Here is a 41,549-nt window from a genome sequence, read left to right on the forward strand (position 1 = left end):
GGCTGGTAGAGCAAGGAGCAAGATACATCACGGTGACTTCGGAATACGAACCGTTTATGGGCTGGGATACGCATGACAATGGACATACCCGTCTGAAAGAAATGAAGAAAATGATCGACTCCCCTATCGCCCAACTCATCTCTGATTTGGATGAAAGTGGAAAACTGGACAGAACACTGGTGATCGTAGCGAGTGAGTTTAGCCGGGATATGCTGACCGAAGGAAGACCAGGTCTGAAAGTGCTTGACCAAGTCGAGGTGCCTGACGTGATCGAAGACATGAAAAACTACGGAATGCACCGACACTTCACGGACGGTTGCTCCATGTTGCTATTTGGTGGTGGTATAAAGCAAGGGCACGTCTATGGTAAAACTGCTGATGAAAGACCTTGCAAAAGCATAGAAAATCCCATCAAAATCGACAGCATCCACCAGACTATCTATCATGCCTTGGGAATTGCTTCTGATACTAACTACGAAATAGAAAAGCGACCATTTTTCACTACTCCCGATGGACATGGGAAAGCTGCTTTGGACTTATTGACAAAGGGGTAAAAACCAGGATCCAGCTTTAAGATCTGTATTCAGGATTCGGGTGATCCTTATCAGTTCGAGCGTCCCATTCGGTTCGCTGATTTCCATAAGCCGGCACGCCGCCATTATCTTTCAGCTGCTTTGCCAAATGCATCAGATTCCAGGTCATGAACGTGGTATTTCTATTGGTGAATTCATTCTCAGGGCCACCGGAATTTTTATCCATATAAGAAGGCCCAGGCCCCGCCTCTCCTATCCAACCTGCATCTGCCTGTGGCGGAATAGAATAGCCCAAATGCTGCAAAGAGTAGAGAATATTCATTGCACAATGCTTAATGCCATCTTCATTTCCTGTGATCAAACATCCGCCAACCCGTCCATAGTAAGCGTATTGACCTTGCTTATTTAACTTTCCGGAAAGGCCATACAAGCGCTCTATAGTCCTCGTTGCGATGGATGATTTATCACCCAGCCAGATCGGTGTGCATAGAACAAGAATATCCGCATCCATGATTTTCGCCTGAATCGAAGGCCACTCATCTACTTCCCAGCCATGTTCTTTCATATCAGGATATACTCCAAAAGCTATCGCATGATCTACTGGCCTAATCACTTCTACCGACACACCATTAGCTTCCATGATGGCTTGACTCATACTGATCAAACCCGAAGTATGCGATTGATCAGGCGATTTCTTTAACGTACAATTCAGATAAACAGCTTTTAAACCTGAGAAATCATAAGGATTCTCGTCATTAAGTTTCTGCTGAAAAGAAGTGAGTATCATGCCTTTTTTGTGTTTAGTGTTTGAATAAGTATACTATGAATATCAGCAATGTTGCCAGAAGCATTATTTTCTTTGATTTGGCAGACGGAAGACTGAAAATACGCCACGGCGCGCAGGCCGAAGCGACCTAAACGCTTAATTTCATCAAATCAGATTATGCTTTTACCTCCTAACTGTAAGAAAATCAGATATACTTAGAATTCATTATGTGCTCATCACTTTTGAGGAGTTACCTTGAAGTTACTTACAATAGGGGATAGAAAGTGTCTCGATGAAGACATCTCAAAAAAAGATGACTCTGAAGATGTAATTAACTAATTTGAAGCACACCTGTTTGAGTAAACATCTAATCAAATCACGCTAATACTGAAAACGCCAACATCTGGTATCTTAAGAATTTCAGTTTGATGAAAGTGCTGAAGCCTCAGGATCTCATGGATTTGGAGAAAATGACAGTTATAATTGATGTGGCGAAAAATCAGGCTGTTTAATTTTCACAAGCAAGGACTATTTATTTTTTAAAGAAAGGACAAGTTAAAATATTCAAAGTCTCTGATACTGGCAAAGAAATGATCCTCACATACTAGGGCCTGGTGAAATATTCGGAGAACTAGTTTTGGCAGGTGAGAACTCAAGAGAAGATCTGGCGGTGGTAAAAAATGTTTTTGGGTGATAATTAGGTATGGAGGGTTTTCTACGAAGGCCCCCCACGGAGCATAGACTAGGCGTTGAGGGCACTAGGTGTACCGTACAGCAGTCGGACGTAATTACACCTTTCTATCCTAATCATCCCGTACAGCTGTCGGGATGAAATTGATACAAATACGAGAGTGAAGTTGCATCCAGATAATTATCGGGATTCACCCAGTATAAACCTTAAACTCTCTACCAGACCCAGAGGGAGCAATAGACTACACCGGAGCTGGTAAAAAGTTCGACTAAAACCAGAATACTAAGATTTGCTTTTTCATAATCCATTGACTACCTTTTAACTACAGATTTTTTCTGTCTTACTAATTCTTTCACTTAAACTTACTTTTAAAATGGAAAATAGAATATCCATTGAGATACCGGCAGCGGATCTCGCGGCTGCCAAGGCCGCACTTGAGCAGGTGCAGACCATCCTCGCACCTTATGTGATAGCCCTCACTCCAGATCAGCGGAGGACTCTTCCCAAGATGAGTGACGGCACGGAACCTTTCGTAGCAAAGGTAGTCGAGTACGCCAATGACGATCCTCAGTTTTTGCCTCCTTTCGTGGACAAAGGAGAATTTGACAAGGACTGGCAAGCCATCAGCGGACTGCTTCCCCTGTTGCGACTCGGAAATCAGATTTGCGACAACCTCAGCGACACCACCATGCTTGCCGGCTCGGAGGCCTATATCAGTGCCTTGAGCTATTACAATTCGGTCAAGCAAGCCGCCAAGGTGAATGTTCCCGATGCCAAAGCCATCTATGAAGACCTGCGAAAGCGGTTTGAGGGTCAGGGCAGAAGGACGCAACCGGCACCTCAAGTTTAATGAAGATTGCTTGATTAATTACTTAACACAGACCGGATTCGAAAGAGTCCGGTTTTTTTATGGGTAAATGGATCTTGAATGACCTTATAGGTTTTAAAAACCTGACAGGACTTGGCAATTAATAAAACTAGGCCCTCTCAATTGGAAGTAAGTTAACCAAAAAGGCAAACTAGGTCGGCAAAAAGGTCAGTCACTTCAGCTCCGAAGTAAACTAGTTCATCAAAAAGGTCAGTGAGTTTACCAAAAAGGTGAACTCGATCAGCAAAATGCTCAGTCAGTTCATCTCTAAGGCAAACTAGTTCGGCAAAAAGGTTAGGGAGTTCGCCAAAAAGGTGAACCAGTTCCGCAAATAGGTCAGTGAGGTCACCTCCTAGCCGAACTCGAGGGGTAAAGAGGTGGAGGGGGGTACTTCGGAAGTCCCCCTTTATCTCATAATGCCGTAGGCATGAACGATTATCTAGCCAGCCAATTCATTGGCTGGATTTAAGGTTTGAATTGATTTTATGAATGCCGTAGGCATGGACGATATGAATTCGAAATCCCGAAATATGTTCGACACCCTTGGGATTAATTAGAAATGCACCGTCCCTACGGGACTCCCAAACAAGGTTTAATCCTTTTTTTTCCAGCCGTTAAAACGGCTGGCTAGAATATGGGTCGTCCCTACGGGAATGTAAAGGAATTCCAGAATAATTATTTCATGCGAAAAATGCCGTAGGCATGACCGATCAGCTAGCCAGCCAATTCATTGGCTGGATTGAAGGATCGAATTGATTTTATGAATGCCGGTAGGCATGGACTATATGAAATCGAAATCCCGGAATATGTTCGACACCCTTGGGATTAATTAGAAATGCACCGTCCCTACAGGACTCCCAAACAAGATTTAATCCTTTTTTTCCAGCCGTTAAAACGGCTGGCTAGAATATGGGTCGTCCCTACGGGAATGTAAAGGAATTCCAGAATAATTATTTCATGCGAAAAATGCCGTAGGCATGAACGATCAGCTAGCCAGCCAATTCATTGGCTGGATTGAAGGATCGAATTGATTTTATGAATGCCGGTAGGCATGGACTATATGAAATCGAAATCCCGGAATATGTTCGACACCCTTGGGATTAATTAGAAATGCACCGTCCCTACAGGACTCCCAAACAAGATTTAATCCTTTTTTTCCAGCCGTTAAAACGGCTGGCTAGAATATGGGTCGTCCCTACGGGAATGTAAAGGAATTCCAGAATAATTATTTCATGCGAAAAATGCCGTAGGCATGACCGATCAGCTAGCCAGCCAATTCATTGGCTGGATTGAAGGATCGAATTGATTTTATGAATGCCGGTAGGCATGGACTATATGAAATCGAAATCCCGGAATATGTTCGACACCCTTGGGATTAATTAGAAATGCACCGTCCCTACAGGACTCCCAAACAAGATTTAATCCTTTTTTTCCAGCCGTTAAAACGGCTGGCTAGAATATGGGTCGTCCCTACGGGAATGTAAAGGAATTCCAGAATAATTATTTCATGCGAAAAATGCCGTAGGCATGAACGATTATCTAGCCAGCCAATTCATTGGCTGGATTTAAGGTTTGAATTGATTTTGAAAATGCCGTAGGCATGGACGATATGAATTAGGTAATCCGAAAATAGTTCGACACCCTTGGGATTAATTAGAAATGCACCGTCCCTACGGGACTCCCAAACAAGGTTTAATCCTTTTTTTCCAGCCGTTAAAACGGCTGGCTAAAATATGGGTCGTCCCTACGGGACTGTAAAGATTATGCTTTGCATACAGTTCTGGAAAACAATAATGCCATAGGCATGACCGATCATCTAGCCAGCCAATTCATTGGCTGGATTTAAGGTTTGAATAGGTTTTAAAAATGCCGTAGGCATGGACGATATGAATTAGGTAATCCGAAAATAGTTCGACACCCTTCGGGGTCGCCGGGATCGTGTTGTTATTTCGTAATCCACGGGTTGCACCCGCGGTTATTGAGAAGTTTGACCCCTCTCGGGGTCGTTTTTTTTGGTCGTCCATTTAATGGAAGCAGAATGACCACAAAGTGGTCGAACCTTTCAATAACTTGTCCGCCGTGGCGGAGCCCTAGGTGAAACCTAGGGAAAAATGTAAACGGAGACGTGAACAACAACCATGAATGGGTTGAACTTTTATTAAACAGGAAATGTGTTCGACACCCTTCGGGGTCGTGGGGATGGTCGGGACATATATTACCACGGGTTTCACCCGTGGCTATTGAGAAGTTTGACCACTTCGTGGTCAGAATTTTGGCAAATTAGAAGGAATGGAATAGCGTGATTTGGTAAAACAATGTTCGGAAAAATTAATGATCCTGAAGGGATCGAACTTCTCAATAGCCCTAGGTGAAACCTAGGGAAAATGGAAATCAAGAACGGGGACGGCAACCCCGAATGGGGTTGAACTTACAAAAGATATTTCTCATCAAATTCAATTTCATGTTCCACCAACAATGCCTTGTATTCGTCTATAAACGATATTTTTTTATGATGTTCCTCTTGGTTTTTGACATAATTAATCAATCGTTCCTTTGACTTAATGGATTCAGAAAAAGCACCATAACCATCTTGCCAACCATTGAATTTTGGAAAAATTCCTTCTCGTTTTATGAAATCATCACTCGCCAATTTGATGTCTTTTACCAATGATGAAATAGCAATCGTAGGATGTACATGCGTCAAAATGTGAATATGATCTTCCAGGCCATTGATTCTGTATAGATGGCAATTTTTATTGGTCAGCAGGTGGTGGATAAATGCGAACATCCTCTTTTTCTCCTCTTGGATGATTGTTGGTTCGCGGTGTTTTGTGGAGTAGACAATGTGGTAAATCAATTGAGTGTGAGTTCCCATAAAAATCAGGTTTTGGTGGAAAAATGAATTGAATGAATTTCGGGAATTTGGATGATTTTGACAATTAGTCTTAGGAATAGTTCGACACCCTTCGGGGTCATGGTGATCATCACGTCATTTGGTTTTCCACGGGTTTCACCCGCGGCTATTCAGAAGTTTGACCCCTGCCGGGGTCGGGAATTAGTAACATTGGTGTGAAGAATTTATGATCCTGAAAGGATCGAACCTTTCAATAGCCCCCGGTGCAACCGGGGGTATGAATTTCAAGAATGCGGACGACAACCCCGAATGGGGTTGAACTTTAGGGAGAAATCCAAACAAAATTGATAGTATTCACTTCGGGACAAATATCCTGAGTCATTGTCCAACCTCTTGTTTGAAAAAATATAAAAGAGCTTGACGAAACGGTAGATTAATCTTCAGCATGGTATATTGTTTAATCAACCCTATAACATACCTACTGAATGAAACGGATTTCTTTTTTATTGATGCGCCCAGTCTGCAAAGACTTGATTTACGGATTGATTTTTCTACTCATTCCATTTAGCTCTCTAGCCCAAACCTCTTCCTGGCCTGATAGTATTCCATGGTGGAAAGCAAATAACCTGCGGGTGATCCAGACCAATCTGCCTGCATATGAGGCGGAAACTCTTGATGCGGATTCTCTGATCGCTGATCTTAAAAGCCTCTCTGCCAACACGCTTATTATCAATGCGGGGGGAATTATGGCTTTCTACCCTACCCAACTGGAATATCAGTACACCAATCCCTACATGAAGGATAATATGCTGGGTGATGTCATCGCCAAATGTCATGAAAATGGAATTAAGGTAATCGTAAGATTCGATTTCAGCAGAGCGCATAAAAGTATTTTTGATAAGCAACCCGATTGGTTTTACCTTTCTCCTGAAGGGAAACGGATCGTGAATGACGATATGTATGTGATCTCTATCAATGCACCTTATGAACAAGAGCAGCTATTCAACATCGTCGAAGAAGTAATTGACCTAAATCCTATCGATGGTATTTTTATCAATATGCCGGGATACGCCACCAAAAACGCATATACCGGGGAATATCATGGGATTGATCAGAATCCCTACGACATGAAACGCTTTTCGGAATACAGCGACGGGTTGAAGCTTCCTACAAAGGAAGACTCCGGCGATCCGGTTTTCACGAAATATCAAGAGTTCAAACAATACACCTCTGACGACTTGATGCGCCGTGTCCATGCGCTAGTCAAATCCAAAAACGGGCAAATCGCCATCTGTACCTACTCTGAAAAATATGTGGATATCATCCGACATGAGTCTCAGACCAATTCCCTGCCTTACTGGCCATACAATGCTTCGGACAATGTGAATAATACCCTCAATTCTTATCCAGATCACATTGTCAGCAATGCCAGTATTCAACAGATTTCCTTTCAATCCAGATACAATGCCATAGAGCCGGAAGAGGTAGCTATTCGACTGTACGAAAATATCGCCAATGGCTCAGGATTGGATATGAGCATTATGGGAGATTTCCGTGATTATGAGGATGATCGCAATTTTGATATTTACAGTAAGGTTTATGCACTGCATAAAAAGTATGAGCCCTATTTTGGAAACTACACCTCGCCAGCTCAGGTAGGAGTAATCGCTCCTGGGTCATGGCCGTCGGGTGATGCCGCCCAGGAGTATCGTGGCATTCAGTTGATGCTCAAAGAATCCCATATCCAGTTTGATATAGTGGAGAAAAGTCAGATTGCGCATCTGGAGGACAAGCTCAAATCTTATAAGCTGCTGATCCTGCCCGAAATCACAAATTTGGATGCAGAGTCCTTGGGCGCACTTATTCGGATCAATAAATCCGGCACCAATCTGATTGCTACCAATCGGTCTTTGTCAGCACATCCTGAAGCGCTTGAGCGTCTATTTGGAGCCAAAATCAAACACCTTGATCATGAAGGCAGTGGCTATTACCTCAATCCCGCGGACAAAAAACTCTTCACCAGATTTGAGCAGCAGGAACTGCTATTCTGGAAATTCAATCTGGGATTATATGACTTTGAATCCGCGGATGAAGAAAAACTGCCCATCTATACTCCTGGAAGACCTGGTCCACCAGAGAAAATCGGAGGACACGAGCCCTCAGGATATCATGCAGTTGGCATAAAAAAACACGCCAAAAGCAACGCCATTCTTTTGCCGATCAATCTGGGTAAACTGTATTATCTACATGGCTATGAGCAGCATAAAAATATTCTATTGGATCTGATTGACTATACCTATCCTGAGGTGAATGACTTGATCGTCACTGACGCACATCCGCGTGTGGAAGCTGTATTACAAGAGTATGCCCGGAATATTCCAGAAAATTATACTAGCCAAACCATGGAAGGGATGCTGCTCCATGTGGTTAATCTCACAGGATTCAGTGGCAACACGTATTTCAGCCCATTACCCATCCACCAGACCAACTTTAAGATTAAAACCAGCTTTGAACCCAGCCGGATATGGAGTATGATTGATGGTAATGACATCACCTTCAGTTATGAGGATGGATACACTTCATTCGAGGTAGAGAAGCTGGGAGACTATGAAGGTATTGTGATTGAACGTTAATGATAGAGACTATTATCTCAATTTCCCGTATTTTGAGTTCAAGATTCTTTTCCCAACCCAAAACCCAAACCCTATGAATAACCGTCGCACCTTTATCAAATCCACCGGAATCATCGCTGGCGGACTTTGGCTAGCCCCATCTCTACTTCAGGCCAAGCAAGACGTCGCTGCTAGTGACCGGATCCGGGTAGCACTTATAGGTTGCAATAATATGGGATTTGGAATTCTTCGCCATCACATCGCACTGCCGGAAGTGGACTGTGTAGCCCTTTGTGATATAGACCAAAATGTACTCGACAGAAGAATCGCGGAAGTGGAGACAGCCACAGGAAAAAAACCGGAGCGCTACACTGACTTTAGACTCTTACTGGAACGTAGCGATGTGGATGCGGTAATTATCGGCACTCCCGATCACTGGCATTGCCTGATCGCTGTAGCCGCCTGCCAGGCAGGAAAAGATGTCTATGTAGAAAAACCCATGGCAAACACCATTGGGGAGTGTGATCTGATGGTCGATGCAAAAAATCAGTACAATCGAATCATGCAAGTGGGTCAGCAGCAACGCTCAGGACAAGGGTTTATCGAAGCCCGGGATTTGGTAAAAAGCGGCTACCTCGGCAAAATCAGAAAGGTGAATATTTGGTCTAACTTCAATTACGGATTGGGCAACTTGATCCAGCCTACGACTCCGGTTCCCGAGGGTGTGGATTATGATTTCTGGCTGGGACCTGCACCTTCAAGAAGCTTTAACCCAAATCGCTTTCACGGAAGCTGGCGACATTTTTGGGATTATGGCGGGGGTTTGATGTCCGACTGGGGTGTCCACCTGTTGGATATGGCAATCTGGGTGGAAGAAAATCCGGCAGTTCCTTCCAGAGTACTTACCTACGCAGCCAATGTCAACAAAGAGAATCGGGATCGGGATACCTTCGATACAATGAATGTCCTGTATCCTAAAAAGGACTTTCTTATTAATTACGACATGAATGGGGGGCTCCAAACCGGGCCATATGGCAAACCTTACGGAATTGGGTATGTTGGTGAGAAAGGTACGCTGGTAGTCAATCGTGGTGGCTATGATATCTATCCAGAATGGGATCCAGAGGCCAAAACTCCAAAAATAGAAGCTAAAAAATTGGAAGGAATGACTGAAAGTCACAACCTACATGTAGCCAATTTTGTGGAATGCATTAAGACCAGAAATCAACCTATTTGTCCGCCAGAGTCAGGACGAATCGCTGCCATGCACGCTCATATTCCAAATATCGCCGCAAGAATTGGAGCTGAGGAACTGCTTTGGGATGAAGTGAAACGAGAATTTACCGGAAATGCAGCTGCCAATGAATTGATTTGGCCAAACTATAGAGCGCCTTGGACTTTGCCGAAAATAACTTCTTAGCTAGCTAGCCTTACCTGATTCTAATAGACGATTATACTCATTGGGCTATCACTAAATTGCTCTTATGAACTTGGTACTTACAAAAAGAATATGGTGAAGAATAAGAAAATACAGGTTGAAGGCAAAGAGATAACCATACTTTTGACCACGAAAAGGAGTTTATTTCCCTGACCGATATGCTTAAAGCCAAAGACGGCGACTTTTTCATTTCTGATTGGTTACGTAATAGGAATACCGTGGAATATCTAGGAATATGGGAGTCGGTTTACAATTCCGATTTTAATTATGGCGAATTCGCCACAATTAAAAGTCAGGCTGGTCTGAACAGTTACAAACTAAGTGTCAAAGAATGGGTTGAGAAAACCAATGCAATTGGGCTGAAAGCCACAGCAGGTAGATATGGCGGGACTTATGCCCATCCCGACATCGCATTTGAGTTTGGAATGTGGATAAGTCCGCAATTCAAGATTTATCTAATTAAAGAATTTCAACGCTTAAAAATTGAAGAAAATGACAGCCTGAAATTAGAGTGGAATTTGCAGCGCACGTTAGCCAAGATTAATTATGTGATTCATACCGATGCCATTAAAGCCAACCTCATTCCCAAAGAATTGACTAAAACGCAAACAGGCTTTGTGTATGCCAATGAAGCCGATATGCTAAACGTGGCACTGTTTGGAAAAACAGCCAAACAATGGCGAGAAGAAAATCGAGAAGCAAAAAGCTATATAAGAGACTTAGCCACCATTGAGCAATTGGTGGTTCTGAGTAATATGGAAAGTGTCAATGCCATATTTATAGGTCAGGGATTATCCCAAACTGAACGATTGAGGCAATTGAACAAAATGGCGATTAGCCAAATGAAATCTTTACTAAATAGCAATTCACTCAAAAATCTTAAGTAAGACCTTCTGAGATTAAGGATTATCCCCGACACTTTTCAACTTTTGCTAAGAGCTAAAATTTTTTCATAAAAAATTCTTTCCTCCCATTCCTGCATTTTTCTGGAAAAAGCCCAGAACCATCCTAAAAATAATTTCTTTGGTTAAAAACAGTTATTGAATTTTTTTACTTAAGATCTAGTATTTTAATCCATTCTTAAGCAAATTTTAAGATTTAATGAAACCATTGGCCTAATTTTTTACGTAAACTACCCTTAACTATCACCCATTTTACGGAAGTATTGAAAACTGGCGTGATTTTGGTTTTAGTATGCATGCATCCTTTTAATAAGAAATTGCATCTACTTAAATAGGAAGCCGTTCAAAAGACAACAACCAAGAGAAGACCATAACCAATTATTTAATCCTAAACCTACTAAACATGAAAACTCCCCAAGTACCACGATGGATGAGAAACTTGATGATAGGAATCGTCGCTATAATCTGGATAAGTCCAACCGAAGCTCAAGCAGAAAATGTCGCAGGAGTCTCCTTTCAGGTATTCTATGATGAATTGATGCCTTATGGGGACTGGGTAAAAGATGGACGCCACGGATATGTATGGCTACCTGCTGTATATGATGATTTCCACCCTTATGGAACCAATGGACACTGGGTAATGACCAATTATGGTAATACCTGGGTATCTGATTACGATTGGGGTTGGGCTACCTTCCACTATGGTAGATGGTACTTCGACGACAATTACCAAAGCTGGGCATGGATTCCTGATTATGATTGGGGGCCTGCTTGGGTAGACTGGAGAACCGGTGGTGGATATTATGGTTGGGCACCTATGGGTCCTGGCTTCTCTATCAATTTCAGGGTAAATATCCCTTCTAACTATTGGATTTTTGTTCCTCAAAGAAGATTTGCCTACGTAAATGTGTATAACTACCATGTGCCGCATGCAAGAAGAGTAAAAATCTATAACAATACGACCATCATTAATAATACGGTGGTGTATAATAACAATAGATACTATAGTGGGCCAGCGAGAAGAGAGGTAGAAAGAGTGACCCAAAGATCCTATCCTGAGCGTAGAATAGAGAATAGTATTTCAGCAGGAAGAACGGTGGCCTCAAGAAATGCAGTAAGTGCATACAGACCTGATTTGCAAAGTGCAAGAGGAACTACTACTGGCGCTAGACCTTCCAGAGTTCTTTCCTCTGGACAAAGCAGAACACAACCAGCGACTACTCCTTCCAGAGTAGACGGTAGATCTGAAGCCCTATCTGGCCGATCTGCGACTACTCCTGCCGGATCTTTAAGATCTTCCGAAAGAGCTACTACCCCAAGTCGATCTGATAATTCTGGCGTGAGATCATCCACTCCTTCTACTAGGAAAAGTGAATTTGATACTAGACCATATTCAGGAACTCAAACCAGAACTGCTACACCAAATCGTCAAAGTGAGGGAACTCCTACGAGAACTCAGAGCTCCGCTCCTGCCCACAGATCTAATGAATCTAGAACGCAGCCTGCACCTACACAGAGGCCAACTCAGTCTCGTACCCAACCTGCTCCAGCGCAGAGATCAAGTCAACCTAAAGCGCAGCCTGCACCTTCAAGATCGCAGTCTTCAAGCCCAGTGACAAGGTCTGCACCTGCTCGTACTACTCAGACTAGACAAGCACAATCAGCACCTAGTCGATCTGCTCCGCAGGTGAAAAGCACTCCTTCTAGGTCAAGTGCTCCAGCACAAAGTTCTAGGACATCTTCAAGTAGTTCTTCATCAAGAAGTACCTCAAGAACCAGAGGGAACAATTAACCTTAAATAAACCTATTCTAAAGCATAGTCATTTGGCTATGCTTTTTTTATTCAATCGCAGCAAAAACCATCTGTCTGAATTTCCAACGCGATTCATCGCCAGTTCCTCCTTGGGTTTGTTTCATGAGAATCCCTATCGTATTGGTCACTGGGTCAGCAAAGTATTGCGTATTGAAATACCCACCCCAATCGAATGTCCCCAAGCTCCCGATTCCACCTTGGGCGACTCCTTTCTCATCTACTAGTCCAAAGGCTAATCCATAATCCTTTCCTCCATCACCCAACAAATCCCCAACTTGATTACTCATAATAGCTTTTATGGTCGTAGGGCTTAGGAATCTTGTTCCACTATATGCTCCTCCGTTCAGATACATTTGAAGGAATTTGGCATAATCCTCAGCAGTCGACGAGAGGCCTGCTCCGCCAGAAAAGAAGGTTTTTGCCCCGGTTTTAGGATAATCCGGATCATAAAAAGTCACTGGAAATGACTCCCACTGATTATCAACTTTACGGTGGATTGTTACAAGTTTGGCTTCCTGAGCCTCATTCAAATAAAATCCAGTATTACTCATTCCCATAGGATCAAAAATCCTAGTTTGAAGAAACTGATCAAACGGCATCCCTGAAATGACTTCGATAAAGTATCCGAGGACATCGAGCCCTTCGCTATAAGTATATTTCGAACCCGGTTCATGATGGAGCGGGAGCTTCGCTAGCTTCTTGATATTATCACCTATTTTGACTGGCTCTGTCGTGAATAAATCCACTATTCCAGCTTTTTGATAGATCATTTTCATCTGCTCATTACCATCAATTATTCCATAGCCTATTCCAGACGTATGGGTAATTAAATGTCTTATCGTGATCTCATGTGGCGAGGGCTTCGTAGAATACGAAGAATCTCCGTAGCGAAACCCTGTCAAAATCTGCGGATTGGCAAACTCGGGAATGTACTTCGAAATAGGATCGTCCAATCTAAATCTCCCTTCTTCCCAAAGCATCATCACAGCAGTGGAAGTAATTGCTTTGGACTGGGATGCAATTCTGAATATCTGATCTTTGGCCATTTTTTTACCCGAAGGCACATCCGCAAGCCCTTTGGCTTCATGATACACGATCTTACCGTCTCTCACGATCAAGGCTACCAATCCCGGTACTTGATTAGAACTTACAGTTTGATCCAGCATCTGGTCAATACGGGACAACCGATCAGAAGAAACTCCCGTGAGGGGTTGCTTACCTTGTGGAGTAAGAATAGTTGATGGGCTTTGAGCAAAGATATTCGCACTCAGAGCAATCATGTAAAAAAAGCAGCTGAATAAGCCGATGTACTTTTTCATAGGTGGGTGGGTTTGATTGAAAAGTAAATTAGGGAATCTCGCTCAAAAATCTATCACTATTTCCCCTAAACAAAAAACAGGCTGATGAATCACCAGCCTGCTCGTTGATTAATTTAGAATCACTTAGTCTATCTCAAAGTAATATTCTGTTCCGTCCTGGAACATTCCAAGAACTACGATATTTTCTCCTTCGGTATGCTTTAGTACTTCAAGGAGATTTTCAACTCCTGCTATTTTTCTTCTACCACTTTCTGTCATGATCGAAGTAATAATGAAACCTGGTCTAGCTCCTGACCTTTTCCACTTTTCTCCACTAACAGATGCGATCAAAGCTCCACCTGATAATTCAAGTGATCTTTTAACCTGATCTGGAACTTCTTCAAAGCTCACACCCTGGAAATCATAAGTTTCTGGAATCACTTTTTCTACAATATCTGTGGTCCCGGAGAAATTCTTTAGGGTAGCTTTAGTCTTGTAGGTTTCTCCATTACGGATATATTCCACATCCACTTTGTCTCCCGGGCGTTTTCTGGCCACCATTTCCTGCAGAACAGCAACGTTATTGGTCACTCTTCCATCTACACCTACGATGATGTCTCCAGGCTCAAGCCCTGCATCTTCTCCAGCACTGTTTTCATTAACACCTCCTACATATACACCTTGCTCTACAGGAAAATCCTTCTGCAAATAATCTGCAAGCTCAGGACTTACATTTTGGATATTTACCCCGAGTAAAGCCCGCTGTGCGGTACCGTACTGCATTAAGTCATCCATTACTTTTTTCACAAGCGTACTAGGCACTGCGAAGGAATATCCACTAAAGGTTCCTGTACTACTGGCAATGGCCGTATTGATACCGATCAGCTCTCCTGCAAGATTGACCAATGCACCGCCTGAATTACCTGGATTCACCACGGCATCGGTTTGCAGAAATGCTTCCACGGAGAGGTTATTTTCTACGTTTTGCAGTATCCTGATATTTCTGGCTTTGGCAGAAATAATCCCAGCGGTGACCGTAGAGTTCAGATCAAACGGATTACCGACTGCAAGAACCCACTCACCCACTTTAGTTTTGTCAGAATCACCGAATCTCACGAATGGCAATCCTTCTGCATCGATCTTCAGCAGCGCCAAATCGGTGGTGGGATCAGTTCCGATTACTTTAGCTATATAACGCTTATTATTATCAAGAGAAATCTCTAGTCTATCCGCATTTTCAACTACGTGGTTATTAGTCACGATATATCCGTCAGGCGAAATAATCACTCCTGACCCTGAACTCATTGCTACTGGCCCTTCGGGCATCCTTCCTCTTCCTTGCTCTTCTCTAGGAGGAGTCCCAAAAAACTGCTGTAATGGGTCTTGCTGACTTCCACCTCTGCTAGGATAGGAGATTTGGCTTTTGACGTGAACGACTGCCGGTACTACAGCTTCAGCAGAAGCGACAAAATTGATCCCATCAGGAACTGTAAAATCTTCACCAGAAAGTAGGTTTACAAAACTAGCGGTCTGCTTCTCATCAAAAGTAGTTGCATTGTGTGGTTGTATGAGAAAGCTAAGGCCAGCCAAGGCCACTATCCCTCCGATCAAAGAGGCAAGAAGCATTCCCAGAAAGAACTGTTTTTTGCTCATATTTTCTAAGGTTTATTTTTAAGTATTAGTTAAACAGAATGATGAGTAAATAGATCCAAATATTACACCTGAATAAGCAGCCAGAATTCCAAATTAACATGAATTAACCGCTGTTTAGAAGCTTTAATTTTATAAGTCGAGGAAATAGCCATTTACCAGCCATTACTACCCTAACCGAATTATTTGCTTTTATGTTTCTTTATATTCTACAGACGAGCCACAAAGCACAGTTTTTTTATTTTGATGATAATGAAAATAAATAGATACGCTCTTCTTTTCACTATTTCATAGTGCCAATTAGTTATATGTATTGTCCGCTTTGATTCCACTATTTAGGTGAAAATAGAATAGAATTTGTCCAAAACGGCTGGTATTACCACAGGATACGCGATGGAAATCCCCAATCTGCTGCCAAATATCACTCTTTGAGTAAAGAAAATAAAGTAAGTACCTGAGTGAAATTTACAGTTCCTCTTTCCCTTCTATTTACATAGGCATGGAGAATTTGGCCTTCTATGTAAGAAAGCCAAAATTAATCCTACCTCAGTCAAGTAAAGAAAATCGCTAACCTTCCAGCTATAATTAACACACCAAAAAAAAATCCTCTGAAAATTTAATCTTCAGAGGATTGGTCCTTTCTCACAAAAAAGATCTTAATTAAGCTCTTTTTACATTGACAGCATTTGGCCCTTTATTGCCTTCTTTGATGTCATAAGTCACTTTGTCATTCTGTGCGATTTGATCCACCAAACCGGTAGCGTGTACGAATACTTCGCTTTGAGACTCATCGTCAACGATAAATCCAAACCCTTTGGCTTCATTGTAAAATTTTACTGTTCCGGTAGACATAATAATTTGTGATAAATTGGAATTGAAATAGCGTTAAAAGTAAATATTCAATTAAAAAAAACAAAATAATCATTCTTATTTTCAGGAAATGAAGAAAATAATTTTGGTGAGACACGGAAAATCAGCTTGGGACAACCCCAATCTGACCGATCACGATAGACCCTTGGCTAATCGTGGCGTAAATGATGTGCCAGAAATGGGTTTTAGATTGAAGGAAAAAGGGATTGTTCCCGACCTTATTTTGAGCTCCACTGCAGCCCGGGCTTCCCAAACTGCCGAAATTCTTGCTGAAGTACTTGGGCTACCCCAGTCGAAATTGCTGTATGAGAAAAATCTTTACCATGCGTCTTCCGCAATGATTTTGAAATGTATTCAGAGACAAAAGGACACACATGAGTTGATTTTTGTGGTAGGTCACAATCCCGGAATGAATGACTTTATCGACTTATTTGGAGGAAACATAGATAATCTTCCTACCTCAGGTCAATATGGATTGCTAGTAGATTCAGATCATTGGATCCAACTACGTCCTGAAAACACCAGAACATGGTTTTTTGACTACCCAAAAAAATAGCTCTACGGCAAATCAAAGTCCCGCACATCCTGAATTACCTCTTGGAATTCATTTTCATTTTCCAACAAATAACAGATCTTAGCGGCCACTGCTTCCGGTGTAGAAAGATCCCCACTATCCTTGTAGCTTTTGAAGCGCTCAATTTGCGGAAAATCCAATCCATCAGCCTGTCTGATTTCCTCCTGCATCTGCGTATCTATGATCCCTGGAGCTACACTAAAAAACCGAAACAGGGAATCAGTATTTTCCTTTGCTGCCACCATGGTAAACATAGCTATCGCCGCCTTGGTGCTGCAATATTCCGCCCAGCCTTCTACTGGCTTGGACGCAGCTCCCGAACTTATATTACAAATGATCTTTCTCGCTTTGGAATTCTTATATGCTGACACAAAGGCATTCGTCATGAACATAGGAGATAATAAATTAATATTGACATGTGTCCTCATCTCTTTCACCTGAAGACTACCCACGGGCTTGATCTCACCAATCCACCCTGCATTATTGATCAGGATTATCTCTGTAAATACCCCTTGTGGAAACAACTCAGAAAGTTGATTTTCCAGCACCTCTAGCTCCCCGAAGTCAATGCTGATTTCGGTCAATTTCGGATGGTTCAACTCTAGTTTTGTCCTGGAAATTGCAATAATATCATACTCATCCTTTTCTAAGAAAATATCCAAAATAGCCCTTCCTAGACCTTTGCTGTGACCTGTAAGTATGAGAAGTGATTTCTGCATGGCTAGTTTGTTTTTTTCAATTCAGTATTAAAGGATGTACTGAGACAAGTCTCTATTTTGAACAAGGGAGCTTAACCTATCTTGGACCATTTCTTTGGTCACCATTATCTTGGAATTTGCTGTGATCGTATCAGGTACATCAAATAAGAAATCGTTGAGCAAATGACTCATCACGGTGTGAAGTCTTCTCGCTCCTATATTTTCCACTTCCTGATTGATCAGAAATGCCAATCTGGCGATCTCCTCGATGGATTCATCATTAAACTCCAGATAAACTTCTTCAGATTCAAATAGTGCTTGATATTGCTTGGTCAGTGCGTTTTTTGGCTCACGCAGAATTCTTGAAAAATCCTCCTGCGTCAAACTTTGAAGTTCAACCCGGATTGGGAATCTTCCTTGTAATTCGGGGATCAAATCAGAAGGTTTGGCCACATGGAAAGCACCCGCTGCAATAAATAGCACGTGATCGGTATTGATGACGCCGTATTTGGTATTTACAGCTGATCCTTCCACTATCGGAAGTAAATCACGCTGTACACCTTCACGGCTTACATCTGGTCCACCACCATTTTTACTTGATTTCGATGCGATCTTATCAATCTCATCTATGAATATGATCCCGTTGTTTTCAGCTAGCTTGATCGCTTCTTCCTTCACTTCTTCAAAGTCAACCAGCTTGGACATTTCCTCTTCTAGCAAAATCTTCCTCGCTTCAGAAATACTCACTTTACGTTTTTTGACTTTCTTGGGCATCATGTTGGAAATCATATCCTGAAGACCTGCCATACTGGCATCATCCATCATTCCGTTGCCGATCATCCCTACACCCATTGGAGAGCCTGCTTTCACACTGATCTCGATTTTACGATCATCCAATTCTCCGTCACGAAGTTTTTCTCTGAATCGCTCACGGGTTCTTTCGTTCAGCTCGGCATCATTACTTGGCTCAGAATTCTCATCGGAGTCCACAGGAATAGCACGTGTAAACCCAGCACTTTTCACCGGAGGAATCAATACATCCAAGATAATCTCTTCCACCGCATCGGCAGCTTTTGCTTTTACAGTCTCATTTTTCTGTTCCCTTACCAGTGCAACTGACTGCTCCATAAGATCTCTCACCATGCTCTCCACGTCGCGACCCACATAGCCCACTTCAGTGAACTTAGATGCTTCCACCTTGGTGAATGGCGCATGAGCTACTTTTGCTAATCTTCTGGCGATCTCCGTCTTACCCACACCGGTGGGACCGATCATCAAAATGTTATTTGGCACTATATCCTTTTGAATGTCCGTCTTCACCATCAGGCGACGAATTCTGTTTCTGAGTGCAATGGCAACGTTACGTTTGGCGTCGTTCTGCCCAATGATATATTTATCCAACTCAGCGACAATCTGCCTCGGAGTAAGTGAAAGTATTTTTTCCATGATGCTAGGTTAAAATGTGCTCAGACCGTAGTGGTTAATATTCCGATCTGAGCCTTTGTAGGTGTGTAATATAGGAGAAAAGCGTCTCATAGAAAGAGTGATCAATGGCTCTTTTCCTGGTCTTTTCCATTTTCGGACTGCAAGTTGAAATGAACGGGATTATCTACTATGGATTTTAGTAAAGCAATCTCCAACACCTGCTCCACTCTGTCCACAAAGTGGAATTCTACTCCTTTGATGTAATGCTCATCGATCTCTTCAATATCACGCTTATTTTTTCGGCAAAGGATAATCTCTTTGATTCCAGCTCTTTTGGCAGCTAGGATCTTCTCCTTGATACCACCCACAGGCATCACTTTGCCTATCAAGCTGATCTCACCTGTCATGGCAACTCTTGCTTTCACTTTTCTCTGAGTAAATACGGAGGCCATTGCCGTGAGCATGGTGATTCCAGCCGAAGGCCCGTCTTTTGGGACAGCACCGGCAGGCACGTGGATATGAAGATCGTATTGATCAAATACTCTATGATCGATCCCCAATGTTTCTGCTTTTGATTTCAGGTATGACAAGGCTGTCATGGCTGACTCTTTCATCACTTCTCCAAGCTGACCCGAAAGCGTAAGCTTTCCTTTACCCCTACTAAGGCTAGTTTCTATGAATAAAATCTCACCGCCCACGCTTGTCCATGCCAAACCAGTGACTACGCCAGCCGTGCTATTATCGGTGTATGATTCCTTGTCGAAAATCTCCGAACCCAAGATTTTTCTCACTGCCGTTGCCGTGATCTTCGGATTATATTCCTCTTCCATTGCAATAGATTTGGCGATGTTTCGCACCACTTTGCCTATTACTCTTTCCAAGCTTCTCACACCGGATTCTCTGGTATAATCTTCAATTAATTTCACCAAAGCAGCCTTGTCAAAAGAAATCTGTCGGGCTTTCAATCCATGCTCCTTTCTCTGCTTGGGCACCAAGTGACGCTTGGCAATTTCTACCTTCTCTTCTTGGGTATAGCCTGTCACTTCGATGATTTCCATTCTATCACGCAATGCCGGCTGAATCGTATCCAGGGAATTGGCTGTCGCGATGAAAAGCACTTTGCTCAAATCATACTCTACCTCCAGGTAGTTATCCAAGAAGGCATTGTTTTGCTCTGGATCCAGCACTTCCAAAAACGCTGAAGAAGGATCCCCACGGAAATCAGAAGAAAGCTTGTCAATCTCATCCAATACATATACTGGATTTGAGATTTTCACCTTTTTCATGTTATGGATAATCTTACCCGGCATAGCACCTACGTAGGTTTTTCGATGGCCACGGATCTCGGCTTCGTCATGCATTCCCCCTAGGGACATTCTCACGTATTTTCTCCCCAAAGCTGCCGCTACAGATTTACCAAGAGAAGTTTTACCCACACCTGGAGGGCCATAAAGGCAAAGAATGGGGCCTTTCAGATCATTCTTCAACTTCAAAACAGCTAGGTATTCAATGATTCTTTCCTTTACTTTTTCTAGTCCGAAGTGATCTCCGTCCAACACCTTTTTGGCATGATTCAGATCAAAATTATCCTGAGTAAACTCGTTCCAGGGAAGTTCCACCATGGTTTCCGCATAGTTCAACGCAATCGGATATTCAGCCGCAGAAGGATTTATTCTAAGGATTTTATCCAATTCTTTCTGAAAATGCTTGTTGACCTCTGGAGGCCATTTTTTCAATGCACCACGAGCGGCAAGATCCTCAACCTCTTTTTCTGGACCTTCATCACCAAGTTCCGTCTGAAGCACTTTCATCTGCTGGCGTAAGAAATAGTCCCGTTGCTGTTGGTCGATATCAGTATGCACTTTTTTCTGAATTTCAGATTTCAGTTCCAGCATCTGGATATCCTTCATCATGAACTCAAGCAAAAGCGTTGCTCGCTCCACACCGTCGTTGATCTCTAGCAATCGTTGCTTGGCTTCCACCGGAGCATTGATATTGGAAGAAAGAAAATGGGTAAGAAAAGGTGTATTGTCGATGTTATCCAAAGCCACCTGAGCTTCCCGGGGTATCTCAGGATTCAAGTGCAGAATTCGCGTAGCTGATTCCTTCAGGGATTCTTCAAGCGCCTGAATCTTCTTGGAGCTTTTAGGGAAATTCTCCTCCAGATACTCAGCCTTTGCAAGGAAATATGGATCATCGGTGATTTGCTCACTGATTTTGAAACGCTTCTTGCCCTGAATAATGATGGTGGTATTCCCGTCAGGAAGCACAATCATTTTGATGATCTTGGCGAGCGTACCTACTTGGTAGATATCCTCCCACCCAGGGTCATCTATGTTAGGATTGATCTGAGCGCAAACTCCAATCAATTTATTTCCCTTTTGCGCTTTCTTCACCAGACGTATAGAGCGTTGCCTTCCCACTGTTATTGGGATGACCACACCTGGGAAAAGGACTGTATTTCTCACTGAAAGGATCGGAATCTCATCTTCAAGAATTTCCTTTCCTTGTGCATCATCCTCTTCGTCAGTAATCAGCTGGATCAGATCTCCCTCACCGGCAAATTCACCGACCATTAAGTTTTGAAACACAGAATTTTCGAATTGGCTCATATAGACATATTGACAGCCAGGCTGTCGGTTTTTTGCTAAAATAAAAGAAGAACCCCCAAAACACGAAGGTTCTTCCTAAAGGGTCAAGGTGCATGCCAAAGGATGAAGTAGTCAGTTTGGCAGACTATGCAAAATCAAATTTCCTATTTATCGATTTTGTGCGAGCGTACTATTTATTGGGGATTTCGAAAGATTCATTTGACTTGGTCATCTGGAATAGTTTCAATAGAAATATCACTACCTAACTAATTACAAACTTTTAATCCCCCATAAATAACTTCAGCACATCGTTCCCGATAGCGAATACCATTAATCCTAAAAGAATGACCATCCCGACCTTCTGGGCATTTTCCAAGAATCTATCCGATGGTGCCCGTCCGGAAATCATCTCATAAAGCAAGAAAATCACGTGTCCTCCGTCTAATGCGGGAATAGGAAGTAGATTCATAAATGCCAATATCATAGAAATCAACCCTGTGATAGTCCAGAATTTAGTCCAGTTCCAGGTGTCTCCGTATATTTTTGCCATTCCGATTGGGCCACTCACGTTTTTGGTAGACACCTCACCGGTAAACATTTTACCCATCGCCTTCGCATTTACGATGACTACTGTAAAAGCTTTTGTAGTACCCTTTTTAAGTGATTCTGCAAAGCCATATTTGCGCTGTACCATGTCTATCATCGGAGTCACAGCAATATCAATCGTTCCACGATCACTGACTGCCACCATGGTATGAATGGTATCATTTGCGCTAGTCAATAGTTCAATATCTGCTTCCTGACTTTTGGCGTTTGCGAGCACAGCTTGCAGCTCATCAAAGTAAGTAACAGGCTGACCATTCACTGAAAGAATTTTATCTTCTGGAGTGATCCCCGCTTTATCTGCTGCACCACCTTTGTCTATCACCTTTAATTCAAATGGATACCGAATATCAACAAAGCTATTCATAGCTTCCTGACTATTAAAGGAATTGATGAAGCCTCTAGGGATTTCTACTTGGATGATTTCTCCTCCACGATCTACCGTATAGTAGCCATTTTCGCTAAGCAAGGCTGAACCAGACGTCAAATCATTGATAGATTGATAAAGCTCCCCATTGATGTCCAAAATCTTGTCCCCGGTTTTCAAACCGATAGATTCACCGATCTCATATGCTACAATGCCGTTTTCTACGACTTGATCTCGTGAAAAATACGTCTCACCGTTATTATAAACCAGGATCACAAAGATGACAATACCAGTAACGACATTGACGATAATGCCTCCCAGCATGACGATAAGACGCTGCCAAGCCGGTTTAGAGCGAAACTCCCAAGGCTGAGGTTCTCCAGCCATTTGATCAGAATCCATGGATTCGTCCACCATGCCGGAGATTTTCACAAATCCTCCCAATGGTATCGCTCCTATGGAGTACTCGGTTTCTCCATACTGGAACCCTGCGATTTTCGGAGGAAACCCGATTGAAAACTTCTCTACTCTCATGCCAAACATCTTGGCGGTAAGCAAGTGGCCCAACTCGTGCAAACCCACCAGGATTGATAATCCCAGGAGTAATTGACCCACCATAATTAAGGTATCCATTATACTTTATTCGTTATTAGTTCTTTAGTAATTTCTCTTGCCCGCAAATCTGTCTGTACATAGTCTTCCAAATTCGGATGTGCAATAAACTCAGCTTTTTCGAGAGTTTCCCCAATCAAATCAGACATTTCCAGAAAACCTACCTCTTCATTCAAGAAAGCAGCTACCGCAATTTCATTGGCAGCATTTAGCACGCAAGGCGAATTGCCACCTTTTGCAAGCGCATCATAAGCAAATTGAAGATTTTTGAAAGTCTTTAAATCGGGTTGCTCGAAGGTCAATTGAGGATAATTCATAAAGTCAAATCTCTCGAAATCACTTTTCAATCGATCAGGAAAGCTTAGGGCAAACTGAATTGGGATACGCATATCGGGCAATCCGAGTTGTGCTTTGATCGATCCGTCTTCAAACTGCACCATCGAGTGAATGATACTCTGCGGATGTACGACTACTACTATCTGTTCGGTTTTCAGGCCAAACAACCATTTCGCTTCGATCACCTCCAAGCCCTTGTTCATCAATGAAGCCGAGTCAATTGTGATCTTTGCTCCCATTTCCCAATTGGGATGCTTAAGCGCCTGCTCGCGCGTGACTGTCTCCAAATAGTCCCGATCCTTGCCTCTGAATGGCCCTCCGGAAGCAGTAAGAATAATTTTCTCTATTGGATTGTGAAATTCTCCGATCAAGCATTGGAAAATAGCCGAATGCTCCGAATCAACCGGAAAAATATTCACCCGATTTTCTTTAGCCAGGGCAGTGATGATTTCACCCGCCACGACCATCGTCTCTTTATTAGCAAGTGCTATCTGCTTACCTGCTTTTATCGCATTCACCGTAGGAATCAATCCAGAATATCCGACCAATGCTGTCAATACCACATCGATAGTTTCCATCTCGACGATTTGAGCTATCGCCTTGATGCCGGCATAGACCTTAATATCCTTGGGTAGCAAGACATCCCGGACTTGCGCGTAGAGATTTTCATTACCAATGACTACGGCATTTGGAGTGAATTCCAGTGCCTGTGCTATCAGTAACTCTGCATTATTTTGTGCGGTAAGCACCTCCACGATGAAATTTTCAGGATGCTGACGAATTACCTCTAAGGTTTGAGTACCAATGCTTCCGGTACTTCCCAGGATGGCTACGCGTTTTGGTTCTGTCATTCAGTTTTTTAGGATTGTTGAGTAATTAAAACCTTACATTATATGGAGGTTTTCTCAATTGCTGACAAAATTACAAGATGCTCCCACTTTTCCTCGTACAATTCGTCAGTTTTTGCCGAATGGCACAATATTAAAGAGCCAAAGTCTGAGAAACCCTTAATACAGAACTTAAAAAATGTGAATTAACTCAACGGAATGTTTTTGCACCCGTCAACTTGATAAAATGATTCGCCTATGAACAGTCTATTCAAAACAACCGGAATTTCCTTTCTGGCAGGCTTGGCCGGAGCTGCAGTTTGGACCACAATCGATGTTAATGAACCAGAGCAATTCTCTGATTTCTCAAAAAACAATCAAACGGAAGTACGTTTTACTTCGCAATACCAGCCAGCAACTACCTACTCCTCTACTGAAGCACCTATTTCATTCGTAGAAGCTTCTATAAACAGCACTGAATCAGTCGTATTCATAAAGAACTTCTCAGGAACGGATCCAAGGAGATACAGCATGTTTGATTACTTCTTTGGAGGAGGAGGTGCCCCTTCTCAGCAAGTGAGCACAGGATCTGGCGTGATCATCTCAGATGACGGATACATAGTAACCAACAACCACGTAATTGACAGAGCCGAGACCATAGAAGTCGTACATAAGAAAAGAACCTATAAAGCGACATTAGTCGGTACAGATAAAAACACCGATATCGCTGTATTGAAAATAGAAGAGACAAACCTTCCCGCGATCAAGCGTGGCAGTAGCCGAGATCTGAGGATTGGAGAATGGGTACTTGCTGTTGGAAACCCATTTAACCTTACTTCCACCGTCACCGCAGGGATAGTTTCTGCCAAAGAGCGACAAATCAATATTCTAGGCGGGGATTTCCCTTTGGAAAGCTTTATCCAAACAGACGCACCTATTAATCCTGGCAATTCAGGTGGAGCGCTGGTTAATATCAATGGAGAATTGGTTGGGATAAATACCGCCATCCTTTCCAGAACAGGTTCCTACACTGGATATGGCTTTGCAGTACCTGTAGATATAGCGATGAAAGTATCCAATGACTTGATTCAATATGGAGAAGTCCAAAAAGCTATTCCTGGAATAGATGCTGTGGAAATCACTCCTGAGCTGGCTGAACAAATGAACATCAAGACGCTGGATGGAGTAATTGTGACGCACGTGATCAAAGATGGCGCAGCAGAGCGAGCTGGACTGCAACGCAACGATGTGATCACGAGTCTGGGTTCTCAGGCGATTACTGGCAAAGGAAGTTTTGAAGAAGCAATTTCCTACTATTACCCAGGAGATCAACTTTTTGTAAGCTATCTCAGAAATGGGGCTCCACAAACCGCAAATTTAAAACTCCAGAACCTTGAAGGTGGCAATGGTGTCATCAAACGGGAATTTTACAGTTCGGGCATCTTAGGAGCCAGACTAGAAGCGGTCAATACCATCGAGAAAGACAAGTTTGGAGTAGATTATGGCATCAAAATCACTGGTTTGACCCGAGGCTATTTGAGAGAGCTTGGACTACGAGAAGGATTCGTAATCACTCAGATCAACAGTGAACCTGCTAAGGATCCAACCAAAGTAGGCGCTTATCTGGAGAAATTTAGTGGCAGACTACTTCTTGAGGGGGTAGCTTCTAATGGACAGCCATTTATGCAAAGTTACTCAGTGAGATAAACTTATGGGAAGACGAGCCTAGAATGCACAATGAGATATCCAAGTTTTCGACTTAAACACCTTAGTTATATCGAATCATTTTAGTACTTTATATGGACTTTCAGACCAGCGAAAATGCAATCAAACCCAAAACTCGTCTTCCCATGAAAACTGTCCTCAAATCCTGCGAGAAATGTCTAGAAGAATTCAGTGATGCACTGGCCGATCTTACAGATTATGCAAAGCGTACAAAAAATGGCAAATTGACTGAATCACAAGCCAGGGATCTGTTGCAGCATTTTGAGGGAACTCATGAGTTAGCACTGAATGTAATTACACATTATTTCAAACAGATAGGCAAAGGCCCATTTTCAGGTTCAAGGGATTTGACTGTCGAAGCATTTCACGCAGAATTAATAGATGATGGAAAAGCTTGGCTAGACATCGTGATAGATCGTATCCAATACAATCCTATCTATGAGATTGATACTCAGGAGAAATTTCTGGAAAATATCCAGAAACGTTACATCCGACTTCTGCTGCTATTGGAAGATACCATGGGCAAAAAGCTAAATGAATAATTTTCACTGTCAATTTCTGTGAAGAGCAACTTTTGTATGAAATAAGAAGTAAAACTTCGCCTAATTGGCTGGTTGAAATCTCTTAGTAAGACCTCATCTTGAATTTTTTCTTCAATTCCAATACCGCATTACGGAATGAACTATCAGTTTCCATGATATCATTCACCGTCTGCACAGCGTGAATCACTGTAGAGTGATCTCTTCCTCCAAAGTGATACCCAATTGACTTCAGAGAATGATTGGTAAATTCTTTGCAGAAATACATCGCTACTTGACGCGCTGTCACTATCTCCTTTTTACGGGTTTTGGCCTTCAAGTCATCAAGCGCTATCCCATAGTATTCTGAAACAGTCTTTTGGATAAAATCTACTCCAACCTCCGTTTCAATATCCTTGATGATGTTTTTCATCACCGTCTTACCAAGTTCAAGACTGATTTCCACACGATTCAGAGAAGCATGTGCAATTAAAGAGATAAGGATGCCCTCCAGCTCACGCACGTTGGTATCCACCGTGTAAGCAAGGTATTCTACTACATCATCTGGAATAATAATCCCCTCTGACTGCATTTTCCTTCGTATAATAGCTACCCTCGTCTCAAAATCAGGCATTTGCAAATCTGCAGTCAAGCCCCATTTGAATCGGGAAAGCAATCGCTCCTCCAAGCCTTTCAGATCCCTAGGCGGGCAATCCGAAGTCATAATGATTTGCTTCTTACTTTGATGAAGGTGATTGAAAATATGGAAGAACATCTCCTGCGTTCTGTCTTTTCCTGCCAAAAACTGAATATCGTCGATAATCAACACATCCACTTGCATGTAGAAGTTGGTAAAGCTTTTCACATTTCCATCCTTGATGGAGTCCATGAATTGATTTACAAATTTCTCTGAGGAAACATAGAGCACAAACTTGTCTTCTGGACCATTTTTGATCTCGTTTCCGATAGCTTGCACCAAGTGGGTTTTCCCAAGTCCTACTCCACCATAGACCATCAATGGATTAAAGGAAGTAATTCCTGGCTTGGTCGCCACAGCAAAACCTGCCGATCGTGCCAGCCTGTTACAATCGCCCTCTATGTAAGTAGTAAAAGTATAGGTCGGATTAAGATTACTATTCGTCAATGCCTCAGCATTGAGGGATTTCATCTCAAAAGGAGTCCTATCCGGTTCCACAGCTATTTGAGGCTTTTTATTCCCTGCGTTTCCTTGAGGAAAAGAAACTACATAAGGCTGATTCGAAGAGTTTCCTCTATCTACCACGACAGCATACTCCAATCTTCCGCTTTGCCCCAAAGTAGTTTTGATGGCAATTTTTAACTCCTGAACATAATTATCCTCCAGCCATTCGTAGAAAAACTGACTCGGAACCTGGATGGTCAGTGAAGTACCTTCCAGTTTGACGGGATTGATGGGCTTAAACCAAGTAGAAAAGCTCTGCTCATTGACGTGTTGTTCGATAACACGTAAACATTCATTCCAAACGGCGCTAGCTTCTGAACTCATTAGAGAAGATTTCTGAAAAACAAAGATCTTGCGGTAGGTGCAAGGGTGTCAAATTTGACGAAAATTAACTTAAATAAAAAATTGAATTCTTCTTGAAATATTGAGTTTTTGGCCAACTCATTTTCTCCAACCAAAGGAAATTTGGTATCCAAATCCTTTTCAGATTTAGGGATTCCGAATAGCGTGAATCAGTGCCTATTTTGTTCAATTTTAAGAACTAAACTCATTTTCAGTATATTGAAAAGTCATGAAAAACAAATCAAAATATTACAGCAAATCGGTAAGACTCTTGAATTCCCCTTCATTTTCCTAATTTTGATAGAGACCATAGTGATCTGCAACTACTAATCAAGAAATGGTTTTTTATTTGTGGAAATTCGGATTCAGTATTATTTAAACCCAATTATGACAGATCAGGACTTTTATACATTCCCCCCGTCCAGTAAAGAAGACTGGATTAATCAAGTAAAAAGTGACCTCAACGGGAAGGATTTTGAAGACACACTTACTTCCATGCTTTGGGAGAAAATCAAAATTCAGCCATTCTATACAGCAGAAGATCTTAATGGCTCTACTCCGGTCGAATACAAATTTCACCCTACCTCAATACTCCCCGGAATGTCTCCAAGAATCTGGAATAATCTAGTTTCTATTTTTCCGGAAGATGAAAAGACATCTAACGATGAAATTTTACATTCACTTCAAAACGGCGCAGATGGGATAATCCTTCATTTAGAAGGGACGGAAAATTTAAATCAGCTTCTGAAAGGTGTTCACACGGAGTTTTTATCATCCTATTTTTTACCTACTGGAGATACAATTCAGTTTTTTCGATTGATTCAGGAATGGATTGAATCTTTAAGCCTGAAACCATGCATGCTGAGCGGAGCAATCTTTTGGAATCCCTGCGATGAGTTGTTTCACAGTGGAGAGAATTTCGATTTGGGAATTGACCAAGCTGCTCAAGCAATACATGATTTCAAAGAGTTCAGAGATTTTTACCCCATGACAATTGATTTATCACGCTACGCAAATACCGGTGCTACTGGAATCCAAGAGCTGACTTACGGATTAGGTGAAGTAATTGAGCTGATCGACAAGCTTTCGAAAAAAGCGATTTCACCTACACAGGTATTTGAAAATGTGGCTTTTCATACGGCTATAGGAGATTCTCATTTTCCGGAAATCGCAAAAATAAAAGCTTTGCGTAAGCTGATCGTAGAGCTAGCCTCCAATTACGGTGTGCAAATCGAAATGGAAAACATCCAAATAATCACCTCCACCAGCACCTGGAGCAAATCGCTTTTAGATCAAAACACCAATCTTATCCGCCAAACTTATGAGGCCATGGCAGGAATCCTTGGAGGGGGAAATTCACTATGGGTAAAGCCTGTACAGGGGAAAAATGCTTCAATTTTGGAAAAGAGAATAGGGAGAAATATTTCATCCATTCTCAAGGAAGAAAGCTACCTCGATAAGGTGATGGATCCCGCAGCAGGGTCATTTTACTTGGAAAAACTGCAACAGCAAATTGAAGAAACCGTGATTTCCAGCCTTCAGGGATTAGAAGAAAAAGAGGGCTGGCTAAAAAGTTTCGAAGATCGAACCTTGCACAAAGCAATACGAAATTCCCGCGAAACAGCCCAGAAAAAAGTACTATCAGACTCCAATATAAAAGTTGGTGCAAATAAATACCTCACAAATGGCGAGCTGGAAAACTATCAGGCGTTTGAGCCATTAATCGAAAAAGACTTTGAATTGCTCCCAAGCCGAGCGACCTACTTAGTAGAACAAAATCACCAGAGCAACGCATGAGACCAGACTTGAAAAATTGGAAATCATCGGAAATTCAGCCTACGCAAACCGTGGGCCAAACCAACTGGGAGGCTCCAGAACAGATTTCTATACCATCAACTTTCGATGCGTCACAAATCGAAAACCTCCCTCATGTGAATTATGCGGCAGGAATTCCTCCTTATTTACGAGGTCCCTATAGCACCATGTATCGCACGCGACCTTGGACTATCCGCCAATATGCGGGATTTTCAACAGCCGAAGAATCCAATGCTTTCTACAGAAAAAACTTAGCCGGAGGGCAAAAAGGTCTTTCGGTGGCTTTTGACCTAGCTACTCATCGAGGGTATGATTCTGATCACCCTCGCGTAGTCGGTGATGTGGGCAAAGCCGGAGTGGCAATAGACTCTGTAGAAGACATGAAGCTGCTTTTTGACCAGATTCCTTTGGATCAAATGTCTGTATCCATGACTATGAACGGTGCGGTAATTCCAATTCTGGCCTTTTATATCGTCGCTGCTGAAGAGCAAGGTGTGAATCCCGAACAACTCAGCGGAACAATACAGAATGATATCCTGAAGGAATTCATGGTGCGAAATACCTATATCTATCCGCCACAGCCCTCGATGCGGATTATAGCGGATATTTTCAAATTCACTTCTGAGCTCATGCCGAAGTTCAATTCTATTTCTATCTCTGGCTATCACATGCAGGAAGCTGGAGGCACGGCAGATATAGAATTGGCTTATACTCTTGCTGATGGATTGGAATACTTGAAAACAGGAGTAAAAGCTGGTTTGGATATAGATAATTTCGCTCCCAGGCTTTCCTTTTTCTGGGGTATCGGGATGAATTACTTTATGGAAATCGCCAAAATGCGGGCAGGTCGTTTGCTTTGGGCGAAAATAGTCAAGCAATTCAATCCTAAATCTGACAAATCACTTGCACTAAGAACCCATTGCCAAACATCAGGCTGGTCACTTACTGAGCAAGATCCTTATAATAATGTAACCAGAACTGCAGTCGAAGCCCTTGCCGCAGTAATGGGACACACCCAATCCCTTCACACCAATTCTTTAGATGAAGCTATTGCTTTGCCAACGGACTTCTCTGCAAGAATTGCCAGAAATACCCAATTGGTTCTGCAGGAAGAAACCGGTATTCCAGAGGTGGTCGATCCATGGGGAGGTTCACATTATCTAGAGTTTTTGACAGATCAGTTAGTACAACGCGCTTGGGCATTGATCGAGGAAGTGGAAGAGCTAGGTGGAATGGCTAAAGCGATAGAAGCAGGATTGCCTAAACTCAGAATAGAAGAAGCTGCCGCCAAGAAGCAAGCTCGAATTGACAGTGGACGGGACATTATTGTAGGTGTAAATCGCTATCAGGTGGATGAAGAATCTGAAATAGAAGTTCGGGACGTGGATAATCAAGCTGTCCGGGAATCACAACTTATCAGATTGAAAAAAGTGAAGGAGTCCAGAAATCAGAATGAAGTGTATACCAGTCTGGAAACACTGACGAAAGCTGCGAAATCAGGGGAAGGAAATCTACTTGAACTGGCGATTGATGCAGCTAGAAAAAGAGCTACTTTGGGAGAAATCTCAGATGCTATGGAGGAGGCCTTTGGTCGCCATCAAGCACAAACCAAATCTATCACTGGAGTATATGCAGCAGAAGTGAAAAATCAAAACTCATTTGAAAAAGCAATCCTGCTTTCCAACGAATTTGCCGAATTGGAAGGTCGCCGTCCCAGAATAATGGTGGCCAAAATGGGCCAAGATGGACATGACCGTGGTGCAAAAATCATCGCAACTGGATTTGCAGATATGGGTTTTGATGTAGATATAGGCCCACTTTTCCAGACACCAGCTGAAGTTGCGCAGCAAGCTATCGAAAACGATGTGCATATAGTCGGAGCATCCTCTTTGGCAGCAGGACACAAGACATTGGTTCCACAGCTAATCGATGCATTGAAAGAATTGGGAAGGCCGGATATTATGGTGGTCGCCGGTGGAGTAATCCCTCCAAAAGATTATCAGTTTCTTAAGGATGCCGGGGTATTTGCAGTTTTCGGCCCAGGCACTGTTCTTTCAGAGGCAGCCATTGAAATATTGGAAAAGTTGATTAAAGATTGATTTAAAAGTATTATTTCACAAACAGGCCGACACCAAATTCAAATGGATTAATTGAAGTAATTTCTACCTCTTTAAATCGTGGATGAGCTGGGTTGATCAAAAAGCTGAACTCTCCCTGAACTATCACGGAAGGCACTTTGAATACCAAGAACTTATTTTCATATAGAAACTTATCTCCAATCTCTTGGCTAGCATGTGAATGGGGAATTGATTTCCATTCTAGAGGCAGTTCAGAAATCTCAATTTCCTTTAAAGAAATAATTTCTTCAGGAATACTAATCTCCACAATCTCATAATCGATTGGAATATTACCCAAAGGCGTGTGGACAGCGATTTCTGCAGTGCAAAGTGCTCTGGATTGGCTGGTGTAGAGCAGGGCCTTCCCTTTACTGTTCCATCTTCCGCCTGCTATTTCTGCTCCTTTGCCTGATAAATCATGAGAGAACTTGCGTTTACTAAGACGGAAAACCCTCATGCCAAGACCCCATATTCAATTCTAGTCAGCTCATCTTTCAAAAGAGTTATCCCAAAACTGCTGTCCAAAAAAGATTTCGGCACTAAGTCTCCCAAAGCCAAGCAGGGCGTTTCAAGCCAATTCTGAAATTTTGACTTGTTACCGAATACTTCTACTCCTCTCTTTTGAAGTAATGCTATTTCGATTATCTTTTCTGATTGTAAAGAATCAAATGACTTTTTTTCTTTGTGGTATCGTTGCATAGTGCGCTCAGAGATGTGTAAAAATTCTGACCATTCTGAAGAGGAAAATGCGCTCTTTGAAGCAAATCTGTCAAAATCTTCAAATGAAACGCCTTGCCTCACAAGTGAAATTATGTTGTTAATAAACAAGTCATCAGTAGTATTATAGGCTACTTCTGGATCAAAAATGGCATATTGAGTCATGGCAAATCAGTTAAAATTCATACAATTGTCACAAATATAACGACAAATGTCTGGTTTCCGTTTTATAATTTAATTTTTCCCCCTAAAAAAACTCTTAATACCTATGAGATACTCCTACCTTCTACTTTTGCCACTTTTCTTTGGATGCGTCCCATCAGAGAAAAGTGAAAAAGCAATCCTTGCCAACCAATTAGAAAAGCATCTCAAATCAGAAGTTCTCGACAAATGGTATCCTCAGTCAATGGATACCGTAGATGGCGGGTTTCTGAGCAATTTTACATACGATTTTCAACCTGAAGAAAAGCAGGAAAAGATGATTGTAACTCAATCCCGCCACGTATGGACGAATTCCAAAGCTTCACTAAAGTATCCTGAAATTGATTATTACAAAGAAGGAGCAAAACATGGTTATGAATTCTTAAGAGATAAAATGTGGGATGACCAAAACGGCGGATTTTATTGGTTGGTGGACAAACAAGGAAATCAGCTCGGCGATCCTATGAAAACAGCCTATGGGAATGCATTTGGAATCTTTGCACTCGCCGCCTATTATGAAGCATCGGGTGATAAATCTGCTTTGGAACTTGCTAAAGAAGCATTTTACTGGCTAGACTATCATGCACATGACTCAATAAATGGAGGGTATAATCAACACTTGAGTCCTGATGGTGCCCCTATTTCCAGGCCAGCCGCCACCCCAACCACTTCCGATCTGGGATATAAAGATCAAAACAGCTCCATCCATTTGCTTGAAGCATTCACTGAACTCTATCAGGTTTGGCCAGATTCCGTGGTCAGAGATCGATTGGAAGAAATGCTGCTGCTGATCAGAGATCAAATCGTGACAGAAAAAGGCTACTTGACACTCTTTCTCCATCCTGATTGGAGCCCTGTGACATTCGTGGATTCTACTGAGAAAGTTATTCTAACTCATCATCAATTGGATCATGTGTCATTTGGTCATGATGTGGAAACTGGCTTTTTGATGATAGAAGCATCTGAGACTTTAGGCTGGGAAAATGACAGCACCACACATACCATAGCCAAAAAAATGATAGATCATGCGCTAGAAAATGGCTGGGATGAAAGTGTTGGTGGCTTTTATGATGAAGGTTATTATTTCAAAGATGGTTTTCGGATCACCCACGATACCAAAAACTGGTGGGCGCAGGCCGAAGGAATGAATGCTTTGCTACTTATGGCTGAGCTTTATCCAGACGATCCACAAAATTATTATGAAGCGTTTCTTAAACTTTGGGACTATTGTGATACCTATTTAATCGATCATGAAAACGGAGATTGGTATTCTGGAGGATTGGATAAACAACCAGAATTAAAAACGGTAGGCAAAGGAAATATTTGGAAAGGGATCTACCATCATTATAGATCTTTGGATCACTGCATAAATCGATTGAGAGAAATGAGCGCACATTCAGAATGAAAGCATTCACAGTTTTGAAAGCCTAAAATGAAGAAAATCACTTTTGTGTATGATCCGGAAACGGAGAAGGAAAAGCTAGAGGAGTTAATCGAAAGGCTAGACTCAAAGCTCGATAACCATATTTCCTATGCTGAACTCAACCTAGGTGACTATTCATCAGCTGATTGGCTCGCCTGTTCCTTGCCAGACCCCCTACTCAAAGAACTCTTTGAAAAGCTAAAAGACAGTGAAATCAACGTAGGACTACTCCCCCATCCAAAAATGGAACAAGGCAGAAAAGGCTTTGGCATTAACAGCAATTTTGAAGATGCTTGGGAAGAAATTCAAGAAGCGGCGGAACTACCAGAAATCGACCTCATGCAAGTGAACGGGCAATTGACCTTCAATTCCTTGCTCATAGGCACCTCCTTAAGCATTCTCTACTCAAATTCAGCCAACAAGTTCTTTGAGGGTATAAAAATCAGATTCACCCAACTTGTCAGACTTTTCCGCAAGGTAAAACTCAAGCCCTACACCATCAAATACAAAGATGACAGTGACGAAGAAAAAACGATAGAAACTGCTGCTATGGGCATTTTGGCTGTCGCTCACTGCGAAACCAACTTGATATTCCGCCGTGTAATCCAGGAATCGGGACTCGATGATGGTCGCATACATTTGTTGATTTTGGCTCCCAAAAGTTTGTTTTCCCTCATTCAATTTGGACTTCAAAACTTATTTTTCCCAATAAAAGGCGGCTCACTTCCAAGTTTTGTCGGGTATATCTCAACAAGCGAAGCTGTGATCTCATCTTCAGAACCAATCCAATTCGCCTTAGACGGTGAAGAAGGTGAGGAAAAAGAATTAACGATAAATCTTGTAGAAGAGAAGATCAAACTGCTTCCGGGAGCTTCATTAATCGAAGCCGAAGAAAAAGATGGCCCAGGTGAAATCAATGCCAAATTACTTCCAACCGGAAGACTTAAAGAAGAACTGCTTCATTCCTTCCTACCTTGGGTTCGTCATGCCACTTCGGACGAATTCAAAGAGCTATTTTCCTTATTGAAAAAAAACGCGCAGACAAGCTCTTCCTATCTGGTTTTGATGGCTTTGTCCACCATGATTGCGACATTTGGACTCTTCGGTGATTCAGCTCCTGTTGTCATCGGGGCGATGATTTTAGCGCCTTTGATGGGGCCTATTATTTCATTAGCTATGGGTGCACTTAGACAGGACGCCTTGTTGATCAAAAACAGTCTGATCACTATATTTTGGGGAATTGTCTTGGGTCTGATCTTTTCCATTTTAATTACCTTGATCACGCCATTGGAAATACTGAACAATCAGATAATTGCCAGAATACGTCCCAATCTGCTGGATTTGGGTATTGCTATCGCCTCTGGGATCGCAGGAGCTTATGCTTATTCCAAAGAAGAGATCTCCAAAACGCTTGCCGGAGTTGCTATTTCGGTAGCATTGGTTCCGCCGCTTGCGGTGGCTGGAATTGGAATCGGATGGGCAGATTGGAGTGTATTCTGGGGAGCTATGCTCTTACTGGGAACAAACCTGGCAGGAATCGTAATGGCTGCTTCCTTAACTTTCCTCACTCTGGGATTTAGTCCATTCAGGCTTGCCAAAAGAGGCTTGCTGATCAGCCTGGGGATTTTGATCATCATCGCATTGCCACTGGGTCTTAGTTTCAACGAAATGGTAAAGGAAAACATCATTATCCAAGACCTAAGCGGCAAAGAAATTCCCCATGGACTACTTCGGGAAGTAAAAGTCATTCAAATGCAGCCACTAAAATTGTCCGTGACTATTCTCTCTGAAAAGGCTCTGGATGAGCAGGATTTCTTAGACATCAGAAAAGAAATTGAGGCGGAAATAGACCAGGAAATTTCGCTTGAATTAACCTTGGGCGTGAGAATAGGAGATATTGAAAAGTAAGTTGCTACACAGGAATTAAATCACAGTACCAAAATCCATAGTGGGTTGGATCTTCCTTTTCATTAGAAAAACACTGATCAGGATCATCTTTAGTTTTGGGCGCTTCATACTTTCTGAGAACAACCTCCCCCTTTTCAAAATTTATAGGTTTACTGAAAATTGGCCCATCATACACAAACGTATGAAACTCTCCATTCTCTCCGCACGGATCGACATTGGTAGGAAGATCTTTCAGAAAATCAGCATCTATCACCCGACCTACGAAACTCTTATCCAAGTATTTCTCATTTACACAAGTAGTGATCGTCTTGAATCCCAAATTCAAAAACTCATGGATCAATTGATCTGTAGGTTGCTTCCAAAGAGGGAACACACCTGTTAAATCTAGCTCAGCTAATTTATTCTCGCGATAGGCTCTGAGGTCTTCTAGGTAAATGTCACCAAAAACCGAGGCTGTTATTCCATCTTGTTTCAATTTGAATAGTGTATTCCTCATGGTCTCTTCATAGACTCTCATCGACGGCATATCGGGAACCTCCATTTTAACAAGAGGAATTCCTAAACTTCTCGCTTGTGCCTCCAATAATTCCACCCGAACACCATGCATGGATATCCGCTGATATTTCTGACTGATGCTCGTGAGGAGACAGGCTATATTAATGTCTTGAGACTGCTGCAGCTTATATAAAGTTAGTGCAGAATCTTTGCCTCCGCTCCAGTTGAAAAGTGCTTTTTCTTTGACCAACATGCTAGATTTTGTTTTGCTAAAAGTAATTCGGATTGAGCGAAATCCCTGCTTACTATAGAACTAAAAAATCAGCACATTTATATAAACTGCAAGATTAGAAATGCGACTTGGAAAACTTACCTTAACCCTAAAGTAAAAGGAGTAACGTACTATGGAACCCAAATAACATGAATTGAGCCGGTCCACCAGCCTAATTACCATTTTAGTATCCGAGTGTATGGTAGAAGAGGGCAACCGTAAATGGGTAATAAATTAATTCCCCGCCGGAAGCATATTTCGGATAGCTGAAATTTTCCATTGCTCTGTCTCTGTCACAACCACAAATGTGCTCCACATTTTGCGGATTGTGCCATTCCCATTTATGATTTCATAACGGGCATCTACTATCGCCGCATCGGGACTGATAAACCGAATTGACTCAACTTTCAGTGTTCTTTCGCCAGGATTTGAGGCAGAACTTTCCATCATTCCCTTGACTGCCGCTGCCATTCCCTTGCGCCATTCCCCAGAAGAAACGAGCTGATCGATATCTTCAGTTAAGATCTTCTTCAGTAATACAGTATCTTTAGTATCCCGAGTTTTCGAATACGAATTGATCAGATTAATAATTTCTTGGGATTCTCCCTTTGTATTCAAAGGATTCTGGCAAAATGCTGATGAGCTGATCAAGAAAAAGAAAAGGAAGAGAAAGGTTTTCATAAAGTTTAGTCTTGGCGATCAGACCCTTTTAATTTGAAGTAATTTACACTTTTTCCCTAAAAACAATTACGGAGCTAGTCTCGCTTTCCCAGTAAAACGAACAAAGTCCAGCTTCAGGAGAAGCAGGACATCTGCCACCTTTGCGTGACCTTCGCGACCTCTGTGGTAAAAAAACTCACAAAAAAGCCACGCATTGCTGAGTGGCTTTAAGAGTATTTATGAGACTAATTGCTTACTGATCTTCTCCTCGGAGTTTAAGAACCGCACCTTCCAATACATCGCCAATTCGGATTTGACATGCCAATCTGGATGTTGGGAAGTATTCGGGCATGGTTTCCAACTGATCCAATTCAGGATCGGTGGCTTCACCAAGTTCACCCTTACCTTCCAACACTTCTATGTGACAAGTGCCACAAAGTGCCATACCGCCACAGGTAGCCAATATTGGATATTCATATGCTTTGAGGATTTCCATCAGGTTAAAACCCATATCATCCGGGGCTTCACATTCTTGACGATTTCCTTCTTGATCTTCTACAGTGAAATTAACCATGCCGCAAAAATAGAATTAAAATGAATTGACACCATTAACAGTCGTGTATTTGAAGCTTAATTTTTGATCAGGGTACACATATTTAAAGGCAGAGTGCATCATTATCGCAGCTTCATGGAATCCACAAAGAATAAGCTTCAATTTGCCCGGATAGGTATTGATATCACCGATCGCATAGATTCGGTCCACACCGGTAGAGTAATCACGGGTATCTACTTCTATCGCATTTTTATCAATGCTCAATCCCCAGTCCGCAATCGGGCCTAATTTAGGGCTCAGCCCAAATAAAGGAATCAGGTAATCCGCCTCTAGCTTTATTTCAATTTTGGATTTATCCACAAAGGTCACTGAATCCAATTTCCCATTTCCTCCCAATTCTTTCAGGTTGGCAGAAAGGATCAGATCAATTTTTCCGTTGTTGGCCAGATCAAACACTTTGGAAGCTGAATCAGGTGCTCCACGGAACGTTTCATTTCGGTGAACCAATGTCACTCTTTTAGCCACTTTCGAAAGAAAAATAGTCCAATCTAGAGCAGAATCTCCTCCACCCGCAAGAATCACATTCTTATCACGGAAGGTTTCCGGATTCTTCACCATATAGGTCACTCCCTTGCCTTCAAAAAGCTCCAGATTCTCCACTACTGGCTTTCTAGGTTCGAAACAACCCAAGCCCCCGGCAATAACAATCACCTTCGCGTGTACATGGGTTTTGTCGCTTGTAGTCACGATAAAGGATCCATCTTCTTGCCTGTCCAAGTGATCTACACGCTCACCCAATGTGAACGTGGGAGAAAACGGCTTGGCCTGCTCCATAAGATTGTCCACCAGATCCTGCGCATTTACTTCCGGATACCCGGGGATATCATAAATGGGTTTCTGAGGATAAATCTCCGAAAGCTGACCACCCACCTGAGGCAGGGCATCGATGAGGTGACAGCGCATTTTCAGCAAACCAGCTTCGAACACTGCAAATAGGCCTACTGGGCCGGCTCCGATAATACAAAGGTCTGTATGGATCATGGTATATGAAAATTTGGGGTGNATTTTCAGCAAACCAGCTTCGAACACTGCAAATAGGCCTACTGGGCCGGCTCCGATAATACAAAGGTCTGTATGGATCATGGTATATGAAAATTTGGGGTGCTTCCCCGGTTCAAAATTTCCTTTTATTTAATTATTTATAGTCTAGAGATTCTCCGTCGAGGTTTTGATATATCGTATTGAGAATCCGTTTGAACTCTTCGAAATCACGGGGACTCAGGTTTTCCCAGGCTTTCTCTCTGATGTGATGTATTTCCGGTCTCAAAGAAGTGACTTTGGATACACCCGTCTCTGTCAAATGCAATTGAAAACTACGTCTGTCCTGAGGATGTGGCACTCGCTCTACGTACCCTTTTTTACAGAGCAAATCAATAATACGGGTAAGCGTAGGATGGTCTTTAAAAACCAAATTTGCCAATTCTGTCTGGCTCAGCACATCGTTTTCTGACAGATTCTTAAGTACCAACCACTGATCCACAGTCACATCAAATTCTCCAGATTTAAACTGTTGCTGAGCATATTGCTTCACTTTTCGGGCTGTTCGGTCCAATAGAAATGAATACTTTGAATATTGCTCTTGTGTCATACCAATAGTTAGTGTGACAAATATATAAAAAATCTAACTGGAGAAAACAATTCTCTATTATTTTTATGGGGTTTGTAGGTTTATAGAAGCAATGCGAAAGAAATCAGAGAGTTGAGAGCGCTAGAAACTTCAATACTCAGCATTCGACATTCATCATTCCATATTAACAATTGAAAAATTACGCTTTTGAATGCCTACTCATTAATACCCGTACTTCCCTTGCCACTTGGAACTTAAGTATTTTCTCAATTCATTTTCCCTGGCATTTTCCCCCGGATCGTACAACTTCATTCCTTTGATTTCATCGGGCAAAAACTCCTGACTCACAAAATTACCAGGAAAATCATGGGAATACTTGTACGATTTTCCATAGTTCAAATCCTTCATCAGTCTCGTCGGAGCATTGCGCAGATGAAGCGGAACGGACAAATCGCCTTTCTCCCGAACTAGGGCCTGAGCCTGATTAATTGCCATGTAGGCTGCATTACTTTTCGGTGAACTCGACAGATAAGTTACGCATTGAGAAAGTATGATTCTAGATTCCGGATAACCTATGATCTTGACCGCCTCGAAACAGTTGGTAGCTAACAGCAAGGCATTTGGATTGGCATTACCTATATCTTCTGAAGCTAAAATCAGCAAGCGTCTCGCTATAAACTTCACATCCTCCCCCCCCTCGATCATCCGTGCCAGCCAATACACAGCCGCATTTGGATCCGAACCGCGGATGGATTTGATAAAAGCTGAAATGATATCGTAATGCTGCTCTCCTGACTTGTCGTAGAGAGCCACTTTCTGCTGCGCGATCTGCATCACTTTTTCATCGGTGATCACACTTGGATTTTCATTGATCCCATCAATAACAATTTCCAGCAAATTCAGCAGCTTTCGTCCATCTCCTCCAGAAATCCTTAAAAGTGCATCGTTTTCTTCAATAATTACCTCGATTTTTTTCAACTCAACATCCTTCTCCAAAGCCTGATGAACCATAGCCTCAAGCTCAGCTTTGCCAAGTGAATTCAACGTAAAGACCTGACATCTCGAAAGTAATGCAGCATTGACTTCAAAGGAAGGGTTCTCTGTGGTGGCTCCAATCAGACGAATGACTCCTTTTTCTACAGCACCTAATAAAGCATCTTGCTGGGATTTATTGAAGCGGTGAATCTCATCGATAAAAAGTACTACTCCTTGCTGAAACTTCGCTTTTTCGATTACCTCCCTGATATCTTTCACCCCAGAACTGATCGCACTGAGCGTGTAGAAAGGTGCTTTGATTTCATTTGCTATGATATTGGCTATGGTCGTTTTCCCTACTCCCGGAGGTCCCCAAAGAATAAGTGAAGGCACATTGCCGGATTTTATTGCTTTGAAAAGAAATGAGTTGGGCGCAGACAAATGCTCTTGTCCAATCAGATCTTCCAATCGCGTTGGGCGCATGCGTTCTGCAAGAGGGGTATTGTTCATTTGCTAGCTAGACTTAGGCGTGCAAGATACTAGACAAAAAAGAAAGAGGCTGTCTCAAAAGTAGATAGTTTAAAAGGCTAGTCGATTACTCGGCTAGCCTTTCTTGTTTTACTCAAAATATGTACTTTGAGGTGTGGAAAAACAAGACTTAAATGTAGTCTTT

32 protein-coding genes are annotated in these 41,549 nt (G+C 42.2%); 13 read left to right on the forward strand and 19 right to left on the reverse strand.

Features of this window, described 5'->3' with window-relative positions; all coding sequences use genetic code 11:
* The coding region (locus U3A58_RS19470) for a DUF1501 domain-containing protein (RefSeq protein WP_323826072.1) at positions 1 to 554 on the forward strand (554 nt) is incomplete at its 5' end.
* Positions 555 to 570: 16 nt separating this feature from the next.
* On the opposite strand, the gene U3A58_RS19475 is transcribed toward U3A58_RS19470, so the two are convergent.
* Positions 571 to 1,320 (reverse strand): flavodoxin family protein, encoded by a 750-nt coding sequence (locus U3A58_RS19475; protein ID WP_323826073.1) that lies wholly within the window; start codon positions 1,318 to 1,320, stop codon positions 571 to 573.
* A gap of 1,043 nt (positions 1,321 to 2,363) precedes the next feature.
* Between U3A58_RS19475 and U3A58_RS19480 the strand changes: the two genes are divergently transcribed.
* Entirely contained in the window at positions 2,364 to 2,840 is a 477-nt protein-coding gene (locus U3A58_RS19480; RefSeq protein ID WP_323826074.1) for a hypothetical protein, read from the forward strand.
* Between the two features lie 2,446 nt (positions 2,841 to 5,286).
* Here the strand turns inward: U3A58_RS19480 and tnpA are convergent.
* Positions 5,287 to 5,733, reverse strand: coding sequence for an IS200/IS605 family transposase (gene tnpA, locus U3A58_RS19485; protein WP_323826075.1), 447 nt, complete (start codon positions 5,731 to 5,733; stop codon positions 5,287 to 5,289).
* A gap of 464 nt (positions 5,734 to 6,197) precedes the next feature.
* On the opposite strand from tnpA, the gene U3A58_RS19490 reads away from it, so the two are divergent.
* The 4 genes from U3A58_RS19490 (at position 6,198) to U3A58_RS19505 (ending at position 12,456) form a co-directional block, all read left to right on the forward strand.
* Positions 6,198 to 8,345 carry an alpha-amylase family protein gene (locus tag U3A58_RS19490; protein ID WP_323826076.1) on the forward strand — a complete coding sequence of 716 codons (2,148 nt, stop codon included), beginning with the start codon at positions 6,198 to 6,200 and terminating at the stop codon, positions 8,343 to 8,345.
* Between the two features lie 73 nt (positions 8,346 to 8,418).
* The gene (locus U3A58_RS19495; RefSeq protein ID WP_323826077.1) at positions 8,419 to 9,744 is read left to right on the forward strand and encodes a Gfo/Idh/MocA family protein; all 1,326 of its coding nucleotides are present in this window, start codon (positions 8,419 to 8,421) and stop codon (positions 9,742 to 9,744) included.
* Between the two features lie 176 nt (positions 9,745 to 9,920).
* Positions 9,921 to 10,649 (forward strand): KilA-N domain-containing protein, encoded by a 729-nt coding sequence (locus U3A58_RS19500; protein WP_465038365.1) that lies wholly within the window; start codon positions 9,921 to 9,923, stop codon positions 10,647 to 10,649.
* A gap of 418 nt (positions 10,650 to 11,067) precedes the next feature.
* Entirely contained in the window at positions 11,068 to 12,456 is a 1,389-nt protein-coding gene (locus U3A58_RS19505) for a DUF6600 domain-containing protein (RefSeq protein WP_323826078.1), read from the forward strand.
* Positions 12,457 to 12,503: 47 nt separating this feature from the next.
* On the opposite strand, the gene U3A58_RS19510 is transcribed toward U3A58_RS19505, so the two are convergent.
* From U3A58_RS19510 to U3A58_RS19520, 3 genes are all read right to left on the reverse strand, one after another.
* Positions 12,504 to 13,796, reverse strand: coding sequence for a serine hydrolase domain-containing protein (locus U3A58_RS19510; RefSeq protein ID WP_323826079.1), 1,293 nt, complete (start codon positions 13,794 to 13,796; stop codon positions 12,504 to 12,506).
* A gap of 123 nt (positions 13,797 to 13,919) precedes the next feature.
* Positions 13,920 to 15,428 carry a S1C family serine protease gene (locus tag U3A58_RS19515; RefSeq protein ID WP_323826080.1) on the reverse strand — a complete coding sequence of 503 codons (1,509 nt, stop codon included), beginning with the start codon at positions 15,426 to 15,428 and terminating at the stop codon, positions 13,920 to 13,922.
* A gap of 657 nt (positions 15,429 to 16,085) precedes the next feature.
* Positions 16,086 to 16,277: a cold-shock protein gene (locus tag U3A58_RS19520; RefSeq protein ID WP_086501062.1), complete on the reverse strand. Its 192-nt coding sequence runs from the start codon at positions 16,275 to 16,277 to the stop codon at positions 16,086 to 16,088.
* A gap of 88 nt (positions 16,278 to 16,365) precedes the next feature.
* Between U3A58_RS19520 and U3A58_RS19525 the strand changes: the two genes are divergently transcribed.
* On the forward strand, positions 16,366 to 16,851 hold the full coding sequence (locus U3A58_RS19525; RefSeq protein ID WP_323826081.1) for a SixA phosphatase family protein: 486 nt from the start codon (positions 16,366 to 16,368) through the stop codon (positions 16,849 to 16,851).
* A gap of 2 nt (positions 16,852 to 16,853) precedes the next feature.
* Here the strand turns inward: U3A58_RS19525 and U3A58_RS19530 are convergent, their stop codons facing one another.
* The 5 genes from U3A58_RS19530 to U3A58_RS19550 all read right to left on the reverse strand — a co-directional run bounded on the left by U3A58_RS19530 (position 16,854) and on the right by U3A58_RS19550 (position 24,352).
* Positions 16,854 to 17,588, reverse strand: coding sequence for an SDR family NAD(P)-dependent oxidoreductase (locus tag U3A58_RS19530; protein ID WP_323826082.1), 735 nt, complete (start codon positions 17,586 to 17,588; stop codon positions 16,854 to 16,856).
* A gap of 27 nt (positions 17,589 to 17,615) precedes the next feature.
* Positions 17,616 to 19,013, reverse strand: a complete 1,398-nt coding sequence (gene hslU / locus U3A58_RS19535; RefSeq protein ID WP_323826083.1) for an ATP-dependent protease ATPase subunit HslU — start codon at positions 19,011 to 19,013, stop codon at positions 17,616 to 17,618.
* A 101-nt stretch (positions 19,014 to 19,114) separates the two neighbouring features.
* Positions 19,115 to 21,604 carry an endopeptidase La gene (gene lon / locus U3A58_RS19540; protein WP_323826084.1) on the reverse strand — a complete coding sequence of 830 codons (2,490 nt, stop codon included), beginning with the start codon at positions 21,602 to 21,604 and terminating at the stop codon, positions 19,115 to 19,117.
* 259 nt (positions 21,605 to 21,863) lie between these two features.
* Positions 21,864 to 23,186 (reverse strand): RIP metalloprotease RseP, encoded by a 1,323-nt coding sequence (rseP, locus tag U3A58_RS19545; protein ID WP_323826085.1) that lies wholly within the window; start codon positions 23,184 to 23,186, stop codon positions 21,864 to 21,866.
* Positions 23,186 to 24,352: a 1-deoxy-D-xylulose-5-phosphate reductoisomerase gene (locus tag U3A58_RS19550; RefSeq protein WP_323826086.1), complete on the reverse strand. Its 1,167-nt coding sequence runs from the start codon at positions 24,350 to 24,352 to the stop codon at positions 23,186 to 23,188. The genes rseP and U3A58_RS19550 overlap by 1 nt, the downstream gene beginning before the upstream one ends.
* Positions 24,353 to 24,586: 234 nt before the next feature.
* Here U3A58_RS19550 and U3A58_RS19555 point away from each other — a divergent pair, with 234 nt between their 5' ends.
* Positions 24,587 to 26,035 (forward strand): S1C family serine protease, encoded by a 1,449-nt coding sequence (locus U3A58_RS19555; RefSeq protein WP_323826087.1) that lies wholly within the window; start codon positions 24,587 to 24,589, stop codon positions 26,033 to 26,035.
* Between the two features lie 143 nt (positions 26,036 to 26,178).
* Positions 26,179 to 26,595 (forward strand): nucleotidyltransferase substrate binding protein, encoded by a 417-nt coding sequence (locus U3A58_RS19560; protein WP_323826088.1) that lies wholly within the window; start codon positions 26,179 to 26,181, stop codon positions 26,593 to 26,595.
* 82 nt (positions 26,596 to 26,677) lie between these two features.
* On the opposite strand, the gene dnaA is transcribed toward U3A58_RS19560, so the two are convergent.
* Positions 26,678 to 28,096 carry a chromosomal replication initiator protein DnaA gene (dnaA, locus tag U3A58_RS19565; protein ID WP_323826089.1) on the reverse strand — a complete coding sequence of 473 codons (1,419 nt, stop codon included), beginning with the start codon at positions 28,094 to 28,096 and terminating at the stop codon, positions 26,678 to 26,680.
* 405 nt (positions 28,097 to 28,501) lie between these two features.
* Here dnaA and U3A58_RS19570 point away from each other — a divergent pair, with 405 nt between their 5' ends.
* Positions 28,502 to 29,911, forward strand: a complete 1,410-nt coding sequence (locus U3A58_RS19570; protein ID WP_323826090.1) for a methylmalonyl-CoA mutase family protein — start codon at positions 28,502 to 28,504, stop codon at positions 29,909 to 29,911.
* Complete coding sequence (scpA, locus tag U3A58_RS19575; RefSeq protein WP_323826091.1) at positions 29,908 to 32,028, forward strand: methylmalonyl-CoA mutase; 2,121 nt, start codon at positions 29,908 to 29,910, stop codon at positions 32,026 to 32,028. The genes U3A58_RS19570 and scpA overlap by 4 nt, the downstream gene beginning before the upstream one ends.
* 10 nt (positions 32,029 to 32,038) lie before the next feature.
* On the opposite strand, the gene U3A58_RS19580 is transcribed toward scpA, so the two are convergent.
* Together U3A58_RS19580 and parS are read right to left on the reverse strand one after the other, a co-directional pair.
* Complete coding sequence (locus U3A58_RS19580; protein WP_323826092.1) at positions 32,039 to 32,503, reverse strand: RES family NAD+ phosphorylase; 465 nt, start codon at positions 32,501 to 32,503, stop codon at positions 32,039 to 32,041.
* The gene (gene parS / locus U3A58_RS19585) at positions 32,500 to 32,928 is read right to left on the reverse strand and encodes a type II RES/Xre toxin-antitoxin system antitoxin (protein ID WP_323826093.1); all 429 of its coding nucleotides are present in this window, start codon (positions 32,926 to 32,928) and stop codon (positions 32,500 to 32,502) included. Before parS ends, U3A58_RS19580 begins: the two co-directional genes overlap by 4 nt.
* Before the next feature lie 103 nt (positions 32,929 to 33,031).
* Between parS and U3A58_RS19590 the strand changes: the two genes are divergently transcribed.
* Together U3A58_RS19590 and U3A58_RS19595 are read left to right on the forward strand one after the other, a co-directional pair.
* Positions 33,032 to 34,369, forward strand: a complete 1,338-nt coding sequence (locus U3A58_RS19590; RefSeq protein WP_323826094.1) for an AGE family epimerase/isomerase — start codon at positions 33,032 to 33,034, stop codon at positions 34,367 to 34,369.
* A gap of 27 nt (positions 34,370 to 34,396) precedes the next feature.
* On the forward strand, positions 34,397 to 36,295 hold the full coding sequence (locus U3A58_RS19595; protein WP_323826095.1) for a TIGR00341 family protein: 1,899 nt from the start codon (positions 34,397 to 34,399) through the stop codon (positions 36,293 to 36,295).
* A gap of 4 nt (positions 36,296 to 36,299) precedes the next feature.
* Here the strand turns inward: U3A58_RS19595 and U3A58_RS19600 are convergent, their stop codons facing one another.
* The 6 genes from U3A58_RS19600 to U3A58_RS19625 all read right to left on the reverse strand — a co-directional run bounded on the left by U3A58_RS19600 (position 36,300) and on the right by U3A58_RS19625 (position 41,386).
* Positions 36,300 to 37,043, reverse strand: coding sequence for a Dph6-related ATP pyrophosphatase (locus U3A58_RS19600; RefSeq protein WP_323826096.1), 744 nt, complete (start codon positions 37,041 to 37,043; stop codon positions 36,300 to 36,302).
* A 252-nt stretch (positions 37,044 to 37,295) separates the two neighbouring features.
* Positions 37,296 to 37,742 (reverse strand): YybH family protein, encoded by a 447-nt coding sequence (locus U3A58_RS19605; RefSeq protein ID WP_323826097.1) that lies wholly within the window; start codon positions 37,740 to 37,742, stop codon positions 37,296 to 37,298.
* A 232-nt stretch (positions 37,743 to 37,974) separates the two neighbouring features.
* Complete coding sequence (locus U3A58_RS19610; RefSeq protein WP_323826098.1) at positions 37,975 to 38,295, reverse strand: 2Fe-2S iron-sulfur cluster-binding protein; 321 nt, start codon at positions 38,293 to 38,295, stop codon at positions 37,975 to 37,977.
* A gap of 15 nt (positions 38,296 to 38,310) precedes the next feature.
* On the reverse strand, positions 38,311 to 39,315 hold the full coding sequence (locus tag U3A58_RS19615; protein ID WP_323826101.1) for an NAD(P)/FAD-dependent oxidoreductase: 1,005 nt from the start codon (positions 39,313 to 39,315) through the stop codon (positions 38,311 to 38,313).
* A gap of 154 nt (positions 39,316 to 39,469) precedes the next feature.
* Positions 39,470 to 39,922 carry a MarR family winged helix-turn-helix transcriptional regulator gene (locus U3A58_RS19620; protein WP_323826099.1) on the reverse strand — a complete coding sequence of 151 codons (453 nt, stop codon included), beginning with the start codon at positions 39,920 to 39,922 and terminating at the stop codon, positions 39,470 to 39,472.
* Between the two features lie 201 nt (positions 39,923 to 40,123).
* The gene (locus U3A58_RS19625) at positions 40,124 to 41,386 is read right to left on the reverse strand and encodes a replication-associated recombination protein A (RefSeq protein WP_323826100.1); all 1,263 of its coding nucleotides are present in this window, start codon (positions 41,384 to 41,386) and stop codon (positions 40,124 to 40,126) included.
* Positions 41,387 to 41,549 lie beyond the last annotated feature (163 nt).

The sequence above is a fragment of the Algoriphagus persicinus genome (genome assembly GCF_035156415.1).
GTDB lineage: Bacteria > Bacteroidota > Bacteroidia > Cytophagales > Cyclobacteriaceae > Algoriphagus > Algoriphagus persicinus.

Excerpts from the sequence above, each read along its gene's own strand:
- U3A58_RS19475 (WP_323826073.1), bottom strand. The coding sequence starts at position 1,320 with ATGATACTCACTTCTTTTCAGCAGAAACTTAATGACGAGAATCCTTAT.
- U3A58_RS19480 (WP_323826074.1), top strand. The coding sequence starts at position 2,364 with ATGGAAAATAGAATATCCATTGAGATACCGGCAGCGGATCTCGCGGCT.
- tnpA (WP_323826075.1), bottom strand. The coding sequence starts at position 5,733 with ATGGGAACTCACACTCAATTGATTTACCACATTGTCTACTCCACAAAA.
- U3A58_RS19490 (WP_323826076.1), top strand. The coding sequence starts at position 6,198 with ATGAAACGGATTTCTTTTTTATTGATGCGCCCAGTCTGCAAAGACTTG.
- U3A58_RS19495 (WP_323826077.1), top strand. The coding sequence starts at position 8,419 with ATGAATAACCGTCGCACCTTTATCAAATCCACCGGAATCATCGCTGGC.
- U3A58_RS19500 (WP_465038365.1), top strand. The coding sequence starts at position 9,921 with ATGCTTAAAGCCAAAGACGGCGACTTTTTCATTTCTGATTGGTTACGT.
- U3A58_RS19505 (WP_323826078.1), top strand. The coding sequence starts at position 11,068 with ATGAAAACTCCCCAAGTACCACGATGGATGAGAAACTTGATGATAGGA.
- U3A58_RS19510 (WP_323826079.1), bottom strand. The coding sequence starts at position 13,796 with ATGAAAAAGTACATCGGCTTATTCAGCTGCTTTTTTTACATGATTGCT.
- U3A58_RS19515 (WP_323826080.1), bottom strand. The coding sequence starts at position 15,428 with ATGAGCAAAAAACAGTTCTTTCTGGGAATGCTTCTTGCCTCTTTGATC.
- U3A58_RS19520 (WP_086501062.1), bottom strand. The coding sequence starts at position 16,277 with ATGTCTACCGGAACAGTAAAATTTTACAATGAAGCCAAAGGGTTTGGA.
- U3A58_RS19525 (WP_323826081.1), top strand. The coding sequence starts at position 16,366 with ATGAAGAAAATAATTTTGGTGAGACACGGAAAATCAGCTTGGGACAAC.
- U3A58_RS19530 (WP_323826082.1), bottom strand. The coding sequence starts at position 17,588 with ATGCAGAAATCACTTCTCATACTTACAGGTCACAGCAAAGGTCTAGGA.
- hslU (WP_323826083.1), bottom strand. The coding sequence starts at position 19,013 with ATGGAAAAAATACTTTCACTTACTCCGAGGCAGATTGTCGCTGAGTTG.
- lon (WP_323826084.1), bottom strand. The coding sequence starts at position 21,604 with ATGAGCCAATTCGAAAATTCTGTGTTTCAAAACTTAATGGTCGGTGAA.
- rseP (WP_323826085.1), bottom strand. The coding sequence starts at position 23,186 with ATGGATACCTTAATTATGGTGGGTCAATTACTCCTGGGATTATCAATC.
- U3A58_RS19550 (WP_323826086.1), bottom strand. The coding sequence starts at position 24,352 with ATGACAGAACCAAAACGCGTAGCCATCCTGGGAAGTACCGGAAGCATT.
- U3A58_RS19555 (WP_323826087.1), top strand. The coding sequence starts at position 24,587 with ATGAACAGTCTATTCAAAACAACCGGAATTTCCTTTCTGGCAGGCTTG.
- U3A58_RS19560 (WP_323826088.1), top strand. The coding sequence starts at position 26,179 with ATGAAAACTGTCCTCAAATCCTGCGAGAAATGTCTAGAAGAATTCAGT.
- dnaA (WP_323826089.1), bottom strand. The coding sequence starts at position 28,096 with ATGAGTTCAGAAGCTAGCGCCGTTTGGAATGAATGTTTACGTGTTATC.
- U3A58_RS19570 (WP_323826090.1), top strand. The coding sequence starts at position 28,502 with ATGACAGATCAGGACTTTTATACATTCCCCCCGTCCAGTAAAGAAGAC.
- scpA (WP_323826091.1), top strand. The coding sequence starts at position 29,908 with ATGAGACCAGACTTGAAAAATTGGAAATCATCGGAAATTCAGCCTACG.
- U3A58_RS19580 (WP_323826092.1), bottom strand. The coding sequence starts at position 32,503 with ATGAGGGTTTTCCGTCTTAGTAAACGCAAGTTCTCTCATGATTTATCA.
- parS (WP_323826093.1), bottom strand. The coding sequence starts at position 32,928 with ATGACTCAATATGCCATTTTTGATCCAGAAGTAGCCTATAATACTACT.
- U3A58_RS19590 (WP_323826094.1), top strand. The coding sequence starts at position 33,032 with ATGAGATACTCCTACCTTCTACTTTTGCCACTTTTCTTTGGATGCGTC.
- U3A58_RS19595 (WP_323826095.1), top strand. The coding sequence starts at position 34,397 with ATGAAGAAAATCACTTTTGTGTATGATCCGGAAACGGAGAAGGAAAAG.
- U3A58_RS19600 (WP_323826096.1), bottom strand. The coding sequence starts at position 37,043 with ATGTTGGTCAAAGAAAAAGCACTTTTCAACTGGAGCGGAGGCAAAGAT.
- U3A58_RS19605 (WP_323826097.1), bottom strand. The coding sequence starts at position 37,742 with ATGAAAACCTTTCTCTTCCTTTTCTTTTTCTTGATCAGCTCATCAGCA.
- U3A58_RS19610 (WP_323826098.1), bottom strand. The coding sequence starts at position 38,295 with ATGGTTAATTTCACTGTAGAAGATCAAGAAGGAAATCGTCAAGAATGT.
- U3A58_RS19615 (WP_323826101.1), bottom strand. The coding sequence starts at position 39,315 with ATGATCCATACAGACCTTTGTATTATCGGAGCCGGCCCAGTAGGCCTA.
- U3A58_RS19620 (WP_323826099.1), bottom strand. The coding sequence starts at position 39,922 with ATGACACAAGAGCAATATTCAAAGTATTCATTTCTATTGGACCGAACA.
- U3A58_RS19625 (WP_323826100.1), bottom strand. The coding sequence starts at position 41,386 with ATGAACAATACCCCTCTTGCAGAACGCATGCGCCCAACGCGATTGGAA.